The 57,671-nt window shown below is 42.2% G+C and carries 46 protein-coding genes and 1 pseudogene (2 of these 47 running past the window's edge); 26 read left to right on the forward strand and 21 right to left on the reverse strand.

Translation table 11 applies throughout. The features are described 5' to 3' along the window. Both ABIC84_RS13555 and ABIC84_RS13560 read left to right on the forward strand, forming a co-directional pair. Window positions 1-586 carry the 3' portion of a helix-turn-helix domain-containing protein gene (locus ABIC84_RS13555; RefSeq protein ID WP_429263871.1) on the forward strand. It extends 230 nt beyond the left edge of the window, so 586 of the gene's 816 nt are visible here — the last part of the coding sequence; the start codon falls outside the window, past its left edge; the stop codon is at window positions 584-586. A gap of 58 nt (window positions 587-644) precedes the next feature. Then, window positions 645-2,294, forward strand: a complete 1,650-nt coding sequence (locus ABIC84_RS13560; RefSeq protein WP_429263872.1) for a serine hydrolase domain-containing protein — start codon at window positions 645-647, stop codon at window positions 2,292-2,294. 135 nt (window positions 2,295-2,429) lie between these two features. Here the strand turns inward: ABIC84_RS13560 and ABIC84_RS13565 are convergent, their stop codons facing one another. Together ABIC84_RS13565 and ABIC84_RS13570 are read right to left on the reverse strand one after the other, a co-directional pair. After that, the gene (locus ABIC84_RS13565) at window positions 2,430-3,053 is read right to left on the reverse strand and encodes a hypothetical protein (protein WP_429263873.1); all 624 of its coding nucleotides are present in this window, start codon (window positions 3,051-3,053) and stop codon (window positions 2,430-2,432) included. A 73-nt stretch (window positions 3,054-3,126) separates the two neighbouring features. Beyond that, on the reverse strand, window positions 3,127-4,152 hold the full coding sequence (locus tag ABIC84_RS13570; protein ID WP_429263874.1) for a chitinase: 1,026 nt from the start codon (window positions 4,150-4,152) through the stop codon (window positions 3,127-3,129). Between the two features lie 239 nt (window positions 4,153-4,391). Between ABIC84_RS13570 and ABIC84_RS13575 the strand changes: the two genes are divergently transcribed. From ABIC84_RS13575 to ABIC84_RS13585, 3 genes are all read left to right on the forward strand, one after another. Continuing rightward, complete coding sequence (locus ABIC84_RS13575) at window positions 4,392-4,949, forward strand: cob(I)yrinic acid a,c-diamide adenosyltransferase (RefSeq protein WP_429263875.1); 558 nt, start codon at window positions 4,392-4,394, stop codon at window positions 4,947-4,949. A gap of 86 nt (window positions 4,950-5,035) precedes the next feature. Next, window positions 5,036-5,257 carry a DUF2795 domain-containing protein gene (locus ABIC84_RS13580; RefSeq protein ID WP_002996718.1) on the forward strand — a complete coding sequence of 74 codons (222 nt, stop codon included), beginning with the start codon at window positions 5,036-5,038 and terminating at the stop codon, window positions 5,255-5,257. A 107-nt stretch (window positions 5,258-5,364) separates the two neighbouring features. Further along, window positions 5,365-5,514: a lmo0937 family membrane protein gene (locus ABIC84_RS13585; protein ID WP_110585189.1), complete on the forward strand. Its 150-nt coding sequence runs from the start codon at window positions 5,365-5,367 to the stop codon at window positions 5,512-5,514. Window positions 5,515-5,555: 41 nt separating this feature from the next. Here the strand turns inward: ABIC84_RS13585 and ABIC84_RS13590 are convergent, their stop codons facing one another. Together ABIC84_RS13590 and queA are read right to left on the reverse strand one after the other, a co-directional pair. Continuing rightward, window positions 5,556-6,284, reverse strand: coding sequence for a 2-C-methyl-D-erythritol 4-phosphate cytidylyltransferase (locus ABIC84_RS13590; protein WP_429263876.1), 729 nt, complete (start codon window positions 6,282-6,284; stop codon window positions 5,556-5,558). 304 nt (window positions 6,285-6,588) lie between these two features. Continuing rightward, window positions 6,589-7,638: a tRNA preQ1(34) S-adenosylmethionine ribosyltransferase-isomerase QueA gene (queA, locus tag ABIC84_RS13595; RefSeq protein WP_426589274.1), complete on the reverse strand. Its 1,050-nt coding sequence runs from the start codon at window positions 7,636-7,638 to the stop codon at window positions 6,589-6,591. A 261-nt stretch (window positions 7,639-7,899) separates the two neighbouring features. Here queA and ABIC84_RS13600 point away from each other — a divergent pair, with 261 nt between their 5' ends. Together ABIC84_RS13600 and ABIC84_RS13605 are read left to right on the forward strand one after the other, a co-directional pair. Then, window positions 7,900-9,147 (forward strand): ABC transporter permease, encoded by a 1,248-nt coding sequence (locus tag ABIC84_RS13600; protein WP_426589272.1) that lies wholly within the window; start codon window positions 7,900-7,902, stop codon window positions 9,145-9,147. A 7-nt stretch (window positions 9,148-9,154) separates the two neighbouring features. Then, window positions 9,155-9,688 carry a DUF3347 domain-containing protein gene (locus ABIC84_RS13605; RefSeq protein WP_429263877.1) on the forward strand — a complete coding sequence of 178 codons (534 nt, stop codon included), beginning with the start codon at window positions 9,155-9,157 and terminating at the stop codon, window positions 9,686-9,688. A gap of 320 nt (window positions 9,689-10,008) precedes the next feature. Here ABIC84_RS13605 and ABIC84_RS13610 read toward each other — a convergent pair whose 3' ends face one another. Further along, window positions 10,009-13,290 (reverse strand): PAS domain S-box protein, encoded by a 3,282-nt coding sequence (locus tag ABIC84_RS13610; RefSeq protein ID WP_429263878.1) that lies wholly within the window; start codon window positions 13,288-13,290, stop codon window positions 10,009-10,011. A 132-nt stretch (window positions 13,291-13,422) separates the two neighbouring features. Here ABIC84_RS13610 and ABIC84_RS13615 point away from each other — a divergent pair, with 132 nt between their 5' ends. Beyond that, window positions 13,423-14,709: a citrate synthase gene (locus tag ABIC84_RS13615; protein WP_429263879.1), complete on the forward strand. Its 1,287-nt coding sequence runs from the start codon at window positions 13,423-13,425 to the stop codon at window positions 14,707-14,709. Between the two features lie 280 nt (window positions 14,710-14,989). Here the strand turns inward: ABIC84_RS13615 and ABIC84_RS13620 are convergent, their stop codons facing one another. The 3 genes from ABIC84_RS13620 to ABIC84_RS13630 form a co-directional block, all read right to left on the reverse strand. Continuing rightward, window positions 14,990-16,018, reverse strand: a complete 1,029-nt coding sequence (locus ABIC84_RS13620) for a SusE domain-containing protein (protein ID WP_426589264.1) — start codon at window positions 16,016-16,018, stop codon at window positions 14,990-14,992. 61 nt (window positions 16,019-16,079) lie between these two features. Beyond that, window positions 16,080-17,672 (reverse strand): RagB/SusD family nutrient uptake outer membrane protein, encoded by a 1,593-nt coding sequence (locus tag ABIC84_RS13625; protein WP_429263880.1) that lies wholly within the window; start codon window positions 17,670-17,672, stop codon window positions 16,080-16,082. Between the two features lie 31 nt (window positions 17,673-17,703). Further along, a complete protein-coding gene (locus tag ABIC84_RS13630) occupies window positions 17,704-20,718 on the reverse strand; it encodes a SusC/RagA family TonB-linked outer membrane protein (RefSeq protein WP_429263881.1) in 3,015 nt (1,004 codons plus the stop codon). 350 nt (window positions 20,719-21,068) lie between these two features. On the opposite strand from ABIC84_RS13630, the pseudogene ABIC84_RS13635 reads away from it, so the two are divergent. From ABIC84_RS13635 to ABIC84_RS13695, 13 genes and pseudogenes are all read left to right on the forward strand, one after another. Next, a pseudogene (locus ABIC84_RS13635) lies at window positions 21,069-22,067 on the forward strand (alpha/beta hydrolase). A 3-nt stretch (window positions 22,068-22,070) separates the two neighbouring features. Continuing rightward, window positions 22,071-22,205: a hypothetical protein gene (locus ABIC84_RS13640; RefSeq protein WP_429263882.1), complete on the forward strand. Its 135-nt coding sequence runs from the start codon at window positions 22,071-22,073 to the stop codon at window positions 22,203-22,205. Between the two features lie 253 nt (window positions 22,206-22,458). Continuing rightward, window positions 22,459-24,354: a RecQ family ATP-dependent DNA helicase gene (locus tag ABIC84_RS13645; protein WP_429263883.1), complete on the forward strand. Its 1,896-nt coding sequence runs from the start codon at window positions 22,459-22,461 to the stop codon at window positions 24,352-24,354. 368 nt (window positions 24,355-24,722) lie between these two features. Then, on the forward strand, window positions 24,723-25,322 hold the full coding sequence (locus ABIC84_RS13650; RefSeq protein ID WP_429263884.1) for a GIN domain-containing protein: 600 nt from the start codon (window positions 24,723-24,725) through the stop codon (window positions 25,320-25,322). Between the two features lie 427 nt (window positions 25,323-25,749). Further along, a complete protein-coding gene (locus tag ABIC84_RS13655) occupies window positions 25,750-26,091 on the forward strand; it encodes an ArsR/SmtB family transcription factor (protein ID WP_112652040.1) in 342 nt (113 codons plus the stop codon). Further along, window positions 26,072-26,536, forward strand: coding sequence for an SRPBCC family protein (locus ABIC84_RS13660; protein ID WP_426589247.1), 465 nt, complete (start codon window positions 26,072-26,074; stop codon window positions 26,534-26,536). The genes ABIC84_RS13655 and ABIC84_RS13660 overlap by 20 nt, the downstream gene beginning before the upstream one ends. Window positions 26,537-26,875: 339 nt before the next feature. Then, window positions 26,876-27,484: a GIN domain-containing protein gene (locus ABIC84_RS13665; RefSeq protein ID WP_429263885.1), complete on the forward strand. Its 609-nt coding sequence runs from the start codon at window positions 26,876-26,878 to the stop codon at window positions 27,482-27,484. A gap of 116 nt (window positions 27,485-27,600) precedes the next feature. Beyond that, window positions 27,601-28,323, forward strand: coding sequence for a head GIN domain-containing protein (locus ABIC84_RS13670; protein ID WP_429263886.1), 723 nt, complete (start codon window positions 27,601-27,603; stop codon window positions 28,321-28,323). A gap of 89 nt (window positions 28,324-28,412) precedes the next feature. Continuing rightward, on the forward strand, window positions 28,413-29,396 hold the full coding sequence (locus tag ABIC84_RS13675; protein ID WP_429263887.1) for a c-type cytochrome: 984 nt from the start codon (window positions 28,413-28,415) through the stop codon (window positions 29,394-29,396). 453 nt (window positions 29,397-29,849) lie between these two features. Then, window positions 29,850-31,208 carry a trigger factor gene (gene tig, locus ABIC84_RS13680; RefSeq protein WP_429263888.1) on the forward strand — a complete coding sequence of 453 codons (1,359 nt, stop codon included), beginning with the start codon at window positions 29,850-29,852 and terminating at the stop codon, window positions 31,206-31,208. Between the two features lie 403 nt (window positions 31,209-31,611). After that, window positions 31,612-32,340 (forward strand): ATP-dependent Clp protease proteolytic subunit, encoded by a 729-nt coding sequence (locus ABIC84_RS13685; RefSeq protein WP_112574025.1) that lies wholly within the window; start codon window positions 31,612-31,614, stop codon window positions 32,338-32,340. Between the two features lie 172 nt (window positions 32,341-32,512). After that, on the forward strand, window positions 32,513-33,751 hold the full coding sequence (gene clpX, locus ABIC84_RS13690) for an ATP-dependent Clp protease ATP-binding subunit ClpX (RefSeq protein WP_090524534.1): 1,239 nt from the start codon (window positions 32,513-32,515) through the stop codon (window positions 33,749-33,751). A gap of 91 nt (window positions 33,752-33,842) precedes the next feature. After that, window positions 33,843-34,700, forward strand: a complete 858-nt coding sequence (locus tag ABIC84_RS13695) for an AMP nucleosidase (RefSeq protein ID WP_426589235.1) — start codon at window positions 33,843-33,845, stop codon at window positions 34,698-34,700. A gap of 70 nt (window positions 34,701-34,770) precedes the next feature. Here ABIC84_RS13695 and ABIC84_RS13700 read toward each other — a convergent pair whose 3' ends face one another. After that, window positions 34,771-40,659, reverse strand: coding sequence for a carboxypeptidase-like regulatory domain-containing protein (locus tag ABIC84_RS13700; protein ID WP_429263889.1), 5,889 nt, complete (start codon window positions 40,657-40,659; stop codon window positions 34,771-34,773). Window positions 40,660-40,829: 170 nt separating this feature from the next. Between ABIC84_RS13700 and ABIC84_RS13705 the strand changes: the two genes are divergently transcribed. Then, entirely contained in the window at window positions 40,830-42,191 is a 1,362-nt protein-coding gene (locus ABIC84_RS13705) for a cystathionine beta-synthase (RefSeq protein WP_129567496.1), read from the forward strand. Between the two features lie 64 nt (window positions 42,192-42,255). Further along, window positions 42,256-42,627 (forward strand): NTF2 fold immunity protein, encoded by a 372-nt coding sequence (locus ABIC84_RS13710; RefSeq protein ID WP_090524542.1) that lies wholly within the window; start codon window positions 42,256-42,258, stop codon window positions 42,625-42,627. A gap of 37 nt (window positions 42,628-42,664) precedes the next feature. On the opposite strand, the gene ABIC84_RS13715 is transcribed toward ABIC84_RS13710, so the two are convergent. From ABIC84_RS13715 to ABIC84_RS13725, 3 genes are all read right to left on the reverse strand, one after another. Next, window positions 42,665-44,227, reverse strand: a complete 1,563-nt coding sequence (locus tag ABIC84_RS13715; RefSeq protein WP_429263890.1) for an ArnT family glycosyltransferase — start codon at window positions 44,225-44,227, stop codon at window positions 42,665-42,667. Window positions 44,228-44,398: 171 nt separating this feature from the next. Next, window positions 44,399-45,706, reverse strand: coding sequence for a UDP-N-acetylglucosamine 1-carboxyvinyltransferase (gene murA / locus ABIC84_RS13720; RefSeq protein WP_176623818.1), 1,308 nt, complete (start codon window positions 45,704-45,706; stop codon window positions 44,399-44,401). 266 nt (window positions 45,707-45,972) lie between these two features. Further along, the gene (locus tag ABIC84_RS13725) at window positions 45,973-46,713 is read right to left on the reverse strand and encodes a DUF4290 domain-containing protein (protein ID WP_112652024.1); all 741 of its coding nucleotides are present in this window, start codon (window positions 46,711-46,713) and stop codon (window positions 45,973-45,975) included. Between the two features lie 206 nt (window positions 46,714-46,919). On the opposite strand from ABIC84_RS13725, the gene ABIC84_RS13730 reads away from it, so the two are divergent. Together ABIC84_RS13730 and ABIC84_RS13735 are read left to right on the forward strand one after the other, a co-directional pair. Further along, window positions 46,920-48,017: a mandelate racemase/muconate lactonizing enzyme family protein gene (locus tag ABIC84_RS13730; RefSeq protein WP_429263898.1), complete on the forward strand. Its 1,098-nt coding sequence runs from the start codon at window positions 46,920-46,922 to the stop codon at window positions 48,015-48,017. 5 nt (window positions 48,018-48,022) lie between these two features. After that, a complete protein-coding gene (locus ABIC84_RS13735) occupies window positions 48,023-48,478 on the forward strand; it encodes an N-acetyltransferase family protein (protein WP_429263891.1) in 456 nt (151 codons plus the stop codon). 62 nt (window positions 48,479-48,540) lie between these two features. On the opposite strand, the gene ABIC84_RS13740 is transcribed toward ABIC84_RS13735, so the two are convergent. The 6 genes from ABIC84_RS13740 to ABIC84_RS13765 all read right to left on the reverse strand — a co-directional run bounded on the left by ABIC84_RS13740 (window position 48,541) and on the right by ABIC84_RS13765 (window position 52,337). After that, window positions 48,541-48,678: a hypothetical protein gene (locus ABIC84_RS13740; protein WP_167516179.1), complete on the reverse strand. Its 138-nt coding sequence runs from the start codon at window positions 48,676-48,678 to the stop codon at window positions 48,541-48,543. 103 nt (window positions 48,679-48,781) lie between these two features. Beyond that, window positions 48,782-50,152, reverse strand: a complete 1,371-nt coding sequence (locus ABIC84_RS13745) for a dipeptidase (protein WP_429263892.1) — start codon at window positions 50,150-50,152, stop codon at window positions 48,782-48,784. 159 nt (window positions 50,153-50,311) lie between these two features. Beyond that, window positions 50,312-50,479: a hypothetical protein gene (locus tag ABIC84_RS13750; protein WP_426589218.1), complete on the reverse strand. Its 168-nt coding sequence runs from the start codon at window positions 50,477-50,479 to the stop codon at window positions 50,312-50,314. Between the two features lie 60 nt (window positions 50,480-50,539). After that, on the reverse strand, window positions 50,540-51,721 hold the full coding sequence (locus ABIC84_RS13755; protein WP_429263893.1) for a hypothetical protein: 1,182 nt from the start codon (window positions 51,719-51,721) through the stop codon (window positions 50,540-50,542). 72 nt (window positions 51,722-51,793) lie between these two features. Continuing rightward, window positions 51,794-51,946 carry a hypothetical protein gene (locus ABIC84_RS13760; RefSeq protein ID WP_426589214.1) on the reverse strand — a complete coding sequence of 51 codons (153 nt, stop codon included), beginning with the start codon at window positions 51,944-51,946 and terminating at the stop codon, window positions 51,794-51,796. Between the two features lie 229 nt (window positions 51,947-52,175). Next, window positions 52,176-52,337: a hypothetical protein gene (locus ABIC84_RS13765; protein ID WP_175489905.1), complete on the reverse strand. Its 162-nt coding sequence runs from the start codon at window positions 52,335-52,337 to the stop codon at window positions 52,176-52,178. A 568-nt stretch (window positions 52,338-52,905) separates the two neighbouring features. Here ABIC84_RS13765 and ABIC84_RS13770 point away from each other — a divergent pair. Continuing rightward, window positions 52,906-54,336, forward strand: coding sequence for a tetratricopeptide repeat protein (locus ABIC84_RS13770; RefSeq protein WP_373614214.1), 1,431 nt, complete (start codon window positions 52,906-52,908; stop codon window positions 54,334-54,336). Window positions 54,337-54,363: 27 nt separating this feature from the next. On the opposite strand, the gene ABIC84_RS13775 is transcribed toward ABIC84_RS13770, so the two are convergent. From ABIC84_RS13775 to ABIC84_RS13785, 3 genes are all read right to left on the reverse strand, one after another. Beyond that, window positions 54,364-54,663: a hypothetical protein gene (locus ABIC84_RS13775; RefSeq protein WP_373614213.1), complete on the reverse strand. Its 300-nt coding sequence runs from the start codon at window positions 54,661-54,663 to the stop codon at window positions 54,364-54,366. 219 nt (window positions 54,664-54,882) lie between these two features. Then, window positions 54,883-55,251, reverse strand: a complete 369-nt coding sequence (locus ABIC84_RS13780) for a helix-turn-helix domain-containing protein (RefSeq protein ID WP_373614212.1) — start codon at window positions 55,249-55,251, stop codon at window positions 54,883-54,885. A 167-nt stretch (window positions 55,252-55,418) separates the two neighbouring features. Further along, window positions 55,419-57,671: the 3' portion of an ATP-dependent helicase gene (locus ABIC84_RS13785; protein ID WP_373614211.1), read on the reverse strand. 33 nt of this gene lie beyond the right edge of the window; the window shows 2,253 of its 2,286 coding nt (coding positions 34-2,286); its start codon lies beyond the right edge, outside the window; the stop codon is at window positions 55,419-55,421.

A 57,671-nucleotide genomic window follows, 5' to 3' on the forward strand; every position in this document is an offset into this window, starting at 1 on the left:
CTATAATATCAAGCCCAAAGGCTTTACCCGCGGCTTTCATATTGAATTGCAAAAGCGCTGGTTCGATAATTTGGACTTGAAACAGAATAAACTGGAAGGCAGCTTTGCCATTCAGGACCCGGATGTAAAATTTCTTTTATACCGAATCTTTAAAGAATCAAAGATTTGTGACGAGCAGACCGCAATGACTGTAGAAATATTATTACTGCAAACGCTTAATAAAATGCAGGTAAACAACGCCGGCATGGCACGACAAATTCCTGCATGGGTTGGCAAGCTGAAAATGTTGCTGGCCGATGATCCTGCACGGAAGCATACGCTTTCCGAACTTTCCGGGCTATTACAGCTCCACCCGGTTCATTTATCCCGTGATTTTTCCAGGTATTTCAATTGTACTATGGGCGAATATATCCGCAAGCTCAGGATTGAAAAATCGTTCGCTTTATTGGCAGATGGCGGGTTATCCTTAACAGATATCGCCTTTACCTGCGGATTTGCCGATCAAAGCCATTTTTTACGTTGCTTCAAACAGCTTGGCGGCAGTAACCCGTCGGCATATCGTAAGTTTTTATTAAGGCCATGTTAATTCTGTTCTATTTTAAAAGTGTTGATAGAAGCAGATTTGTAACATCTAAACAATTAAAATGAAACGTTATTTACTCATAATCTCCATTATACTTACTACCGCCTGTAAAACATTCGCGCAGGTGGGCAATATCATCGAACCTGAACCGATAACTTCCGCCCTTCAAAAAGGCAATATGGGTAAGGTTGTTTTTGGTGCGGATACTATCCCGCTTGAAAAACTGCAACAAACCGATTTGTTAACAAACTATGAGGCTAAACCTGCCAATAATTTGTACATGCGGCTTTTGCTGGCCAATTCATTAACCAATTACCAGCATAGCTTAGCGCCGTCGTTAAGTGTTGAGCAACTGAACCAGGGTAATTTTCAGTTTGTTTTTTATGTAGATGGCAGGCAGGTTTACCGGGAAAACCTGCATAAAGGAGCCAATTTGCCCATCGTAAAAAATACAAAGACCACCATTTTTGTTCCGTTCATCAGTAGCCGGGGAGAAGATTCATGGGGGCGTTTTTTATGGGGACGGTTTATGGCCCATGGCGGGGAAGATGCGCTTACAACAGGTACGCACAAGCTCAAAATTGAAGTAAGGCCCTATGTTGCTGTTCCTGATTTGAAAGTAGGCGAGCTGATAGCACAGGGTGAGATCAGGTTTACCGTACCGGAAATTGATCCAAAAGATGCCGAATTGCAGCCCATAAAGCCCGGCAGCGGCTGGCAGGTATCAAAAAATGATTTTGATAAAAGGAAGATCATGGAGATGAATGCCCTTATTGCCGGCAACAGGTTTAAACAGATCACCAGCGTGGTAGTGATCAGGAACGGCAAGTTGCTAATTGAGGAGTATTTTAACGGCAGCGCGCGCGATTCATTACACAATCCCCGTTCGGTTGGTAAAACATTTGCTTCGGCCGTGATGGGGATAGCAGTTCATGATGGCTATATCAAAAGCGTTGATCAAACCTTAAAGGAGTTTTATGACCTTAAAAAGTTCAGTAACTACTCGCCTCAAAAAGAAAATGTAACGCTAAAAAGCCTGCTTACCATGAGCTCCGTTTTTGATGCGGATGACAACCAAAGTGATTCGCCGGGGAACGAAGAAAATATGTACCCCACCGATGATTGGGTTAAATTTACCCTCAGCCTTAAAACAGACAGCAATAAAAGGGCAGGTAAACAATGGAATTATTTTACAGCCGGCGTGGTGGCATTGGGCGATATCCTGAATAAATCAGTGCCCGGCGGGCTTGATAAATATTCGGCCGAAAAGCTGTTCAAGCCATTGGGCATCAGTAATTATCGCTGGCAGTACACACCACAGAATGTACCCAATACCGCGGGCGGCCTGCAAATGCGCTCGCTTGATTATGCCAAATTCGGGCAATTGTATAAAAATGGCGGTGTATGGAATGGCAAACAGGTAATTTCGCAAAGCTGGGTTAAGGAATCATTTACCAAACAGCTTACGTTACCAAAAGAAGTTGTAGGTGAGGGCTTTTACGGTTACCTGTTCTGGAACAAAACCTATAAGGTAAACAACAAAGCTTACGAAACTTACTATTGTTCAGGTAATGGCGGCAACAAGATCTTTGTTTTTACCAATCAGCCGCTGGTGGTTATTATAACCGCCGAGGCTTACAACACGCCCTACGCGCATTCGCAGGTTGATAAAATGATGAAAGATTATATTTTACCGGCAGTGTTGAAATGATTTCTGTAGGGCGCATGATTTCGTCTCTGAATATATGGGTAGGATAGGTGACGGGAGACGCAATTATGCGTCTCTACAAACAACGGGAATTATTTATCTGCTGCTGTTATTACTATTCACATCTAAATTGTATGCTCAATCGCAGGTGGTACACAGCCTCGAAACAAACTCTGCCAGGTGCATAGCTTTTTCTGCAGATATGGCGTGGGTATTACCGATAATGAGGGTATGCTCAACAATCTCTATTACAAAATCATCCAGCCTGATATCCATTACCACATTGCGGAAATTACGGTCGGCACCTGTAATTGCTTTTTGGCGGTCGCTTACCAGCATATAAAAAGTATCACTAAAAGCCTTGTCTTCGGCAAAATCAAGCTCAACCGGGTGGATCAGTTCAATGATCTTGTCAACCAATGTTTCGCGCCTGATGAGTACCCGGCCAAAATCATGCTTTAAATAAGCCAGTGCCCAGGTTTGATATGGTGTGGAGGTTACAGCCTTACTGTGATGATGCCCGATATGTTTTGACTGGCATTCGGTGAACAGCATATAGCTGTCGTTATTTTTATTTTTTATAGCGTATGATTCCTTTACACTAATGTCGAGATAGTCTTTGAAAATGCTAAACTGCTCTAAATGAAAATCAATATGCCCGGTTTGTTCAATCCTGAATCTGTTTTTCAGGCTATCCAGGATATCACCGAACTGGTCGGTTGCCGGGGGATACAAACCGGCGTTTTCAATAGTGGATTCCAAATGTTAAAGTTTAGTGTTGTATAATGCTAATACAATAATAACTTTTTTGCTTTGAAATTCAAAAATACAGCCGTTAATAATGATAAGGCTTCATTTTACCGCATGAACAAGCGCAATTGGCATCAGTAATCCCTAATTTCTTCAGGAAAAACTGGTAAAAGCCAATCCTGTCGTTCATATTATACATGTTTTCGCCTTTATTGCATTCTACTTCGCCGTTCACAATATTAATGGTCATACCAAAACCAGGGGTGCGGCCTTCGGCTTTATCTTCTGCATTGGGTTGCCATTTGCCTGTCATTACAGCATGCGCCGATGGTTTGTGGGTTTGGGGTGTCATCCAGAAATAGATGGCGGTTTTAAAAGCCATTACCGGGTCGGTTTCTACCATCTCGGGATTTTGGAGTAATATTTTATCATCGCCTAAAATACAATCCGAGGCATAGCCATAATTGCCGTTATAGCTCAATTGCATTGGTCCGCGGCCATAGTATTTTTTACCGGCCACGGGAGGGTATTCGTCATTTTCGGCAATGTAAGGCAAGCTGGTATTACTTTCGTGGATCAGCATGAGCCCATCGGTATAAGAAGCATTCATGCCATGACGGGTTTCGTGGGCAATGTGCGCAAAAAAGGCAGCGAGTTCCTTTTTATTTACATCGGTACTGTATTCGGTGCAGAAATTGCCATAATCAATAGTGTAGGTGCTATCTGGTTTGGCTTTGGCCCATTCTTCGTTCCAATCAACATCCTGGCGTACAACGGCCTTTTTGCCTGTTTTTTTATCGGTACGTATCAACTGGTAAACGGATGTTGCCCGGCGGGTTACTTTTATGCTGATCATGCCAAGTTCATCGGCTGCTTTGATAAAGGCAGCATACGTATAAAATTTATCGCGTTGCGGAAAAAGATCATTAAATTGTTTTTCGGTTAATAAACTGGCCATGCTTACTTTAGGAGGGGCCGGTTTATCTGCCACGGCCTTGTTACTGTCGCTGCCACTGCTACTTTTACTGTTGCCGCCGCAGCTAAAGCCGGTTGAAAGCAGGATGATAAGCGATAAGGAGAGCAGTTTGGATGATAATATGATCGGTTTCATGAGTTTCACGCTAAGTATGTTTGATGATATCACAGATGCAAGTTTAAGTAACATTTTAAAAATTACACTTCATTGGCAAAAAATATGCTAAAGTGTTATGAAATTCAAAATTTAAGGTGATAGATTTGAAATAACACTAACCATGAAAAAAAGATTTATCGGGCTTGGTTTTAATTGCCTGATAATCAATGTTAACTTTTTTGCAGTCTGATTATTGGGGCTTATTTGTTAAATTAAGTATGAAAATATATACTAAAACGGGCGATACAGGGTTTACCTCATTAATTGGCGGTACGCGCGTGCCCAAACACCATATCCGTATTGAAAGCTATGGCACGGTTGATGAGCTTAACTCGTACATCGGGCTTATTGGTGATCAGGATATTGATGCACATGATAAGGAGGTATTGAAGCAGATACAGGACAGATTGTTTACCATCGGCTCTTCACTGGCAGCTGACCCTGAGCGGTCACGGATGATTATTCCGGACCTGCACATGAGTGATGTGGAAATGCTGGAAACAGAAATGGATACCATGAATGAAAGCCTGCCGGCGCTTAAACATTTTATTTTACCGGGTGGCAGTAATGTGATTTCATTTTGCCATATTGCAAGATGTGTTTGCCGCCGTGCCGAGAGGATAACCGTTCAGCTTGCCGAAGAAAGTACAGTTGATGAAAAAGTGAATATTTATCTGAACAGGTTGAGTGATTACCTGTTCACTTTGGCCCGCAAAATTGCTAATGCTAATAAAATAGCTGAAAATCAGTGGATACCACGGGTTCAAAAAAATTGAAAAAAAATATTGATATTCAATTTGAAAATGTTATACTTTTGCGAAAAAGTAAATTTTACTGATAATTATAAATATAAATAAAAACGATGTATTGGACACTTGAACTGGCATCGCACCTGGAAGATGCACCATGGCCCGCAACTAAAGATGAATTAATTGATTATGCTATCCGTTCAGGCGCTCCTGTTGAGGTTATCGAAAACCTTCAGGCACTTGAAGACGATGGCGAACCGTACGAAAACATAGAAGAGATCTGGCCGGATTATCCGACTAAAGACGACTTCTTCTTTAATGAAGACGAGTACTAAACACGATAGTGAAACCCTTAGCAATGAGGGTTTTTTTATTAACCGCTAATTTTGGAATGGTTTTGGTATAGGTAATTACACATTTACTTAACTAAAAACGTAACAAAATGAGAGGCTTATTGTACATTATCGCTGTTATCCTGGTTATAGGATGGCTGTTTGGAGCATTTATACACCCATTTGGGGGTGGTTTGATTCACATACTATTAGTAATAGCTATCATAGCTGTACTTTTAGGTGTAATCAGACGGGCATAACAAATTTAACCTTGTATTGCAAATCAAAAAAGCCGCAGACTTTATAGCTGTGGCTTTTTGCTTAAAAGCAGTTCGGCAATGGCGATATCTTCGGGGAAGGTGATCTTGATGTTGCTGTGATCACCGTCGGTAAGTTTTATTTCGGCGCCATATTGCTCAACAACGCTGGCATCATCTGTAAACCTGGTATCAAATGGTTGTTCATAAGCTTTTCGTAATAGCGAAGCCCTGAAGGTTTGCGGGGTTTGCACCAGGTAAATCTCATCTCTGACCAGGCTTACGGACCGGCCTTCTTTTACCTGGCGTATCGAATCGCGGCTTTTGACGGCCACTACGGCTGTACCGTGCTTAGCGGCGCATTGGTAAGCTTCATCAATAATATAAGATGAAGTAAGCGGCCGTACGGCATCCTGTATAGCAACCAGGGCTTCCTGATCGGTAATCAGGTCAAGCCCGTTCTTAACCGAATGAAAACGGGTTTCTCCGCCCGTAACCAACCGGTGAGGAATGGCAAACGAATATTCCTGAATCAATTGCTGCCAGTAAGCATGATAAGCTGCTGGTAAAACCAGTATAATGGCTGGTTTCGCCTCCGATTGCTCAAAAGCTTCAATGGTATGCATTAATACGGGTTTACCGTTAAGCAGTAAAAATTGTTTAGGTACCGCCGATCGCATCCGGCTGCCCGAACCTCCTGCTACTATGATAACGTAGTTTTTGTTTTGAGCTGTGAGATGTGAGATATGAGATGTGAGATTGGAGGCTGTCATGACTTTATTCGACTAATATCTAACAAAATTGCCTGCAAAAAAAATGAGATATTAGACTATTGTCTAATATCTCAAATCTCATATCCGCTATTCTAAATTTATCCTGTTAGACACTTAGAACGAGATGAACCTCAGTGTCCTCTGCGAGATCCCCTGAGGGGACATGAATATCTAATAAAATTGCCTGCAAAAAAAAATGGGATATGAAAACAAATAGAATGTCTCATATCTAATAAACTACAAAAAAAATGAGATATGAAACCGTGGTCTCATATCTCAAATCTTATATCTCACATCTAAAAAGTTAGATGATCAGCATCGCATCACCGTAGCTGTAAAAACGATACTTTTCTTTTACTGCAATTTCGTATGCATTCATTACGTGTTCGTAACCGCCAAATGCCGAAATCATCATCAACAGTGTTGACTCAGGGGTATGGAAGTTGGTGATCATTGAGTTGGCAATGCTGAAATCATACGGCGGGAAGATGAACTTGCTGGTCCAGTCGTTAGCAGCTTTCAGGGTTTTGTTTGCCGATACAGCCGATTCAATGGCACGCATTGAAGTTGTGCCAACTGCACAGATCCGTGCTTTGCGTTCAATACCGCGGTTTACAATATCAGCTTGTTTTTGCTCAATGATAAATTGCTCCGAATCCATTTTGTGTTTGGTTAAATCCTCAACCTCAACTGGGCGGAATGTGCCTAAACCAACGTGCAAAGTAACTTCAGCAAATTCAACACCTTTTAATTCAAGGCGTTTCATAAGCTCACGGCTGAAGTGTAAACCGGCAGTAGGAGCAGCAACGGCGCCTTCATGTTTAGCGAAAATGGTTTGGTAACGCTCTTTATCCTCGGCGGTAGCTTTTCGTTTAATGTATTTAGGCAGTGGTGTTTCGCCTAAAATTTCAACGTTACGACGGAATTCTTCGTCGGTACCGTCAAACAAAAAGCGGATGGTACGGCCGCGTGAAGTGGTGTTGTCAACAACTTCTGCAATCAGCAAATCGTCATCGCCAAAATATAATTTATTGCCTACGCGTATTTTACGGGCCGGGTCAACCAGTACATCCCATAAACGCAGTTCTTTATTCAATTCGCGCAGCAAAAATACTTCGATGGTAGCACCGGTTTTTTCTTTGTTGCCATATAAACGGGCAGGGAAAACTTTAGTATTATTAAGGATCATTACATCCTTATCATCAAAATAATCCAGCACGTCTTTAAATATTTTATGCTCAATTTTGCCCGAATCTTTGTGTAAAACCATTAAACGTGATTCATCGCGGGTGGCAGAGGGTGTATGGGCGATAAGGGATTCAGGTAAGTTGAATTTAAATTGAGATAATTTCATGCTTGTTTTTATGAATTTTCAAGGGCGCAAATGTACGAATTTTTTTGTTAATTTAACAGATTTTTTTAAGAAGCAGTTTAATTACACTACCGTTATATTAGTTGCAAAATACTGTAACTTAAATCATGTACTGTTGTCTAAAAAAATATGAGCAGGCGGCTTAACGTATCAGTAATAAAAAACGCCCGTTATATTACTATTACCTCCACGCTTTAACCGTGCAATTAAAATTGATTAACAAGTAAGATCAAAATAAGTTATATGCTTTTTTTAAAACTTTTAAGGGAAAGTTTTTTGTTTGCCGGCGATGCCCTGCGGCAGAACAAAACACGCACGTTGCTGTCATTGCTTGGGGTGACAATTGGTATATTTACTATCATAGCTGTACAATCGGCAGTTGATACCCTGCGTAATAACCTGCAAAACAGTGTTAATAAGCTGGGTAATAACAGTATATATGTGCAAAAGTGGCCCTGGGTAGGCGGGAGCGATTTCCCCTGGTGGAAATACCTGCAAAGGCCCGAATCTGACCTTCGCGATTTTAACGAGCTTTCGCGCCGTATCACAACAGCCGAGGCACTATCATACGAAATAAATATTGATAACCGTACTATAAAGTATAGAAGCAACACGGTTGAAGGCGCGCAGGTGGATGCTGCATCGCAGGATCATGACAAAACCTGGAATTTTGACCTCGAGAGCGGTCGTTACTTTACTGAAATGGAATCAAAAACCGGAGCGCCTATAACCGATATAGGTTATGATATAGCCCAGGCCCTTTTCCCCGATGGCGATGCAGTAGGCAAGCAGATCAAGGTGATGGGCCGGTATGTGACCATTGTAGGCGTGTTTTCAAAACAGGGGAAGGATATGCTTGGTATCTCTACAGATAAGGAGGTGCTGCTGCCCCTCAACTTTGCGCGCAACTTAATTGATATCCAAAGTTCAAAATACGGTCCGTCAATTATTGTCCGTGGTAAAAAAGGCATCCCTACCGATGATGTTGAAAGCGAGATCAAAGGGTTGATGCGTTCTATCAGGAGGCTGCGACCCGGAGCTGATGATAATTTTTCGTTAAACCGTACAACCATGATCACCCAGCAGCTCGACGATCTTTTTAAAGTGGTTAACATTGCCGGTGCTATCATTGGCGGGTTCTCGATTTTAGTTGGTGGTTTTGGTATAGCCAATATCATGTTCGTGTCGGTAAAGGAACGTACCAATATCATTGGGATACAAAAATCATTAGGGGCTAAAAACTATTTCATATTATTGCAGTTTTTAATTGAATCGGTGTTGCTTTGTTTTGTGGGCGGGATCATCGGGTTGTTTTTTGTATATCTGGCCACGTTTGCCGTAAAGGCCGCTTTAGATGTACAGGTAATACTTGATGCTGCTAACGTTACACGGGGCTTAAGCTATTCAATTATAATAGGGGTGATAGCTGGTATTATTCCCGCGTATTCAGCCTCGAGGCTGGACCCGGTAGAAGCTATCCGCACAAACTAATTGTAATATGAAAATAATTAAAGGATTTTGTTTTTTAGCGGCATTGGCTGTTGCCGCTGCATGTAATCAACCTGTCAAACAACAGGATACTGCTAAAGTGGATACGACTGCTGCTGCTAAGCCTGCAGCGGAAGCCCCGGTTGCGGATACAGGTAACACCAATGATGTTTTTAAGGCTTATATCGCTTTAAAAGATGAGTTCATCAAATCAGACCCCGCTGGCATAAAAACAGCCGCTACAGCTTTAGAAGGTAAGCTTTCGGGTATAAAAGGTTGCAGCGAAACGGCTACTGTGGCGCACCAGATAAGCAATGCAGCGGATATCAAAGCCCAGCGCGAGGCATTTTTGGTATTAAGTAAAGATGTTATCGCTTTGGTAAAAGGTGCGAAATTCAAGTCGGCGCCAATTTATGTTGACTTTTGCCCGATGGCCGATGGGGGGAAAGGGGGATACTGGCTTTCGTCAACAAAACCTATCGTAAACCCGTATTTTCCGGAACACATGAAAGAGTGCGGAACTGTGAAGGAACAGATCAACTAAGACCGTTGATCCTTCTTGATTACGCTGATTGCGTTAATCATATTTAAAGCGATAGGCGATCCCTGTCGCTTTTTTATTTTTAACCATGATTTTCATGATTGAAGGATTTTGTGATATTTTAAAGAGTATTTGCATACTGATCGCTTCGCTGCCCGTAGACTTCGTCTACGGACGATTTATGCATGTGACTCCAGGCATAGTTTATTCGAAGTCATAGGCTTCGAATAACGGGGACTTCGAATAGCGGAGGTTTTTAAACCTTCAGCCTTTAACCTTTTACCTTTCGCCTCGACCCGAAATCGAACATCCGAACTCAGAAATTACACTGATTGCCTGATATGTTTTGCCAATTTGCTGTAAAGTACTTCCGGGACAAAAGGTTTAGTCAGATAATCACACATACCTGCTTCGAGTGCTTGTTGATAGGTTTCGGGCATAGCGTCGGCCGTGAGGGCTATGATGGGCAAGTCGGGCTGAGTTTGTTTAATCACCGCCGTTGCTTCAAAGCCGTTCATAACCGGCATCTGCAGGTCCATAATAATAAGGTCATAAGAATTTTGGTTAACCAGGTCGACAGCTATTTGCCCATTTGATGCTTCCTGAACCTGGGCATTCCAGCGCCTCAAAAATTTGCCGGCTATCATCAGGTTCATTTTGTTGTCATCAACAACTAAAATATTCATGCCCTGTAAGTTGTTGTCTGGAACATTCGCCGTAACAGCAACCTGTTTCAGAGCAGCGGCCTCAGGAGCGAGGGTGAAGTTTATAGCAAAACTAAATGTAGTACCCTTACCCAGTTCGCTTGATACAGCAATTGTACCTTTATGCAGCTCAACCAGTCGTTTGGTAATAGCGAGGCCTAAGCCGGTACCTCCATAATCATTATCAATTACCTGTTGGTCCTGCATAAAAGGATCAAAAACAATGTTGAAGCTTTCGGGCGAAATACCTATACCTGTATCGGTAACCGCAAATTTAATATTAACGGTGTTTGGGGTTATCACATCCTTATCCAAACGGATAATAACCTTACCTGCATGTGTAAATTTAATGGCATTACTGATCAGGTTATTAAGTATCTGACTCAGCCGCATCGCATCTCCAATTAAATCTCCGGGAATGGTATCATCTGCTATCAATTCAAGTATTAGCTTTTTTTCGGCCGCCTTTGGCTCAAAAGATTGCTTTATTTTATGGATTAACTGGTGAATGTTGAACCTCGAGTTATTCAGTTCCAGCTTGCCGGCCTCAATCTTATTATAATCTAAAATGTCATTGATAATGGCCAGCAGGTTTTCGCCCGAAAACTTCAGCGTATTGAGGTATTCCATCTGTTCGGGCCTAGGGTTTTCGTCAAGCAGCAGGTTGGTTGTGCCAATAACCGCGTTCATCGGCGTACGGATCTCATGGCTCATGATGGATAAAAATTCCGACTTGAACTTAGACGACTTTTCGGCCATTTCCTTAGCCCAGATCAGGTCCTGCCGTGCTTTCTCCTGGTCTGTTATGTCTTCGCCAAGCGCTGTGGTCTCCTTAAAAATACCGTTATCATCATAAAATACCGTATTTTGCCAACTTATGATCCGTTGCTCGCCGTTACGGCAAATAATAGGATTAATATAATGCGGTAAAAAACTGTCATTTATAAACCAGCTCTTTAAAAAATCTTTCAGATCATCGGGGATAAAATTGTCCATCCAATTCATGCCAATGATTTCGGCTTGGGTATATCCTACCAGGTTTGCCAGGTATTTATTGCAAAAGGTAACAATACCGCTGCCATTAACCGTTATGGCTACCATATTAACGGTTTCTAATACCTGCCGGTACTTGCTTTCGACGTTTCTGAAATCAAGCTCGGCCTGTTTGCGATCCGTAATATCCTGCAGGGTGCCTATAATTTTACGCACACTGCCATCTTCATTATAAAGACGTTTGCCGGCTATAATGGCCAGGTGCTTAATATTGCCGCCAGAAGTTATGATGCGGTATTCATAGGATGAATCCATGTTGCTTAACTCGTTACGCAATAAGCTCCTGACAATAAACCTGTCTTTAGGATGTACATGCTTAAGCAGTAACTTTACAAAACAGCGCTGGCACGAAGATGTATTCTGGTCAAGCTCATAAATGCTGTTCAACTCTTCCGACCAGGACAGGCGATGCGATGCCACATCATATTTCCAGTTGCCTATTTTAGCAATGGCCTGGGCTTCCATCAATTCAAGCTGGCTTAGTTTAACTGCTTTATCGGCAAGGCGGGCCTCGGTAATATCCTGGATAATACCAAATGTGCGTGTAACTGTATCTGACAGTAATTTCTTTTCGCCTCGTTGGATCCTGATATATTTTAACTTGCCCGTAGGTGTGATAAATTTATGCTCAAGTTGGTTTTGTGTTGTTGTACGGATGGACGCAAGGTATTCAAAAACGTTCTCCCTGTCGTCAGGATGTACCAGGCTTATGTAATATTGAAAGTGGTTCATGCAGGCAGGAATATCTTCAATCCCGAGCAGATCATTAAGGTTGGCCGACCAAAACGTTTCCTTAGTCTCGTGGTCGTACCACCAGTTGCCTATTTTTGCAATGTTTTGAGCTTCAAGTAACAAGCCTTCGTTTTCCTTAAGGGCCCGTTCATATTTCTTTTGCTCGGTTATATCCACCACTGAAGCCGAGATTCGGCCGGTATAACCTGTTGTTTTATCAAAAACAGGAGTAAAGTTAGCTGTAAGGGAATGTCCGCTGTCGTAATCAGATAAAAACTCTATTGATATGGGTTTGCGGTTTTCTATTACGTAGTTTAAAGCGCTGTCATACTTTTCGGCTTTTTGCGGGCCCACTACCTTATCGAGTGTTTTGCCAATCGCTATCCGCGGATCAACTATGCGCTCGGTCATTTCATTAAACCAAACATTAATACAGGTTTTGCTTTCATCAAACTCAAAAATGATGTCGTTTAGCGAGTTAATGAGCGCGTTGAGATGATTACGACTTTCACGCAGCCTGGCATCATTAACCATATGGCTTTGATTAAGCTTCATCACGTTATTAACAGCATTTTTTAGCTGGTATTGATAAGCCATCACCACTAAAAATGAGACATAGGCTATTACAGTGAAAACCAAAATAAGTACTATCAGCACTGCGGGCGAAATGGCAAGCCTGGGCGCGGTAAAATAGGCGGTTATAATAGCTGCAAGGTTAGCTTCGCAGATAATTATGAATTCCCTGCTTTTTTTGCAAAAAAGGGTTAAGGCAATAAAAATGGTAATTGCGCTAAACAGGTACACATGTTCAAACCCGTTTTTGCCAAGTAAAATGCAGTTATTTATGACCAGGAAAGACAATACGGTAGCAAAGACCCCTGTTTTATAAAAAACCTTATTGTTAATGAAAGAAAAAAATAGTGTGATAGCACAAAAAAAACAGTTTATAGCCCTTAGCCAAAAAGGATCATAAGAATTGTTGAGGCAAAGATAATGTAACGAAGGACTTGCAATAAATAACCCTATGAGTAAAAGGCGGTAAACGGTAGCTTGGTTTTGGATCATTACCAATGAGTTACCTTTTAACGACATGTTTTGCAGTAATTTTTTAATCAATTATTAACGTCTATAAGCACAAATACAGGTTGTAAAATAATAAATTTGGCCGAAAATTTTTACAAACAGTAAATTATATTAGCGGTTATTAATACGCAGATTTATTTACATTTGTTGCAGATACAAATTTCTATGGCGGAAACAGCACAACTAAAAATTGGTGATAAAACATTTGAGCTCCCGGTAATTGAGGGCACTGAAGGTGAAAAGGCAATCGATATTTCTAAGCTTCGCGATCAAACCGGTTATGTAACACTTGATATCGGGTACAAAAATACAGGCGCTACCAAAAGCGCCATTACTTTTTTAGATGGCGAGCAGGGAATACTTAAATATCGTGGTTATCCAATTGAGCAATTAGCCGAAAAATCATCATTTATTGAAGTTGCTTATTTGCTGATCTATGGCGAGCTGCCATCTGCCGAAAAGCTAAAATTATTCCAGTACGAGCTAAGTCGCCATACTTTGGTGCATGAGGATATGAAAAAGTTTTTTGATGGCTTTCCATCAAAATCGCACCCGATGGGGCAGCTGTCGTCGTTGGTATCTGCATTATCGGCTTTTTATCCCGAATCATTAAAGCCATCCCAAACCACCGAAGAGCTTAACCAGAGCATTATTAAAATGCTTGCTAAAATGGCTACCGTGGTTTCATGGATCTATAAAAAATCATTAGGGCACCCGGTTATCTATCCTCAAAATAAATACGATTACGTTACCAACTTCCTGCACATGACCTTTGGTCAGCGTACAGAGGAGGTGGAGATTGATCCGGTGGTTATCGACGCTATGAACAAGTTGTTGATTTTACATGCCGATCATGAGCAAAACTGTTCTGCTTCTACCGTTCGCATCGTAGGTTCGTCCGATTCTAATATTTATGCTTCGGTATCTGCAGGTATCTCTGCGCTTTGGGGCCCGTTACATGGCGGCGCCAACCAGGCTGTAATTGAAATGCTGGAGAAGATCAAAGAAGATGGTGGCGATACTGATAAATGGATTGCCAAGGCTAAAGACAAAAACGATCCTTTCCGTTTAATGGGTTTTGGTCACCGCGTTTATAAAAACTTTGATCCGCGTGCAAAGATCATTAAAAAAGCCTGCGACGATATTTTAGAAAAGCTGGGAGTTAATGACGAGGTACTGGAAATAGCCAAAAAACTGGAAGAAGTTGCCCTGAAAGATCCATACTTTGTTGAGCGAAAACTTTATCCTAATGTTGATTTTTACTCGGGTATCATTTACCGCGCCTTAGGCTTCCCTACAGATATGTTTACTGTACTGTTCGCCCTTGGCCGTTTACCTGGATGGATTGCTCAATGGAAAGAAATGAAAGAAAACAAAGAACCTATCGGTCGTCCGCGCCAGATTTACGTTGGCGCCACCTCTAAAGAGTATGTGGAGATAGCAAAACGGTAATTTTTTTGGTTTATGGTTTATGGATCATAGTTCATAGAAGAAATTATATAAAAATAGAAAGCGATGGGGGATGACTTCATCGCTTTTTTTGACCGCTGATTTTTGATTTTGATTAATATGATTACGCTGATTTGCTAATCTTATTATTTGATAATACTAAACGAGGGAATCAACGAAATCAGCGTGATCATTCGTCAAAAATCAACGGTCAAAAAGAAACCCCGCAGGTTTTCACCATGCGGGGCCATATAAATAAATCAATCAACTACAATGTTTAAGCTTAAAGCTTAGTAATAGTAAAAGTGTTGGCGTTGGCATTTAATACAATTTTGTACGTGCCGCCGGTTGTAATGGTGTAATTAGCTCCGCCTGGAGTAAGTGCACCTGGCGTACCGCCTAAGTTTAAATCCCAGCTGTGATTAAACCTGAATTTTATATCCTTGCCCCCAATTAAAGCAGCGGTAACGCTCCAGGTTTTGGTGGTAGCGTCATAAAGCATATCGGTATCAGTGCCCCAGCCGCCCGGAGTAGCATCGCCAATAATGCTCCAAAATACAGGGGTAGCAGTAAATGTGCCTTTTGTTTTATCGTTTTGATCAATAACAGCATGCAATGCATAGTATCCTGCGGCAGGTACCGAAAGGTTACCGCCGGTAGTACTTATTTTTCCGCTGCCTGCATCACCGTATGCTACGTCCCAAACCTTTTTAGGAGTAAGTTTAAATTCAAGCTTACCAACAGGGAAACCGATATAGCCATCATACACACCATCATTATTTGGTGAAGTGAGGCTGTCGGCAGTTTTGGGGTCCCATCCCTGGTAAGCGCCGGGAACATAAATATAGCCTGTACCCTGGTACGGCAATACGGTTAACGTAATAACATTTGAGTAAGTGGCAGCCAGGTTTGGAGCAGCCGATGATTTGATGCGCACTTCAACCTGCGACGGGCTATCATAAGATAATTTCAGCGCGGTTAACATATCGTTAAGTGCACCTACCTTTAGTGTTTGGGTTAGTTTATCCGTGCTTACTTCCCTCGCGTTTTTGAAATTATTGCCTTTTACGTCTAACTGTATAGTGTAGGTAATAGGAGCATTGTAACCTGTTACCGGGGTTGCAGCCCAGCTAAAGGTAATAGCATCATTATTAGCATTGGGTTTAGATAGTGCGGGGGCGGTTGTTGTTGAAGTTAAAGCACCCACTTTGCCCACATTTGCTACAACCTTTACTTCGTCCTTTTTACATGACGCCAGCATCAGCAGTGCGATACCGCCAAATGCGAGGAGCGTGGTAAATATTTTTTTCATATCCTTTTTTAGGTTTTATGGTTTTGCGGGAGATGCTTTAAAGTTATCTCCCGGTATATTATTAATATCCTGTATTTTGTTTCAGATTAGGGTTGGCTGTAACATCTGCCGATGGTAACGGATATACCGTGCGGAAGCTTTCAACGCCTTTTCCATCTTTTGAACCGCCTTTAAACGGCCATAAATAGGTAGCTTCAACAAACTTTTTATAACGGATAAGGTCGGTACGGCGGAAACCTTCCCAGTACAGTTCACGTCCTCTTTCATCAAGCAACAGGTCGGTTGTTAAAGCGGTTAACTGGCCGGTGGTAGCACTTTGATAAGCGCGGGCCCTTAATTTGTTAATATAGCTTAAAGCAAGTGCGGCATCGCCGCCACCGCCGCGTGTAGTAGCTTCGGCATAAATCAAATATTGTTCAGCTAAACGGAAAATAGGAAGGTCCATATCTGCATAATCCAAACTTTGCGGGGCACCGCCATTTATCTTAACATCTTTGAATTTGCTGATAGCGTAGCCATCGGTAAAGGTGCTTATGGTGTTGATATCGATGTTTTGGCCATCGGTGTAAAACTGGGCACGTTTATCGGCACTCGAGGCGCCTCCCGGAAACAGGTTTACAAAAGCTTTGGTTGTACGTAAACCAGCCCATCCGCCTGCAATACCATAATCAGCGGCAGGCATTGAGCCACCAACGGGAGCATGGGTCATAAATGTGGCGCCACCATAGCTTTGTGTATGCAAACCATCATAGTTAATGGTTAAGATAAACTCATTTTTATTGAGGTTGTTATCGGCACGCATTAACTTGGTATAATCTGAAACCAGGGTATAACCGGCATCAATTACCTTTTTTGAATAGGTTACGGCTGCTGCATAATTAGCTGTACCGGTATAAACCTCAGCATTAAGATAGATCCTTGCTAACAAAGCCCAGGCAGCTGCTTTATCCGCGCGGCCATATTCGTTAGTGCGGGCATCAGCGAGTCCTCCATCAATTGCTTTAAGCTCGCCTTCAATATAGGTAAACAGATCTTTACGGCTTATCTGCTTTGGCAGCGGACCGCCCAGCGGATCGTTTTCTGTAACAAATGGAGGGGCAGCAAACAAGTCCATCAAAATTGAATACTGGTAAGCCCTTAAAAAGCGGACTTCCGCTACATACTGGTGAACTTTATCGGCATCAGCACCTTTAATACCCCTGCTGCTCAGGTTCGCATCAGACGATTGGCGAATAAAATCATTCGCCAGGGTAATCTGGTACATACACCTGTAATATAAGCCGGTTAAAAAAGTATTGCTTGATGACCAGGTCATGCTGTGAAAATCCGGCAAGCCAACATCGCCCCAGCCTACAACTGCCTCATCAGTGGGTAATTCTTCGGCGCACCAATACAGCCGGAAGAAATCAGAAGTACCTTCATCAATCCCCTGGATATCCTTGGTATTATCATCGCCGGCAGGGCCTTTGTTCCCGGTTAATGCATATGCACCATAAACTTTGGCAAATGCCTGTTTATAACCTTCGGGGGTGCTGTAAACTTGTGCTGAAGTAACATCATTGGTAGGCAGCAGATCGAGCTTTTTAGTACACGATGTAAGTCCGCCTGCAATCAGGGCCGCAATTGTTATATATTTTACTGAATGTCTTTTCATGTTAATTTTTCTTTATTGTTGATTAACGATGTTATAATGAAAGATTAAGACCTAACACATAAGTACGCGGGCGCGGATAAAAGTTGTTATCGATACCGTTGTTAACCTCAGGGTCAAGGCCTTTATATTTGGTAATCACAAATACGTTTTGCACGTTAGCGCTTAACCTAAGGTTACCTGTGTTGTGAAATACTTTACCAAAATTATAACCTACGTTAACGTTATCCATACGGATAAATGAAGCATTTTGTATGTAGTAGTCTGATAGCCTGCTTTTATCAAAAGAGCCGGTCATACCGGTTTCAAGCAGGTTGGTTGAGGCATTGTTTAAGATACCTATGCCATTGAATATGCTAAGCTGAGTTCCAGAACCCGCGAATACATTATTATAAACATAGTTGCCAACGCTTGCCCTTGCAACAAAACCGGCCGACCATTTTTTATAGTTAACATTTGAGCTTAAACCGAAATAGCCTTTAGGGTCGGAGCTTTTGTAACGGTATAGATCGTTTTCATTAACTATGCCATCTTTATTTCTGTCAACGTATACACCGTCTAAAGGTCGGCCGTCGCTGCCGTAAACCTGCTGATAAACGTAGAAGGAGTTACGCGGGTAACCAACAGAGTTGATCTGGATGGTGTTGCCTGTACCGCCTGATATAGCGCCGGTTGGTGCGCCGGGGTAGCTTGGGTCAGGGGCTAGTGTCAATTTGGTGATTTTGTTGGTATTGTAAGTAGCGTTAAGGTTAACATTCCAGGTAACATCTTTGGTTCTGATCACATCAGCGCTCAGGTTTAACTCTATACCATTGCTGGTTAAGTCGCCAATGTTGGCTACAATGTAGTTAGTAAAGTTGGTACCTGCCGGCTGAGGGATCTTGTTTAATAACTTTGATGTTTTACGGTGATAATAATCAATAGTACCTGTAATGCGATTATCTAAGAAACCAAAATCAATAGCTAAGTTAGTTGAAGCTGTTTGCTCCCAGGTACGGAGTGCATAGTAACCACCCGGACGATATAAATTATAAAAGGCATCGCCAAATTGGTACTGTGCTGTGTTGGTACTCAGGTTATAGAATGAGATGACATCATAGTTACCGATACCATCCTGCTGGCCCGTAACACCATAGCCTGCACGTATTTTCAGATCAGACAAAGCTGTTATGCCTTTAAACATCGATTCTTCTTTCAGTTTCCATGCAAATGCAACTGAAGGGAACGTACCAAACCTTTGGTTGGGGTTAAATTTTGATGAACCATCACGGCGTACAGTACCGGTTAAAATGTATTTATCTTCAAATACATAATTTAAACGACCGTAAACTGATATCAGCCTGTTTTCGGGTTTATCAAACGCATAGATGGGGTTAGTGCCCGGCTGCTCAGTACCATCATGGGCAAAATTGCCAAAGTTGTAGTTGGTGATCGAGAAATCCTGGTATGAGTAACCTGCTACCGCATCAATATGGCTCGCTATGCTTTTCAGATCTTTAGCGTAGCTTAAGTAGCCTTCAAATATGGTATTTTTTTGCGTTTGTTTGTATTGGTTATTTAAGCCACGGCGCGTAACACCTTTTGCATCAAGAAATCCCTTGTAGTTAGAAGCAGCACTATCCGGAATGATAACGTGCCCTGTGCCTTTTGAAACATCATAACCTAAGTTAACATTGGCATGTAACTCCGGCAAAAAGTGGAATTTATAATCTAATTGCAGGTTGCCGATGCTGCGGTAAACAGTACTTCGGTTGTCCTGCTGCTCCAATAAACCGAGCGGGTTTAAGGTAGCAAGGTCTTTTAAGCCGCCGCCTGGTTTTGTAGGGTCATTAAGCCATTCCCAATAACCGCCAAAACGGCCGTTGCCTGAATAGACCGGTTTGGTAGGGTCAAAGCTTACAGCCGAGCCTATAGCGCCTTCATTGGCAAACCTTTGTTTAACCTGCGCGCCTTTGGCGTTTAAATTAACTTTCAGGTGATCGGTAAAAAAGCTTGGGCTTAAATTGATAGCGCCTGTTATACGTTGCATTGAACTGGTTTTTAAAACACCGTCCTGGTCAAGATAACCTGCCGATACGCGGTAGGGCAGGTGTTTTGCCGCGCCTGATACGCTGATATTATTATCAGTAGTGATACCTGTTTGGTAGATCTGCTTTTGCCAGTCGGTGCTTGCAGTACCTAAAAGTGCTTTTTGAGCAGCCGTACCGTTAGTGTTAACATAGTCGCGTACCTGGTCGGCGGTCAGCACCGAGGCTTCTTTAGGGATTTTGCTTGCCGAAACCTGTGAACTGAAATCAATAACCGGTTTGCCGCTTTTGCCTTTTTTGGTTGTGATCAAAATAACACCGTTTGATGCCCTATTACCATAGATGGCCGATGCAGAAGCGTCTTTTAATACCGAAAACGATTCGATATCGTTAGGGTTGATGAGGCTTAGAGGGTTAGCTGCACCGGATATGCTGCTGTTGCTGATAGGCACACCATCAATAACAATAAGCGGATCGTTACTTGCGCTTAATGAAGCACCCCCACGGATACGAATCGTACTACCTGCACCAGGCGCGCCACTGTTTGATATTACGGATACACCTGCAACCTTACCGGCAATTAATTGCTCGGGGGTGGTAATAACGCCTTTTTGAAAATCTTTAGGGGTTACATTGGTGATAGAGCCTGAAAGATCTTTTTTACGCTGGGTACCGTAACCTATAACCACTACTTCGTTAAGGCTTTTGCTTTCGGGAGCGAGGCTGAAGTTTTCGACCGTAGCACCGTTAACGGTTACTGTTTTTCTGATAGTAATATAACCGATAAATTTTACGCTTAGGGTGTAAGTACCGGCTTTAACATTGTTAATGGCATAGTTACCATTAGGGTCGGTAGTTGAACCAATAGTGGTACCATCGACGGTAACCGTAGCACCGGGGAGGGGCTGGTTGGTTTCGTCAGATACCTTTCCTTTAATACTCCCGGTTTGTGAAAACGCCATGAATGACATCATCAGGAAAGCACAAAGAAGAACATACTTTTTTGAGTAATTTTTTCTCATTTACTTATTGATTTTTATGAATAAAAAAAGGCTTATTTTGCCGTCTATAATTGGTTTATTATTGTGGCCGAAACAGCATGCGACTAATTTACATTTACAAATATCAATTGCAAATTTTATATAAAAGATAATTTTAAAGCGTTTAATTAAGCCTTTTTTAACTTTAACGAAATATTGAAATTTATTAAAGTAGTGGGGAAAAATTATTGTTTTTATGCGAAATTTAGATTTAAACGCATATTTGTGAAATAAGTAAGTGTCAGGTGTACACAATAGGTGATTTTACTTTTATGCAACTCAATTCCGGGAACGTTCCCGGCAACGTTCCCGGTTTTTAGCTTTTTATGATGATGAAAAAAATAATTTTCTGCGCGTTTTTGCTTTTGGGCCAAAATTTTTTGCTTTTTAGCCATGTGAAAATCTCTTTTTTTACCGCCAAAATTGCAACCCTGAAAAGCCCGTCTGAACACCTGTTTCTGGCAGGTGATTTTAATGGCTGGAACCCTGCCGATAAGACCTGGGAACTTGTTAAAAATAACAAGGGAAGTTATACCTTAAACAAGGAATTACCTGCCGGCATTATCCATTTTAAAGTAACCCGCGGCAACTGGAATACAGTAAAATGTGACGCCACAGGCAAAGCCATCGAAAACAGAACTCTCAAGATACAAGGTGATACAACTGTTCGGCTTGATATAGCTGGCTGGCAGGATAATTTTGCACAGCCTGAAAAGAAGCACACAGCTACAGAGAGGGTGCATGTAATCAGCGAACAATTTGAGATGCCGCAATTAGGCAGACAGCGGAGGGTTTGGATCTATTTACCGGCAGGTTATGAGGCAGACAAAAAGAAATACCCGGTAATTTACATGCACGACGGTCAAAACCTTTTTGATGAATACACCTCAAGCTATGGCGAATGAGGGATTGATGAGCTCATGGATAGGATACCTGTTCAACAGGAAAGCATCATAGTGGGTATCGATCATGGTGGCGAGTACCGCATAACCGAGTATGACCCGTATAATTCAAAATATGGTGAAGGCAGGGGAGACGATTATGTTCAATTTTTGATTAAAGAGCTTAAGCCATATATTGATGGTCATTACCGTACCCAAACTGATGCCGCGCACACAACAATTGCGGGCAGCTCCATGGGGGGACTTATCTCGATGTATGCGGCACTTAAATATCCCGGGGTGTTTGGAAATGCAGGGGTATTTTCGCCCGCATTCTGGATAGCGCCGCAAATTTATGACCAGGCACAACAGTCTGTAGTAAATAAAAATAGCCGTTTTTATTTTGTTTGCGGCGATGCAGAAAGCGCCAGTATGGTAGTCGATATGTAAAAAATGGCCGATTTGATGAAATCAAAAGGGGTAAAACCCAAAAATGCGCCGGTCACGGTAATCAAAGGCGCAAGCCACAATGAAAAGCAATGGAACGGGGACTGGCCTGGGTTTTATAAATGGTTGATGGAGTTTTAATTAACTACCTGTTTTGCGTTAGCGATAGTAGCGGATACCGGCCAAGCGGCTAAGGCCTGCGCAGTATGAGTGGATAGCGCGGGCCGAAGGTGACGCCCACAATGTTAATTTGGGATTTCGGATGTTCGATTTCAAATTTTCTTTGCATCTGTAAATCCTTAATTCTATAAATTCTGATTCCGACCTTAACGTTCTATCCATAACCCGCCCAAATTTCCCTTAAATTTAATAGTTTTGAGGTCAGCGTTTACCCATGACCATCGAAGAAATATTAAAACAGTACTGGAACCATGATACTTTCAGGCCTATGCAGGCCGAGATCATCCAGTCTGTTTTATTAGGGAATGATACATTGGCGCTGTTGCCTACCGGCGGCGGTAAATCAGTTTGTTTCCAGGTACCGGCGTTGGCTAAAGAGGGGATCTGTATAGTGGTGTCGCCGCTTATTGCGCTCATGAAAGACCAGGTTGAAAACCTGCGGGCCAAAGGCATCAACGCGATATCGATAGTATCGGGCATGGGGCGCCGCGAAATTGACCTGGCGCTGGATAATTGCATTTATGGTTCGGTAAAGTTCCTATACCTGTCGCCCGAGCGCCTGCTGAGCGAATTGGTGCGCGAGCGGGTGAAGTACATGAAAGTAAACCTCTTCGCAGTGGACGAGGCGCATTGTATTTCGCAATGGGGTTATGATTTCAGGCCGCCGTATCTGCATATTGCCGATCTGCGGGAACTGCACCCCAACGTGCCCGTGCTTGCGCTTACAGCAACAGCTACCGCCGATGTTAAGGCCGATATTCAGGAAAAGCTGAAATTCAAAAATCCGGTAGTTTACCAGCAAAGTTTTGAACGACGCAATATCAGTTATGTGGTGCGCCATGAGGAAGATAAGTTCCGTAAAATGCTCAATATCGTACGCGGTGTTAAGGGAAGCGGCATTGTATATGTACGGAGCAGGAAGGAAACTTTTGAGATAGCGAAGTTCCTGATGGATAACGGTATAAGGGCCGATTATTACAACGCAGGCCTGACTGTTGACCAGCGCGCCGAAAAGCAGGAGGCCTGGAAAAATAACCGGGTACGGGTGATCGTAGCTACCAATGCTTTTGGTATGGGGATAGATAAACCGGATGTACGGTTTGTGATCCACAAGGATATTCCCGAAAGTTTAGAAGCCTATTATCAGGAGGCCGGCCGGGCCGGCCGCGATGGTAATAAAGCCTTTGGCGTGCTGCTATATAACCCTGCTGATAAGCTTAAACAGGAAAAGATGTATGAGCTTAATTTTCCATCGGTTGAGGAAATTAAGCAGGTATACCACAACCTGGCCAATTATTACCAGGTGGCTTATGAGGCCGGCGAGGGTTTAAGCTTTGATCTCGACCTTGGCGAATTTTGCAGCCGCTTTAAACTCGATGCTATTAAAACACTCAACGCCCTTAAGTTTTTAGAGCGTGATGAATACCTGGCTTTTAACGAAAGCGTATTTTTGCCCTCGCGTTTTCAATTTGAGGTAGTTAACGAACAACTATACAACTTCCAGATCCAGAACGCCGGCTGGGACCCTTTTATCAAAACCCTGCTGCGCTCATACGGTGGCGCGTTTGAAAATTATGTACGTATCAAGGAGTTTGATATCGCAAGGCGAACAGGTTTAAGCGTTCAGCAGGTTATTGAGGGGATGTTACAGTTGCAGCAATACGGCCTGATAAGCTATATGCAGCAAACAGATAAGCCCCAGGTTACCTATTTAAAACCACGGGTACAGGGAAGCCACCTCATTATCGACAGGAAATATATTGAGCAGCGCAAAGAAGTGTACCGTCAAAAAATGGAAGCTGTTTTTACCTACGCTATTCACAAACGCTGCCGGAGCCAGATGTTGCTGGCTTATTTTGATGAACCCAATGGCCGTAAATGCGGAATCTGTGATGTTTGCCTTGAGGAAAAACGCAGGGTAAATCAAGACGAAATTTTCGACAACATCACCACCGAAATAGTACAATTGCTCAGTATTAGCAACCCCGATATCGGCGGACTGATAACCGGGATCAACATCGGTACCGAAAAAGAAAAAATGGAGGCCGTACGCCTGCTGCTCGATGCAGGGAAGATTAAGACCGACGGTGAGGCTTATTATTTAAGTTGATAGGTTGTATAACAAGGGTTTTCACCCGTCCATCATGCCCAGAAACTCTAAAGGAGAAATGACAATATAAAAAGGGGGCCTGTCACCCTGAGCCTGTCGAAGGGTCGCGCGCTGAGGCCTGCCCACGATGCTTCGAGTGCCTCAGCATGACCCCATTTTTAATTGTGTCGTGCTTCGATCTAATTTATCTTTCTTTTCCTCAAATTTTCTCCCCCATTTCACCGGGAAAAATCACCCCTTTACCGACAAAAACCTGCCCTACAGCTAATTAGGCCAAACCTGCTGTAACGTTTTTTATTTGAGATCGTCATATGTATGTATTTAATGAAATAAAATAATAATCACTTGACAATCAAAATATTAATACCATGAAAACTACATTAACCGCCATCGCTACCGTATTGTTTATGGTACTTGGCTTCGCAAACATTGCATCTGCAAACACTGCTAAAAATGATGCCGGTGTCGTTTTAACCGATATCAGCAAAATCAACAAAATTGAAGTTTACGGCAACGTTGAGCTGTACATATCAAGCGGCCCGGCCGACCAGGTAAAAGTTTACAACCGCTACTATTCTGAAAACGCTCTGGTTCAGTCACAAAAAGGCGTATTGCGCATCTCATCATATAAGGCCGAAAAATTGGTAGTTTGGGTTACTGCAAACCAATTGAGCGCCATTAATGCTTATGATAATGCCGATATTAAATCATTCGGCAGTCTTTCAGGCATCGAGCTTGATGTTAAATTAAACAACAATGCATCTGCCAATCTTAACCTGGATACTTATAGCGCCAGCATCACCCTAAGCGGTAATGCCAAAGCCGAGCTTAAAGGTAATACCAATGAGTATAGTCTAACAAGAAATGCAACTTCAAACGTAAACAGCAACGGTTTAGCCTACACTCATGCTACAGAAACCCTGAATAAACAAACCAAACCAAGGGTTGATGAATTTGCAACTTTATAACAGCCATTTTTTTGAGTCAATTATATATAGTGTAGCCGCCCTGAAAGGGGCGGTTTTTTGCGTGCTTTTGCGTTGCAAACGGGCGCGTGTTAAAAAATGCTTTACTATTATTACCAATGAGATAACTAAAAAGTTATTGTTATGTAGAACTTGTTTCAATAATCGGCAGCGTTTATTTCAGGCGATATTCGCCATCTGCAACACCCTTATTGATGATCTCAACAAAGTCTTTCTGCTCTGTCTCGATCAGCTTTTGGCGAAGAACTTTCATGGTAAATTGAACTGACCTCAAATTGTTTTCTGGAGCGTCGTTACCTTTAATAGGGTGGCGACGTTTTTTGTTTTTTATTGAATAAAACTATTTTCAAAAAATACTTGCGCAAGCAAATGCTTGCATTTATATTTGCAAGTAATTACTTGCGCAATTATGAAAGCCAGACGAGATGTTTACCAGGCGATAGCCGACCCCACCCGAAGAGCGATTATCAATATGATTGCTGTACAGCCGCATAACGTGAATGCGATAGCTGCAAACTTTGATGTTACACGGCAGGCAATTTCACTGCATATCCAGATCCTGGCCGATTGCGGTTTGATCAACGTTAAACAGCAGGGCCGCGATAGGGTCTGCGAAGCCCGGCTTGATCAGCTTGGCGAAATATCAGTTTGGGTTGATCAATATCGCCAGCACTGGGAAAATAAATTGGATAATCTTGAGAAATATGTAGTAAACCTAAAAAATGAAAGAAATGGAAAACAATCAAAGTAGCACTGCAGATCGTGAACTGCGCTTAACCAGAACTTTAGATGCCCCGGTTGAGCTGGTATGGGAAGTTTGGACCCAACCCGAACATATTGCCCAGTGGTGGGGGCCCAACGGCTTCACTAATACCATTAGTAAAATGGAAATTAAACCAGGAGGAGAGTGGGATTTGGTGATGCATGGCCCCGACGGGACAGATTATAAAAATAAGAGTGTATTTAAAGAAGTTATTCCACTTAAAAAGATAGTATACGAGCATGTCAGCAGTCCAAAATTTGTTGCAACTATTGAGTTTGAAGAACGGGCAGAGCAAACTTTCCTGAGCTGGCACATGCTTTTTGAAACGCATGAGCAGTTTGTACAGGTAGTAAAAACATTTAAAGCTGATGAAGGCTTAAAGCAAAACATCGAAAAGCTGAACCTGTATTTAAAAGATGTGAGGAAGGGATAAACTCTATCGGAGGTGACATAGATATCTTCTTTTGTTAATGTATAAAGCGTTATTGAACAATAACGCTTTTTGCGTTTATAGCAGCCCCAATTAAAGAGGTTTCGAATGGCATTAATAACATTGCCGTCATCACTTTTCATCTGCACATCTGAAATCTGCACATTTATAATCAAAAATTCTTCCGCTGTTTACCGATATAAATCCCCCATTCGCCGACTAAAACCTGCTGTACATCTAATTTGCCCGAAACCGCTGTAACGTTTTAAAAATGGGGGCGTCTTATCTGTGTATTAAATGAAATAACAACACAAATAATTGACAATCAAAATATTAATCATCATGAAAACTACAATATTAACAATCGCAGCATCTTTAGTTTTAGCACTTGGAGTATCATCCGCAGCTAACGCAGCAACCAAAATAGACAACGGCGCAGCCGTAGTTTTAAATAACGTAAGCAAGATCAGCAAGATCGAAGTTCGCGGCAATGTTGAGGTATATGTATCAGCAGGGCAGAATGACAATGTTAAAGTTTATAACAAGTATTATTCAGAGAGCGCATTGGTACAAAACAACAACGGTACCCTACGTATCACCTCGTACAAAAACGAAAAACTCGTGGTTTGGGTAACTGCCAATGATTTGAAAGCTATCGACGCTTATGACAATGCCGAAGTTAAATCATTCGGGAAACTTGCTGCCCTTGATTTGAATGTTAACCTTTACAACAATGCATCTGCTAAATTAAATATTGATGCTTACGCTGCCACTGTAAACGTTAACGATAAAGCTAAAGCAGAGTTTACAGGTACTGCCGATGTTTACACCCTTAACCACACCCGCGAATCATTTGTAAACAACAATGCTTTCGCTGCGGTAAACTTTACGGATAAGGTAACCAACGCTCCTGCTAAATACACCGTTGAAAACGAATTTGCAGGTCTTTAATATCTTACTTTTACAAAAGTCCATCATATATTCAAAAGCTATCATCTAAAATGTGATAGCTTTTTTTAATTTTGATGTAACACTAAACTGCCATTCGGCGTCATAACAACCATACTATGAAAAAATACCTTTTTACCTTCACTATAGCAGGCGCATTAATAACTACAGCCATATTATCATCATGTAATTACAGATGCGTACACGGTTCGGGAAACCAGACTACAGAAAAACGCAAAGCCGAAGACTTTAAAAAAGTTGAGATCTCAGGCGCTTTTAAAGTCCACCTGAAACAGGATAGTTCGTTAACTATCGATATCAAAGCCGACGATAACCTGATCAAATATATTTCAACTTCGGTTGAAGGTGGTGTATTACACATTAAATCAAAAAAGAATTTCTGCGATCCCGGTGATATGGTGATCAACATCGGCGTGAAAAACCTTGAAGAAATTAAAGCTTCGGGCGCGGTTGAAGTTAATTCTGACGGCAAGCTCAACGCTAAAGATTTCAAGCTTGATCTTTCAGGTGCTACTAAAGTTACGCTTGACCTTAACGCCGCCAATGTATCAACCGAGGGTAGCGGCGCAACAGAAGTCCGCCTTACAGGTCAGGCTGCCGCTCACAAAATTGACCTGAGCGGCGCCGGTAAAATAGAAGCCTTTGATTTTGTTGTTGGTGACTATGATATCGAAACATCGGGCATTGGACATTGCAAGATCAATGTGCTTAAAACGCTGAACGTGCACACCAGTGGTGCGTCCGAAATTCAATATAAAGGTTCTCCGTCTACCGTGAATAACGATAAATCGGGTGCTTCATCTATCAAAAAAGTTGACTGATCGACCTTATAATAATTAACGAAAAGGCCGGGGATATAACTAATTCGCGGCTTTTTTTGATTTTACAACCTATCACTATTAAAAATTGAATGAAAAAGTTTTTAAAATGGACAGCCTATGCAATTATAGCGCTTGTTCTTGTCGCTGTTGCCGGCATCTCCTACATAACCCTGGCATTGCCCAATGTGGGCCAACCCGAAGCCATTAAAGTTGATGCCACGTCGCAACGTATTGCCCGCGGCAAGTATCTGGCCAATAATGTAACGGTTTGTCTGGATTGTCATTCTACCCGTAGCTGGGATAAATTTGCAGGCCCTTCAGATTCCGCAGTTTCCGGTGCCGGCGGTGAAAAATTTGATGCTTCAGCAGGTTTCCCCGGCACGGTTTATTCGCCTAATATTACTCCTTTAAACCTAAGTAACTGGACAGATGGCGAAATCTTCAGGGCAATGACCACTGGTGTTAAAAAAGATGGTTCGGCTATATTTCCGATAATGCCATGGCCTTATTATGCAAAAATGGATAGGGAAGACCTTTATTCCATTATAGCCTATATACGCACCTTAAAACCCAGCGGCAAAAACTACCCTGGCCATCAGCTCGATTTTCCGCTGAATGTTATTGTGCATACTATGCCGCAAAAAGCTGCGTTGGGTAATATCCCAAATCCGGCAGATACTGTTAAATATGGAGCTTATTTATTAAATGCAGCGGCCTGTAAAGAATGTCACACGCAATCGGATAAAGGTAAATTAAATGAGGCTATGGCTTTTGCCGGCGGACAAGGTTATATAATACCCGGTGGAAGCAAAGTGTTTTCGGCCAATATTACGCCCGATAAGGAAACAGGCATTGGTAGCTGGACAAAAGAGCAATTTGTAAGTCGCTTTACTCAATTTGCCAACGGTAAAATGCAGCCGACACCGGTAAAACCGGGCGAATTTCAAACCATTATGCCGTGGTGGAGATATGGCAGCATGAAAGTGTCCGATCTGGAAGCAATTTACGCTTATTTGAAAACAATAAAGCCCATCAGTAACCATGTTGTAAAATTTGAAAGGAATGGGAAATAGAGATTAGAGGTTAGTTGGGTTTAACGCCCGGTTTTATGGGTAGTGCGTTAGCCGCGTTAGGGATTGAAGCGTAAAGCCCGCAGCGAGTGTTGGATTGCGGGCAAGAAAGGCGAGGACTTGCAGCGTAAAGCCTGGGCCGCAGGCAACGCCCATATTATTGTCTGAACCCGAATTTATTGAATTAAAGAATGTACCAGAAATGATATGCAAGTCCACTTGTTTTCAATCAATTTTAAAAATTCGTTTAATTCGGGTTCAGGCAAATTTATACGCTGTTGTTGTGCGGGCCCTACCGGTCAATTCATTTAAAAGCAGTTTCATTTTCCTCGAAAACAATATAAAATCAAGCGCTAATTAAAAATAAATTCATACTTTTGCGCCTCGAATTTTGTATAGCACGGATTAGGTTTTAGGCTATATTTCAAAGGATTAAATTAAATACCCGGTAAAAAGATGAATATTACACAGGAAAAAATTAATGACCTGAACGCAGTTGTTAAAATTAACATCAACCCTGAAGATTACCAGCCACGTGTTGAAAAAGCTATAAAGGAAAACGCTAAAAAAGCAAAAATTCCTGGTTTTCGCCCGGGCATGGTGCCTGCATCGCACATCAAAAAAATGTACGGTAAAAGCATCCTTGTTGATGAGATCAACAACCTGTTACAAGATACTTTAAATAACTATATCGATGAGCAAAAACTGGCGGTATTGGGTCAGCCATTGCCTGCTGCAGATGATAACAAAGAATACAACTGGGATTTTGCCGATAACTTTGAGTTCAAATATGAATTAGGCCTGGCTCCTGAATTCAGCATCGACTTTTCATCAAAAGATAAATTAACCCAATACGTAATCAAAGTTGATGACGAAACGCTGGCTTCAAGGATCAAAAACATCCGCCGCAGCTATGGCAAAATGACAAATCCTGACGTATCGGCAGATGAGGACGTTCTTTACAGCGAATTGGTTCAACTTTCGGCTGATGGTAGTGTTTTTGAGGGTGGAATAACCAATACAGCGTCTGTACGTTTAGATCAGATCAAGGATGAAGCAATCAAAGCTTCACTGATCGGTTTGAAAAAAGGCGATGTGTTAACATTCGATATTCGTAAAGCTTTTGATAACGACGCAGCTAAAATTGCCGGTTTATTGAAAATTGAAGAAGACGATGCAGCTGATTTAAGAGGTGATTTCCAATTAACTGTTAAAAACGTTAACCGTTTAGAAGAAAGTGATCTTAACCAGGAGTTCTTTGACAAATTATTTGGTGAAGGTACTGTAACTACCGAAGAGGAGTTCACAGCTAAAATTATTGAAGAACTTGAAAGCATGATGGTTCAGGATGCGGACCGCAAATTGCAGGACGACATGTACAAACTGGCTATCGCTAAAGTTGATTTCGCCCTTCCTGATGAGTTCCTGAAACGTTGGTTAAAAGCAACCAACGAGAAATTAAGCGATGAGGAATTAGAAGGCGGTTACAACGATTTTGCTCAAAACCTGAAATGGACTTTGATCGAAAACAAGATCATTACTGATAACACAATCGAAATTAAATATGAAGATGTGTTTGAATTAGCTAAGATCCGTTTAGATCAGCAGTTTAGGATGTACAGCCCGACTGCTATCCCTGAGGATCAGTTAGGCCAGTACACTGTTCAGTACCTGCAAAACAAAGACAACGCTAACAAAATATTTGAAGAGGTAAAAGCATTAAAGGTATTTGATTATATCAAAAATGTGATCACTTTAGATAAGCAGGATATCCTTTACACTGATTTCAGTGCATTGGTTACCGCCGCACAGTAAGCAGTTTTTAATCGCCCTTACCGGGGCTGATTTATAATATATTCACCAAAAGCAACTCACAAGGTTGCTTTTGGTGTTTTATAACCTATAGTACGATATGTCATTGCGAGGAGGAACGACGAAGCAATCTCGTAGCTATACAGACCGGACATGCATTGGCTACGAGATTGCCACGCTACGCTCGCAATGATATAAGAGAGTATCTGCCTGATGTTGGTGTTGTCACCAACATCTTCCTGCCCACTCTACTGTTAGTTTTGACTAAAAAAATCAAGTTTCGTCACTGCGCCCTCATCAAAAAATTACGTAATAAAAACTATCTTGCAAAAAATCTATTGAACTAAAAACTATATTTATCGCGGGTAAGACGCCCGCATTTCCTAACGAACAACAAACAAAAACCATGAGCAGTAATATCGATAAAAACGAATTCAGAAAATATGCTGTTAAGCATCACCGTATTAACAGCCTTTATGTAGACAAATATATTGCAGGTGTTGAAAGAGGCAATATGCCAACAGGCGGTATCACAACCGTACCAACCGGCATGACACCATACATTCTTGAAGAGCGCCAGCTGAATGTACAGGCCATGGACGTGTTTTCACGTTTAATGATGGACCGTATCATTTTCCTTGGCGATGCTATTTATGATAATATTGCAAACATTATCCAGGCTCAGTTGCTTTTCTTACAGTCGGCTGATGCTAAACGCGATATCCAGATCTACATTAACTCACCAGGTGGTTCGGTTTATGCAGGTTTAGGTATCTATGATACTATGCAGTTTATATCAAATGATGTGGCTACCATCTGTACAGGTATGGCGGCGTCAATGGCTGCCGTATTGTTAGTAGCCGGTACTGAAGGTAAAAGGGCAGCACTTCCGCATGCAAGGGTGATGATCCACCAGCCATCAGGCGGTGCTCAGGGCCAGCAGTCGGATATAGAGATCACTTATCAGGAGATCACTAAATTGAAAAAAGAACTGTACCAGATCATTGCCGATCACAGCGGTGCACCTTACCAAAAAGTTTGGGATGCATCTGACCGTGACTACTGGATGATTGCAGAAGAAGCCAAAGAATTTGGTATGGTTGACGAGATTTTAAAAGGTAACAAAGGAAAATAATTCTCGAAAGTCCGGATTCCGATAAGTCGGAAAGTCCGGATGTTTGGAATGTTAAAAAGTTATTAAAGTCCGGAAGCAGCTCAGCTTCCGGACCTGCTCACTTTCCCGACTTACGGGCAGGATTTTTTTTTTTGCCACTAATTTTTTAACTTTGAGTAAGAAGACAAATCAGATGAATAAAAACAGCAAAGAGATCAGGTGTTCATTTTGCGGTGCCGGTAAACAGGATTCCCTGATGTTAATAGCAGGACTTGATGCACACATTTGTGACAAATGTGTGAACCAGGCCAATGAAATATTGGCTGAGGAGTTGAAGGTACGTAAAGTGAAGTCATCGCCTCTGGCGCCGGCCCTGCTTAAGCCATCAGAAATGAAGGCACATCTTGATCAGTATGTTATTGGACAGGATGATGCCAAAAAGATACTTTCGGTAGCTGTATATAATCATTATAAACGCTTAAATCAGCGTATTGATAAAGATGAGGTTGAGATTGAAAAATCAAACATCATCATGGTAGGTGAAACAGGTACGGGCAAAACCCTGCTTGCTAAAACACTCGCCAAAGTACTTAACGTTCCGTTTTGCATTTGCGACGCTACTGTGCTAACCGAGGCAGGCTATGTAGGGGAGGACGTTGAAAGCATCCTGACCCGCTTACTGCAATCGGCCGATTATGATGTAACCCTTGCCGAAAAAGGTATTGTTTACATTGATGAGGTTGATAAAATAGCCCGTAAAAGCGATAATGCTTCTATCACCCGCGACGTATCCGGAGAAGGTGTACAACAAGCGTTATTGAAGATATTAGAAGGTACCATGGTTAACGTACCACCACAAGGTGGCCGTAAACACCCGGATCAGAAAATGATCACGGTAAATACCAGTAACATCCTTTTCATTTGCGGAGGGGCCTTTGATGGTATTGAAAGGAAGATCGCCAATCGACTGCGTACCCAAACTGTTGGTTACAAGTTTAAGCACGATGAGGGCGATATCGATACTAAAAACTTCTATAAGTATATTACACCGCAGGATTTGAAATCATTTGGTTTAATCCCAGAGCTGATAGGCCGTTTGCCGGTGCTTACCTACCTCAACCCGCTTGATAGGGAAGCATTGCACAATATCCTTACCGAGCCTAAAAACTCGTTATTGAAACAGTACAAAAAACTGTTTGAATATGAAGGTGTAAAGCTTGATTTTGAAGACGAAGTACTGGAGTTTATTGTTGATAAAGCAATGGAATTTAAACTTGGCGCGAGGGGCTTACGCTCAATATGCGAAGCTATCATGATTGATGCTATGTTCGAGTTTCCGTCTAAAAAGGATGTGAAACGGTTGAACGTAACATTGGATTACGCACGCGAGAAGTTTGAAAAATCTGATCTGAAAAAGTTAAAAGTAGCTTAACGCACAGTATATAAGCAAACACTTATATTTATTAAAAAATAAAGCGCGCCCTGGTTATCATACCGGGGTTTGCTGTATAAAAAGAAATCATATGAACGAAGAATTAAACATTAAAAAGGACGGAGATGCCTTACCACCGCCGGTGAAAGAAGTGCAATCGCCCGTAAAATCAGGATTAAAAACAAAAGAAGCAATTGTTGCTAACTGGTTACCGCGTTATACCGGCAGACCTCTTGAAGCATTTGGTGAGTATATTATCCTTACCAATTTTTCAAAGTATATCCAGCTGTTTTCGCAATGGAATGATAACGCGCCTATTATGGGGCTTGAAAAACCAATGCAAAGCGTTACGGCAAACGGTATTACCATTATTAACTTTGGTATGGGAAGTTCGGTTGCGGCTACTGTTATGGACCTGCTCACAGCCATTCACCCCAAAGCGGTAATATTTTTAGGTAAATGCGGCGGCCTTAAGAAGAAAAACAACGTAGGCGACCTGATCCTGCCCATAGCCGCCATCCGTGGTGAAGGTACATCAAACGATTATTTGCCGCCCGAAGTACCTGCATTGCCATCATTCGCGCTGCAGAAAGCCATCTCAACTACCATCCGTGATTATTCACGCGATTACTGGACCGGTACCTGTTACACCACTAACCGACGCGTTTGGGAACATGATAAAGTATTTAAAAAATACCTTAAAGATCTGCGTGCCATGGCCGTTGATATGGAAACTGCAACCATTTTTACAACCGGCTTTGCCAACAAGATCCCCACGGGCGCGCTGCTGTTAGTATCAGATCAGCCGATGATCCCCGAAGGCGTTAAAACCGCCGAAAGTGATTCGTCAGTAACCGAGCAATTTGTTGAAACACACCTGCATATCGGCATCGAATCGTTAAAGCAGTTGATCAATAACGGGTTAACGGTTAAGCATCTTAAGTTTTAGTGGGTGGTTGATTGGGTTGATTAAGTGAACGGTTACTCAATGCTAACTTAACAACCACTCACCTAATCAACTACTCTCCAATCACTACTTTTTTCATCCCCTCTCTGCCGTAAAATACCGGAAAATACATCATTTCGGCTTTGGCCGGATTTAGGGTGTATTTGCCGTTGTAACGGGGGATGAGGTTTACCGTGAATGTATATTTGCCCTGTTTAAGACTGCGGCAAAATATGCTTACTTTCTCCTTAAAATATTCGCGGTGTACTTCATTGTTGTCCCATTGCTGCTCCTTACTCTCGTACGAGCATCCGGCAGGTATCGGGATCTCTAGCATTACAAAATCAGCATCGCCACGGGCTGTTACTTCTGCTTTTAATAATACAGGTTCACCGCCTTTCAGGGTGGTTATTGTTTTTTCCTTACGCTCAAACCAGGTATTTACTGTAAAATCTTTACTTACTTTTTCGGGTTTACTGTTCCAAAACTGTTGGTAGCCGGTGATGTACACAGGCAGGTTGCCTTGTTTGCTGATACTGATCGTTTTATCAGTTAGTGTTGCAGAATAGGGGAATTTGTCGATCGTTTTTGTATCTGTGCCTGTAAGCGTGATCTGCGATGGTTGAACCTGCTTGTTTTCTATCAGCAGATCGGGAAGGATAGTTTCCAGGATCAGCGCCGACTCATAGGTGTTGCGCCAGTCACCAAGCCGGCGTTGTTCAAGGAAGTAGCCGCGGATCTTGGTTAGTAGCTCGGCGTGCCTGCCTTCGTTTTTGATAATGCGGTAGGCTAATACACTCAACTGTACCGAATTGTCAAAAAAGCGATAACCGTCTTCGCCCCAATATAGGTTACCAAACATAGTATGTTTGCTTGTGTTAATTAAACTGTCCATTTTTATGGGTAGGGCAGATTCCTGCCGTAATAACATCATTCTTAATTTATCATAGCCTGATACCTTATAGTCGAAGGTTTTTTGATCCTTAGCCTGCTCTTTTTCAATGCCTGTTACATACTTCTGGTAATCAACTTTCGCTCCCAGTTTATGAAGTAACTCAAGGCAAAGTATTTTGTCCCTGCCTTTGTAACTTTCAAGCTGAAAGACGAGATAGTCGGTTAATTTTTGTTTATCCAGTTCAACAGCATAACCCTCTTTTTGTGCATCTATCAATGCTTCTACCACATGCAGGCTAATCCAGAGTTCTTCGTTACTATCCTTCCACCAGCCCCAGGTACCGTTACTTTTGCGGTTTTCCTGTAGTTTTTTAATCACCTCTTTTATATTTCTTTCGTACTTAAACTCTTCGCCCAAAAACTTTTTAATGTGTCGTTCCATGAGCAGGCCTTTCAATTTTGAAGCCAGCTGCTCATTGCATAAGTATTTATATTCTCTCAGCTTGCGGGTTTCTTCAGTCAACGCGGGCAATACAGAAGCCTCTGCCCGGAAAGTAACAGGGCCCAAAGCCGGATCAAATTTTATGTTCACTGTGGTGTCGCGGTCAAGTGCCTCAAAAAAACCTTTGGTTTCTTTAACACCCTGCGGCATTACCGGGATCCTGCGCTGCTCGCCGTCAAAATAGCCGTTATCCCGTTTAATGGTATATTCAAAAGTGAGGCTGTCGGCAGAATTGGTAGAAGCAGTAGCAGCGGCAGTAGTAGTAATAGTAAGAGTGTCAATTTTAGAGTTTTTAACTTCCAGCTCATCCTGCTTGAGTGTTTGTCCATTGTATTTAAAAATGCGGGTAAGCTTCGCGGTAGTATTGTTGTAGTTCATCACTTTACCTATCAGGTTCATTTCATCACCGGCTATGGCAAATTGCGGTGCGATAAAATTTGCGCTTAATGGTTTATATGATTTGATACTGCTTTCGGTAAAGCCGGTTTGCCTGTTGCCTGTTATGCCGATGATAAATGTTCGCCAGTTGGTGATATCATCGGGGTAAGTAACCATGAAACTTGCTTTGCCATGTTCGTCAGTAGTCAGTTTAGGTTGCCAGTAGGCATAATCAGAAAAGTTTTTACGCATGGTTTGAGCACTGCCGGTTTGTGTGCTGTCGGCCCTTTGGCTTCCGGCTAGGCCAGGCTTAGCTTTGGTCCGGATCACAATGACGCCATTTGCACCACGCGCACCATATATAGCGGTGGCGGCGGCGTCTTTCAATACACTCATTTCTGCAATGTCATCTTTATTTACGTCAGATAGCTTATCAACGATTTCTCCGTCTACCACAACAAGGGGCTGGGCCGAGGGTGATGAACCAACGCCCCTGATCATGATATTGGCCCCGGGACTACCATCGCCTATGCTCAAACCGAAAACCTTGCCCTCTAAGGAAGATACGGTACTGATCGATCCCGTCATGTCTGCTTTTCGTTGCACTCCATATCCTACTACCACAACCTCCTGCAAGGATTTAAAGCTCTCTTTTAAGGCTATTTTTACACTTGTGCCCGGATTGATATTTACTTCCTGAGTTTCAAAACCAATGAAGCCAATGAAAAGCTTGCCGCGTTTAGGTACCTTAATATTGAAATGACCGTGCATATCGGTTGTAGTGCCAATTGCTGACCCTTTTACCTTTACAGTTACCCCTGGTAGTGGTTGTTTATCACTATTGGCGATCACGATGCCGCTCATACCATCAATGAAATTATCTGTATTAAAGTATTTTTCATTAAAGGCCTCTTTTATTTTCAGAGCGTCGTTTTCTATTTCCCGGTCACCGTGATTATAGCTGCCCGTCCTGTTATTGATAATGTTGCTGATCCGGATACCTACCGAATCTTTACTATGTGTGGGCGATACCGTAAAGTTGTAAAAATTAGTGCCGCCTGTTTTTATGGTTACATTTTCTTTAATATCATAACTATCGCCCTTAAGCAAAAATAAAACCCTGTACTTGCCGGCGTTCAGGTTGTTAATGTAAGTAGTATTACCGGGATAGATCATTAAGAAGTCAGGATCATCATATTTATAAACGATCACGTCTTTGATCAGCAGTTTATTGTCTTTTGGCTGATCGATGTTCATGCTCAGTTTACCTGTTTCACCCGTGATAATGGGGTTTACAAACAGCTGCTGGGTGTTGCTGCGCAGGTCAAGATATTGCTGCCAGATACTTTCGGCCTCGGGCTTTGTGAGTACTTGTTGGGTATAATCATCGGCAGGGCCGTGATATGACGACAGAATGGGGTTGAAGGGATAAGCGGCAGGGATGCTTTTTTGTTTGATAAGGCCGGGCTCAAATTGAAATGAATAACCTGGTTCGGCAACAAAACGTCGTGATCCGCTGCCTTGTACATCTAACTTGGCAAAGTTTTCGGCCGAAGGACCTATGAGTACGCTGTTGTTCCGGTAACCATAGTTCGGGTCGGGATTGATCATGAATACCTTTTCGTTTTGGGTAAGGACGGCCATCTTCCAGCCAAAATTATTGATAACGGTAATCAGGTAACGGTTGATGAGATCGCATTCATAGGTACTCAAAGTATCCAAAACCTTTGTTGAGTGTGCATTATCGGCATTAATGCTGATGATCAGTTTTTTCGATTTTTGTACATCCACACTATCTACCCAAATGTTTTGATGGCTGGTCCTGAACCGGAACATGTGCCTGCCCGGCGATACCGCGAAACTGTAGCGTTTAAGCTGCTGTGTTTGGTCGAAGTACACCGGCCGGTCGTCAATATAGAGGATATGTACGGGCAGTACATCGCCGTTTTTAATCACAAAAGGCGCTACCTGGGTTAGCGAGTCTTTAGCATCTTCTTCAACCCTGTAAATTTTTTCGGGGTGAGTAAACTGGTAGTAGGCAATACTGTCAAGCCCCATCTCCTTACTCCAGCGCTTCCAGTTGAGCTGTAATGAACCATCACCATTTATATTGCCGGTATTAAAACCCATTTTTTGCTTGCGATAAGTAAAACCTTTGCCAAGGTATGGTACATACGGTGCCTTGTAGTCGGCAAACTTGCTCGTCATGGACCAGGCCGTTAAATCAGCGTTGGCTACAGGCTGACCTTTGGCATCGGTAACCACGATGTCGGTTTTAGCTTGCTGCCTGGGATAAACGGATATCGGCTGACGAACGTTGATGGTCAGCAGCTTATCGCGGTACATGATATCGGTGGCTTCGGTTTTGCTTTCACCAGCCCAGATATAGTGCACCTGAAAGTTTACAAGGTTTTGATCATTGTAAGCACGTACATAAAACAGGTTATTGGCCTGCCCCGCATCAATTAATTTGTTGCCGCCAAATACCGAATACCAAAAATGGAGGTGCCGCGGGTTTTCAACCTTTACAAATACAGAATCGGCGGTGCGGTAGCCTGATAGCGAGATGTCTGCGCTATTATCTTTCAGGGCAAGATCGGCATAGGCGCTGTCTGTTTCAATATTGTAACTATCGGCATAAGGATTGATTATGATTTTTGCCGGGAGCATTACCCTGACCCTGGTTATGGTATCATACTTTGCGTTAAGGGCGCTGATGGTAGCCATAGTTTGTATGGCCTTGCCATTGTCAAAGGCGTTACTGATTAGTGTATCACCGTTTAATTTGGCGGTAATACTAAACAGGCTGTACCGATAACTCATATCGTTATTAGCTGATTGCTGTTCGTTATTGCTGTTCAGAAATTCTGAATTAATGGTGTAAGTGACATCTGCCTTAGGAAAGATGGAATCGGGGATAATTAGCCTGGTTTCACCAACCGGGTCAAGCTGTAGCTGGTGTGTCCAAAGCTGATCTGGCACAAAAGTATAGTTTTGCCTGCGCGTACCGGTGCCACGGGTATTGAATGTAACAATAACCCGGCCATCCGTAACCGGCAGGTTATTTTCGTCAACTGCTTTTAAATATAATGTAGCCGGATTTCCGGGCCCGTGTTCTTCTTTATCAACCCTGGTGCTGAAGGTTATTGATTTAAGCTCGTATTCTTCGTATTTAAACTGGCCCGTCAGAAAAACCTTGCGTTTGGCTAAAAAGCCCTGGTCGTCATCGCCATCATAATCATCAAGTTTGTATTTTTCGCTTGATGGATCTTCGAGCGAGATGGTATAATCTTCGTCAAGTGAAAGGTCAAGACTATCTGTGAGGGCGAAACTATATTCATAAGCCCCATCGCGGTAACTGTTTACTTTGCCGATGATCTTACCGTCATCCTCATACCGCTCTTTGAGCCGTACCAAAAGCTGAGCTGCGGTTACAGGTTGTTTTGATTTTTTATTTAAGATGATCGCCTTGAATTTTACCGTATCATGTGGTTTATAAATGGCCTTGTTAAATACCATGAAGCCTTCGTAATTATCTGTGGGCTGGCGGCTGTAATATTTATCGTGCCCCTTAAACAGGCTTTTAAATCGTTTCCAGGTAGCTTTAAAAAAGCTCATATGGCGATACGGATTATAATGATAATAAGATGAGCGCTGCTGTTTTTTTATAGCGTAGTAATTGGTTACGCCCGCGTAATCAACTTTTAGTATGGTATCCCTTTTTGAAGGATTGGCCATATACAAGCCGGCTTTTGAATCATAAGTAACGGTATGATTGTTAAACTGCACTAAAGCGTTGTTAATAGCTTTGCCTGCCTGGTCAACCAAAATAAAGCGGAGGTCATAGTTATTAGCCAGCAGTTTTAAATTGGCCGAGCGGTTTTCGATAAGCGAATAGCTTAGCAAATTCTTTTTGGCAACTACTTTCAAATAGTTGCCGGGAGGGAGGGTATTGTTCCATTTATCGTTTGTTTTAAACGAGTCAATTGGGTTGTGTAATATTTGCTCGTCAGGTTTTTTACGTGGGTAGCGGTAAAATTTAAGCACATCACCGGCCGTTATTTTATATATATAAGTATAATAGCTGCTTTGCCGGCTTGGGGTAAGCGGCTTTTGCCCAAATGCAGCAGTTATACAAAAACTTAAGAAACTGAAAAACAATAACGAATTTTTTATTGGTGCTTGCATGTTTAGGTATATTTTGTGGTAATTGTCACCGGTTTAAATTTATTACATTTATGCTTGTCTGTTTATAGGATGCAGATCTATTTACTTTTCCATAAAAGAAATATCATTTAAGAAACTTATTTTTGAGGCGTAACCCTGCTTTATATACCGGGTTAGTAGAGATTTAAATTATGTGGTACAACAACATACTCGATACCATTGGCAATACGCCGCTGGTAAAACTGAATAAAGTAGCAAAAGACATCCCTGCTACCGTTTTAGCCAAGATAGAGACAACCAATCCCGGCAACTCCATTAAAGACCGCATGGCCCTTAAAATGATTGAGGATGCCGAAAAAAGCGGTAAACTAAAACCCGGCGGAACCATTATTGAAGGCACATCGGGCAATACCGGCATGGGTTTGGCCATTGCGGCTGTTATAAAAGGATATAAGTGTATTTTTACCAGTACCGATAAGCAATCAAAAGAAAAGTTTGATGCTTTGCGTGCCTTTGGGGCCGAAGTAATTGTTTGCCCTACTAACGTGGAACCTGAAGACCCACGATCATATTATTCAGTATCGTCACGCCTGGAGCGGGAAGTTCCTAACTCGTGGAAGCCAAACCAGTATGATAACTTAAGCAACTCGCAGGCGCATTATGAAAGCACCGGTCCCGAAATTTGGGAGCAGACCGAAGGCAAGATCACCCACCTTATTGCAGGTGTAGGTACCGGTGGTACTATATCAGGTATTGCCCGTTATCTGAAAGAGAAGAACCCTGCCATACAGATTTTAGGTATTGATACTTACGGTTCGGTATTTAAAAAATACAAGGAAACAGGTGTTTTTGATAAAAACGAGATCTATCCATACATCACTGAAGGTATTGGCGAAGATTTCTTACCGCAAAACGTTGATTTTAGCCTGATAGATCATTTTGAAAAGGTAACCGATAAGGATGCCGCCCTCATGACCCGCGAAATTGCCCGTAAGGAAGGGATCTTCTCCGGTAACTCAACAGGCTCAGCCGTGGCTGGTTTGCTGCAGATGAAGGATAAGTTTAAAGAGGGCGATGTGGTGGTGATCATCTTCCCAGACCATGGCACCCGCTACCTTGGTAAAATGTACAACGACGACTGGCTGCGCGACCGCGGTTTCCTGAAAGACGAAAAATTGACCGCCCGCGATATCATCAGCAAAAAAGATGTGCAGGAAATTATTACCATTGATTGTGAAAAGAGCGTGCTGGAGGCTATCAATACCATCAAATCGCTCAATATCTCTCAGATCCCGGTTACGCAAAAAGGTATGGTAATTGGGAAGATCACCGAGAGTGATATCCTTGATTCGCTGATCGAGAACCCTTCGATCAAATCGCAGCCGATCAAAAACATTACCACAGCTCCGTTCCCCTTTGTTGATCTGAATACTTCGATAGACAGGATCTCGGCGATGATCAATAAAGACAACATTGCTGTGTTGGTTGAAGACGGGCAGGGTAAAATTGAGATCATTACCCAGTATGATATTATAAACGCGATATCAGCTTAGTTTTTGAGGTAAAAGGTTAAAGGTGTTATGTGATAAGCATAGCGCCTTTTTTTATATTTAGAGCATGAAACATTTTTTCGTTTTTACATCCATATTTCTGTTGCCGTTTATTAGTCATTCTCAAAAACACACTATACTCGGTGCCGAGGTGGCAAAGGAAGAACTAAAAAAAGCATTGACGGAGAAAAGGGAACGACAGGTAATTGTTGATAAGGTTATTACAGATAAACAAACTGCTATAGCTGTTGCCGAAGCGATTCTATTTAAAATATATGGAAGAGCGCAAATAGTTAATGAAAGACCTTATGAGACTTATTTTATAAATGGCTATTGGGTATTAAATGGTACGTTGCCCGAAAAAATGTTGGGGGGCGGATTTTTAATTGTGCTCAATGCTAAAGACGGTCGAGTTGTTCGACTAACGCATTATAAATGATCAAAAAACTTTCGCCTTTAACCTTTTACCTCAAAAACTACTCCAATCGCTTCTTAGCCAATTCGGGGCTATACCTTTGATTTAACCGGTAATTTGGTGTAATGATAAACACAGCCGTACCTTTTTCGCGCGCAAGCGGATTGGTTACTTCGCCTACTTTCGTAAAACTGCCTATCATATTTCCGGCCACAAATTCTTTAATATTTTTTCCGCCGTTTTCATCTACATAAATCAGGTATTTGCATTTGAGGCTATCGGGAGCCCAAAGGGTAAAGCTGCTGTTCAGTGATATTACATCGGGATAACCGTATTGCTTACGATAATGGTGGATTGCACCGGCTTCACCGTAGTTATCGGCATAGACCATAGTTTGTTTCTGATCATCAGGGTTAAGGCTTTTGTAGGCTTTATCAACCAGTGCGGCCATATCATCCCAGCCCAGCATGTCGGCATAATCCTGGGTGGTAGCGTGCTTTTTCCCATCCTCCCAGGTCATCGAAAAACGAGCAGGTGGGAGATGTTTATCGGCAAATCGAAAAAATGCCAGGGTTTGGTCCATTGGTAAAATGGGCAATAAAATGGGCAGTAACAAAGCATTGGGCAACGTAAACAATATTACCAGGGCAGTACGCAAAACATAGCCGGTGGTTTTTAATAAACGCTCAAAACCAAAGGCCCCTGCAGCAAACAGCATAGGGTAAGCACCAAAAATGTAATAGCTTTTGCCATCCATCATCAGTAAAAAAAAGAAGATGAGCGCATAAGCCAATGCCAAAAACTGGAAGTTACGCAGCCTGAACGAAAATATCAGGAACGCCAGTCCGTTAAGCCATACAAATAACGCTACACCGTTAACCAGTAATTGCTGTTTAATAAAGTCAGTCGGGGTTATGTAGTCAAGCTGTTGTTCACGCAGTGCCTTCATGTGCGTAAATACCGGCATGTGATGTGTTAGCTGCCATATCAGGTTAGGCAGTACGATAACTATTGTTAGCAAGGCAGCACCAAGGATATGCTTATTGAACAGTAATTTACGCTGCTTACTAATAAGGATACCAATAACCAGCGAAGCCGCGAAAAATAGCATGGTGTACTTGGTAAGTACGCCAAAGCCAACGGCTGCCCCCAGCCAGTACAGGTACCTTACATCGGTAGTGTTGAGGTATTTTACGAGCAGCCAAACGGTTAATACCCACCAAAACTGATCGAATACTACAGGCTGAAAAAGATAGTCACTTGCTGCGAAGGCAGGCGCAAAAATGAGCGATAAACACGCAAGGGTTATGGCAAACTTCTTTCCGCCAAATTCTATTACTATAAGTCCGGTGAGCAGCACAATAAGCCCTCCAAACAGGGTAGGGAACAATCGCGCAGCAAAAACCGAGTTGCCAAAACAAGTTATAGAAATTTTTGCCAGGATGGCTATAAATGGCGGTACTTCCTTGTATCCCCAATCCAGATGATCGGCCAGTACAAGGTGCAAAAACTCATCCCTGTGGAAACCAAAATGCGATATGGCGAAAAGATTAAGAACAACTTTAATAAATACAAATATCAGTACAAAATAAACGTAGGTAGATTTCCGGTTTTTGTAAGGCATTGTTTATATAATGGGTTTTGAGCTAAAGGCCGAAGGCTGAAAGCATAAAGCTATAAAAATATATTTATAAAGCAGAAAGCCTCATAAAGCAAAAAGCTCAAAGCATAAGGCTTAAAGCTTTTGCTTGTCCTTATGTTTTGAGCTTTAAGCCTTCGGCCTTAAGCTTTCTGCTTATATTCTCGTTATATCAGCGCCCAAAGCTTTAAGCCTGGTATCGATATGCTGATAGCCGCGTTCAATTTGTTCAATATTGTAAATGGTTGACTGGCCTTGTGCCGAAAGTGCGGCGATCAATAAAGAAACCCCGGCGCGGATATCTGGCGAGGTCATGGAGATACCGCGCAGTTTAACCTGGTTATCCAGGCCGATAACGGTTGCGCGGTGCGGATCGCAAAGAATGATTTGCGCGCCCATATCCAGCAGCTTATCCACGAAGAATAAGCGGCTCTCAAACATTTTTTGATGGATCAGTACCGAACCTTTGGCCTGGATAGCAACAACCAGCACGATACTTAATAAATCGGGGGTAAAGCCAGGCCATGGTGCATCGGCAATGGTCATGATACTGCCGTCAATGAAAGTCTCTATTTCGTAATGTTCCTGGGCCGGGATAAAAATATCATCACCTCTAAGCTCCAGTTTAATACCTAAACGGCGGAACACGTCGGGGATCATACCCAGTTCTTTGTATTGAACATCTTTAATGGTGATCTCGGATCCTGTCATAGCTGCAAGACCAATAAATGAACCAATCTCAATCATATCGGGCAATAAGCGGTGCTCTGTGCCGCCCAGTTTTTCAACACCTTCAATGGTTAACAGGTTTGAGCCAATACCGCTGATCTTAGCACCCATACGGCTCAGCATTTTACAAAGCTGTTGCAGGTAAGGCTCGCAGGCTGCGTTGTAAATAGTAGTAGTGCCTTTGGCTAATACCGCGGCCATTACCACGTTGGCCGTTCCTGTTACAGAAGCTTCGTCCAGCAGGATATAAGTACCCTGCAGGTTAGAGGCATCTACATTAAAGAAACCGTTTTGGGGATTGTAATTGAATTGTGCACCCAGTTTTTCAAAACCCAAAAAGTGGGTATCCAACCTGCGGCGACCGATTTTATCGCCACCTGGTTTAGGGATAGATGCTTTACCAAAACGGGCCAGCAAGGGGCCAACTATCATGATGGAACCACGTAAGCCGCCGCCCTTTGATTTAAAAGCTTCAGACAGGAAAAAATCCTGGTTGATGTCTTTGGCTTCGAATGTGTAAGTATGCTCGTTGATACGTTCAACAATAACGCCCATATCGCCAAGCAGTTCTATCAGTTTGTTTACATCCTTAATATCGGGGATGTTGCTGATGGTTACTTTTTCTTCAGTAAGCAATACGGCAGATATAACCTGTAGAGCTTCGTTTTTTGCACCCTGCGGGGTTATTTCACCTTTTAGCGGTTTGCCGCCGTTTATTACAAATGCGTTAGTCATGCGGAGTTTCGGATAATTGATATAATCACCAATGATAAACTGTAAAAGCTATGATCGGTTTTGCCAAATAATTTATATGGGGCAAAGATTAGAAAATTAATGCAGATAAAATAAAAGCCAGGAGGGATTTATCATTAATGATATTAATACAAAAACGTCATTGCGAGGTACGAAGCAATCTCAAACTATACAGGACGGACCTGCTAATCGGGGATTGCTTCGTACCTCGCAATGACGCTCTTTTTGCCCTTCGGAAGTACCCGGGGTTAATATTTTTTTGCGCCGCCGTTGTTACGGTTGCGGTTTTGGTTGTTGTTACGGTTTTGGTTATTATTTTGCCTGCCGCCACTACCGCCGCCACGGTTTTGATTGTTTTGGTTATTGTTGCGGCCGCGGTTGTTATTATTGGTGTTGTTTTGCTGAAAGTTATTAGGGCGGAAATCAACACGGTTAAGGTTAATGTTCTCTTCCAGTTTCAATGTACCGCCCGATAAAGCATATAAATCTGACAGGATGCTTTCGTCGCTTACCGAATCTTTGTTCCATTGCACGTAGGCCATTTTCATGAAATTGGCTATAGCCTGGATCATGTGGCGCTTACGTTCAGGTTCCTCAATGGCTTTAGCTTTTTCAATCATCAGCTCAATGGTTTTGCCATAGTGCTTGTATTTGATACGCTGATGAGGATAGTTTAACGGTGCTGGTTTAATATGCACAGCATCCGGCGATGGCTTGGGGTACGGTGAATCCACATCAATCTGGTAATCAGAAATGATGTGCAGGTGGTCCCACAGTTTATGTTTAAAATCGGCCACATCGCGCAGGTGGGGGTTTAAAAAGCCCATCAGGTCAATAACTACCTGTGCGTAGCGGTTGCGTTCTTCTTTGGTTGGCAGCGCTACAATATATTTAACCATATTTTGTACGTTACGGCCATATTCAGACAGGATCAGTTTATTCCTGGTTGAGTTATAATCAAAATTTGCAGGCGTGTTTTCTTTAGCCATGGTAATAATTTTTTAAGAAAGTTGAAAGTTAGCCAGGCAAATTTCCCTGATTGGAAGGGCAAAAGAGGCTAAAATTGAATTGTTACTTGTATTGAAGTAGTGCAAATATAAACTAATACTTATAATACGCAAATTACGTTGGTTAATTGTTGCAAATATTTGTTTTATTTTAGCTTTTAAACATCTACAATTTGGAAAATCAGCAAATTACCATCACGCATACAGAGATCTACCGCTTCAGCATCCCGATGGAGCCGTTTACCATTGCCACCGGAACATTATCTCACGCCCAAAATGTTTTTATCCGTATGCATACCGATGCCGGTTTTTACGGTGTAGGGGAATGCTCGGCTTTCCCGATGATTGTTGGCGAAACACAGGATACCTGCCTGATTATGGCGCGTGAGTTTGCCCGCTTATGGAAAGGCAAGGATGCGCTTGATATCGAAGCCCGGCTTGGCGAACTTCACAGTTTTACTGCCGGTAATACCACTATAAAAAGCGCCTTTGATAATGCACTGTTTGATATAGCTGCAAAAAATGCAGGCCTGCCATTATACCAGTTTTTGGGTGGCGAAAAACGTGTTGTTGAATCGGATATTACGATAGGCATAGCCGGGCATCATACCATGGCTTTAAAAGCGCTTGATTTTAAAGCTTCCGGTGCTAATATATTAAAGGTGAAGCTAGGCAAAAATGCTGTGGAAGATGTAGAGCGCATTCAACAAATTCGCGAAGCTGTTGGACCGGGTATGCAGATCCGTATTGATGCCAACCAGGGCTGGACTTTTAACGAAGCGGTTTTTGCCTTGCAGTCAATTGCGCAATATGATATTGAATTTTGCGAACAGCCTATACGTACCTGGTATGACGACCGGTTACCTGAATTGATGCAGTTGTCGCCGGTTAAGATCATGGCCGATGAAAGTGTATACAACCACCATGATGCCCGCAAACAAATCAACGCCGGGGCGTGCCATTATATCAATATTAAAATGGCCAAGTCGGGCGGTATTTATGAGGCTAAAAGGATCCATGACGTTGCTGCTTCATACGGGATACCCTGTATGATGGGAGGGATGCTGGAAAGCCGGATAGCATTAAGCGCCAAATTACACTTTGTATATGCCAGTCCAAATATCCGGTTTTATGACATGGATACCTGTAAACTGGGGCATTTGGTTGACCCTTGCGTTGGCGGGGCCATATATGATGGATATCATTTAACCATCGACGACGCGCCAGGCATAGGCGCCGATGCCGATGAAGTATTTTTGGCCGATTGCGAACGATTTACTATTTAACAAATATGCTGATCAGAAAAGCTACCATTGAAGACCTGCCCGTATTGCTTCAATTTGAGCAGGGTATAATTACTGCCGAACGCCCTTTTGATAGCACGCTTAAACCCGATCCTATCAGTTATTATGATTTGAAGGCGTTCATAACCTCAACAGATGTACAGGTTTTGGTAGCCGAAATTGACGGAGAGATAGCGGGCAGCGGATATGCCCGTATTAAAAAGAACCCGGATGCGTACTATGACTTTGAAAAATATGCCTATCTGGGTTTTATGTATGTTTTACCGGCCTATCGGGGAATGGGCGTAAACCAGGCAATTATTGAGGGATTAAAAAAATGGGTGGCAGATCAGGGGCTTGCCGAAATCAGGCTTGAAGTATATAACGATAATATTGGAGCCATTAAAGCCTATGAAAAGGCTGGATTTAAAAAACGTATGATCGAAATGCGGATAAGGCTGTAATTGAATTATATAAAAAGAGCCGGTAAGTTTCCCTTGCCGGCTCGTGGGGTGTTATAAATATCTTATAGCAGAGGCTTTCGCTTCATTTTATTTTCGCTTAAAGCCTTAGCTGTTTTTGTTTTGTCCTGTTTTGATGATTTTAGATCGCGCAACTGCTTAGATGCATCGGTCTTTTCTTTGTCCAATTCTTTAGTTGCCATGGTTTTGATTTTTGTATAGTTAGATAATATCATAAATATATTATTTGTTTTACCTAAATCAAAAAATAACTGCCCTTATCGCGCAAATTAATGCTTCATGACATTAGTTTGATAACTCCGCAAAGTATTTGTGAAACAACGGAATGGTTTCTATGCCTTTATAATAATTGTAAATATCATATTTCTCATTAGGCGAGTGCAGGGCATCGCTATCAAGCCCGAAACCCATCAATACAGTTTTTAAACCAAGCTCAGCTTCAAACAAAGCAACAATAGGGATACTGCCGCCGCCACGGGTAGGGATGGGCTCTTTACCAAATGATTCGGCAATGGCTTTTTGAGCGGCACGATAAGCCACGCTATCAGTTGGGGTTACAGCCGGTTCGCCGCCGTGATGTGGAGTTACCTTAACCTTAACATAGGGAGGTGCAATACTTAAAAAATGGTCGGTAAACAGTTTGGTTATAGCATCAGACGTTTGGTTGGGCACTAAACGCATAGAGATTTTGGCATTGGCTTTTGAAGGTAACACCGTTTTTGCGCCTTCGCCGATATAGCCACCCCAAATGCCGTTTAGCTCAAGAGTAGGGCGAGTGCCTGTACGCTCAAAAGTGCTGTAACCCTTTTCGCCCCATAGCTCGGCCACGTCAAGGTCCTTTTTATATTCAGCTTCGTTATAAGGTGCACTGTTCAGTGCATTGCGTTCTGCTTCGCTAAGCGGTACCACATTATTATAAAAGCCGGGAATAGTAATATGATTGTTTTCGTCGTGAAGTGTGGCAATCATTTGTGCCAAAATGGTGATGGGATTAGCCACCGCACCGCCGTAAACGCCCGAATGCAGGTCGCGGTTTGGGCCGGTTACCTCAACTTCGAGGTAAGAGAGGCCACGTAAGCCCGTTTCAAGCGAAGGGTGCTCCATGCTGATCATCGAGGTATCGGAGATCAACACAACATCGGCTTTCAGCTTTTCTTTATTGGCTTTCACAAAGATGCTCAGGTTCGATGAACCTACTTCTTCTTCCCCTTCAATCATAAACTTAATATTGCATGGAAGGGTACCGGTTTGCATCATCAGCTCAAAGGCTTTTACATGCATGTAAAACTGTCCTTTATCATCGCAGGCACCGCGGGCGTATATTTTTCCATCCCGAACAGTTGGTTCAAAAGGAGGTGTTTTCCACAGTTCCAACGGATCTGGGGGTTGTACGTCGTAATGCCCATAAACCAATACGGTAGGTTTGGAAGCATCTATGATCTTTTCGCCGTATACTATAGGGTAGCCGGCGGTTTGGCATATTTCAACATTATCGGCTCCGGCATCGCGGAGCTTTGCTGCCACATAATCGGCAGTTTTTAATACTTCAGGTTTGTATTTTGGATCGGCACTAACCGATGCTAAACGTAACAGGTCAAATAACTCATCAAGTAAACGCTGTTTGTTTTGCTCAACATATTGCTTTATGTGCTGCATAATATTATTGTTTGCAGCAAATATAGCTAATTAGGTCATTGCAGTCATTAGGTCATTGAGTCATTCAGCATGTACAATATAATACATGAAGGGCTCCTCAGCTAACCAGATTTATAATTAATGCAATTCAACGAAATTAATGCCGGTTTTAGTTTTTAATTAGTCTGCAGACCCGAGGTCGTGTTTTGGCGAATTAGGGACCTGATTTGAAAACTCAGCTCTCTCAACCTTTACTTTAACTTCAGTTTTTGCTCCTTTATGAGTTAATGATACAGCGGTAAGACCTGTAGCTATTAAAACCGCTGCTGCAATGATGAATTTTTTCATGTTGTTAACTATTCAAATTTTAGTTTATAACATATGATTTTATAATGGAAGAGTTGTTGATTATGCGGTAAAATCAGCAGAACCTAAATCTCTTTTTGGACCAGGACCAGACATAGCGAAGTCTGCAGAGCCTAAATCTCTTTTTGGACCAGGACCAGACATAGCGAAGTCTGCAGAACCTAAATCTCTTTTTGGACCGGGACCAGACATAGCAAAGGCAGCAGAACCTAAATCTCTTTTTGGACCAGGACCAGACATAGCGAAGTCAGCAGAGCCTAAATCTCTTTTAGGGCCAGGACCAGATACTGCGAAATCGGCAGAGCCTAAATCTCTTTTTGGACCAGGACCAGACATAGCGAAATCAGCAGAACCTAAATCGCGTTTTGGGCCAGGACCAGATACTGCGAAATCGGCAGAGCCTAAATCTCTTTTTGGACCAGGACCAGACATAGCGAAATCAGCAGAGCCTAAATCACGTTTTGGCTGAGGACCGAAAGCGAAATCAGCAGAACCTAAGTCGCGTTTTGGTTGAGGACCGAAGGCGAAGTCAGCAGAACCAAGATCACGTTTTGGTTGAGGACCGAAAGCGAAATCAGCAGAACCTAAGTCACGTTTTGGTTGAGGGCCGAAAGCGAAATCAGCAGAACCTAAGTCACGTTTTGGTTGAGGGCCGAAGGCGAAGTCAGCAGAACCAAGATCACGTTTTGGCTGAGGGCCGAAAGCAAAATCAGCAGAACCGAGATCGCGTTTTGGTTGAGGGCCACGGGCAAAATCAGCAGAACCTAAGTCGCGTTTTGGCTGAGGGCCGAAAGCAAAATCAGCAGAACCGAGATCACGTTTTGGTTGAGGGCCACGGGCAAAATCAGCAGAACCTAAGTCGCGTTTTGGTTGAGGACCGCGGGCAAAGTCAGCAGAACCTAAATCGCGTTTTGGCTGAGGGCCGCGGGCAAAATCAGCAGAACCTAAGTCGCGTTTTGGCTGAGGACCGAAAGCGAAATCAGCAGAACCAAGATCACGTTTTGGCTGAGGGCCGAGAGCAAAATCAGCAGAACCGAGATCACGTTTTGGTTGAGGGCCACGGGCAAAATCAGCAGAACCTAAGTCGCGTTTTGGTTGAGGGCCACGAGCATCAGCAGAACCTAAATCACGTTTTGGTTGAGGGCCGTTAGCGGCATTTGCTAATGTGGCGGTCGATAATATAGTGCTTAATGCTAAAGTTGCTACCAGTGTTAAATTTTTCATGATGTTTTTTTAATGTGGGGGTACGTAAATATTTTTTGTTTATTAAATCTTTTGTTTGTTATTGTCTGTTTTTTAGTCGGCGCTGCCTAAGTCTCTTTTAAAACCGGTTGTCAGCGAGTTCACTGGTGTAATCACCATTTTCGTTTTGTTTTCATTTTTGTTTGTAGCTGATGATAATGCTCCTGCACTAAGCACTACTGTTGTTATGAGGATGAATTTTTTCATGTTGTTTTATGTGTTATTGATCTTGAATAGTTAAATCAGTCAGCACTTCCCAGGTCTCTTTTGTAACCGGTTGCGAATAAGTGAAGGTTAGCAAACTCAACTTTTGGACTTTCCTTTTTACAGGACGAAATGGCCCCAGTGAACAGAACTGCTAAAGCGATGGTGATTATTTTTTTCATGACCGTGTTATATTATCGATGTTGAACTTTCTGTATGATTTAATTGGATTTCAATCGGCGCTTCCCAGGTCGCGTTTAAAACCTGCCGGCGTTTTGTTGAAATTGACAGCTGTTGGCTGTACATCTTTTTTTGCCGATGATGACAAAACTGATGACGATGAGAGCACCCCGGCGCCTATGGTAAGGAGTACAAAAAACACTGCTTTTTTCATATTGATTAATTATTGTATTTAATATTATATTTTTTAAATTAATACGATATCTGATATTTAATAAAATCCGTCAAGCTTATTTAAAGCTTATCACAAATATTTTAAAAAGTTGATTTTACTCTCTGTTTTTTAAAAACCCTGTTTTTCTAAAATTTTAAAAAAGATTCTCTGTTTCGTATTTTTACACTATTAATTATGGCGTTAAATTACTAATTTTAAATGTAATATCATCCAGATTACTTACCGGTATGGTATACAATTTATTGCACGATTTTTACATTATTTCATTTATTTGATGTACAAACTATAATTATATTGTAAATCTCAGGATATATATTGCAATATTATTGTAATTGGCTGCAATATATTGGGAGCGATATTGTATAGGATGTTCTTTGTATTTAATATATTGTATTTCAGATATTTAACAATGCAAATATAGATATGTTTTTAATAGGGATAAAAAACATATGAAAATAATTTTCCACAGTGTTTTTTATTCTTAACATTAAATATAATTCAGCATTATTTTATAACTTTCACCCCAACAGAACGTAAAAGTGTTTTAATGAAAAAAATCGGCACATTTATATTATTCTTTTTATTATCGCTGTCGGTATACGCGAATGATATAATTGATGTTGCTGCAAAAGATACTAATGAGGTAATAAGCCTGAATACCAGCGCTTATACAAACAGGCTCACAAACCCCGAACAAACGGTGGAAGACGCTACCAAAGCGCTTAAGCTATCCACCAAACTCAATTATATTAATGGTATTGCAGAAGCTTATCGGGTTATCGGTATTGGTAAATACTACCTTGATCAGCCTGAAAAGGCTATTGAAAACTACCTGAACTCCCTTTCATATTTTACCCGCAACAATAACCTGAGGGGCGAAGCCAAGGTTTATAATAATATCGGGATCTTGTTCCGTGACCATGACTACGAACGCTCCCTTACCTATCTTAACCGATCGCTGGAAATAGCACAAAAAATAAATGATACTAAATTGGTAGGCTCATTGTATTTAAATATCGGTAACGTTTACACGCGTAAAAATAACCTGTATATGGCGCTTAAGTTTTATGATAAAAGTTTTCCCATATTTCAGAAACTGAGCGACTCGGTAAACCTGATCCAATGTTTGCAAAACCGTGGCGTTATTTATTTTAAACTTAAGGATTACGATAAGGCCCTGGGTTTACTGCTGGAGGCTAATGCCGGTGCAAAAGCGCGCGACCTGAACGAGTCAGTAGCCAGTGTTGACCTTACGCTGGCAGCGCTTTACATGACAAAAGGCGATTTTAAAAATGCGGAAAAGATGGTGCAGGAGGGGACTGCTTATACACAGTTAGTAAAAGACCCTAAGCTTGACTACGATTATAAATACACTACATACGAACTGGAATATAACAAAAAGAATTTTGCCCGTGCGGTAAATTTACTAAGGGAAATATATACCCAGGATAGTGTTACCTATAAAACCAACGTATCGGCGCAAATGAACCTGGTTGAGGCCAAACGCCGGCAGGAAGAGCAACTGAAAGAAAACGAAAGAATTGCAGAGCGCCAGGCTTACGACCGGTCGAAGTTTTGGGCGGTGACCGTGGTTGCGGGTTTGATGCTTGTAGTAATTGGTTTGCTGATCAGCAATGTAAAACGTAAAGCCAAAACCAATGCACAGCTTACATTGCTAAACGGTGAGGTATCCCGGCAAAAAGATAATCTTGATAGGATAAATCATCATCTTGAAGAGATCATTGACGAGCGTACCAAAGATCTGCAGTTAAAAAATAAAAAGCTTTCTGAGCATTCGTCATACCTGTCGCATCAAATCAGGGGGCCTATAGCTACGTTACGCGGCTTGATCAACCTCGAAAAAGAAGGCCTGGTTGACCAGGCCGAATGTTTGGATATGATGGATAAATGCGTATCCGAAATTGATGAAAAGATCATCGAGATGAGCGACATGCTGCATAACCCGCCGAGAGTTTAACTTTCGTCCGATCCTCCCTCTCCAGGTTTAACTAAAGTGTACAGGCAGGCTGGAGTGGATCTGCGCTTCCATAAGCCCAAGGTAAATACAATACCACGATATCATTTGTAAAACCAGCAGCTGTCTGTGTTTATTATAGCCCTGTGTTTCAAAAGCCAGTGTTGTTTCATCGCCGGCAGTTACAAAAAACCTTACTTCGCCTTTGCTCGGTTTAAAACGTGCGCGCAGCAAATCAAACGCTTTAACTTTTAGCTTACTTTTAGGATCATGGATGATACCGTCGCTCGAGGTTTCGTTTTTTGATATGGAAATAAGATAATTTGACATACAATTTGCTTTAGTAAACTGCGTGCCACAATTATTACTCCAAAATGGCTATAAAACGCTCATTATGGATAAATTAGCCCATACAATGGGGGGCTTTTTTTTCAAATTTCCTTTTGTTAAATATTGTTAACTACTATTTAATGTAACGTATGAAACAGGACACTGATGCGAAGCAAACAATGTACACTATCGGTAAATTGTAATGTTTACTGCACACCTTTAGATGGCTACACTGGCCTTATTGCGCAGCTCTTCATAAAGTAATATGACCTTACGTTGTAAACTGGCGATTTCTGATTCGCGATCTATCAGTTTTCTCTGTGCAAGGCTTAAACTCGACGGCTTCATATCAGTTTCGTCAGTATCGAGGGCCAGTATGTTCACCACGTTTACATCGAAAATATTGGCAATTTGTTCAAGACGCGAGAGGTTGATATCGGTTACTCCTGTTTCAATTTTTGAAAACGCAGGAATAGAGATGCCCAAACGGTTAGCCACATCTTCCTGGCTCCATCCATGCTGATGGCGTAATGCCCGGATGTTTTTACCAACGGATTTGTTTGTTTGCTTTTTAATAGTATCGCTCATATCAATTAAATATTAATTAAGGAAAGGGGATACTTATGCAATCCAAATGGTATGCCATCATTAAATTACCTTTAAATTAGTGTTATTAAGGCGATTTAATGATGGACCGTGGCGGGGGCTTGGGGAATCAATTCCTCAAAGTAGGGATTTTAACTCTTGGTTTATGTTTACTGAACTATGTAAAGTTTCGCAAATTTTAATAACAACTGCTTTTGACCAATCTCCTTAAAGAAGATTGTGGCTTTTATATCGGGCTTATTACCCTCAAGAGCGAGTACTTTGCCAAAGCCGAAACGTTCGTGTTCAACCTCCATACCCACTTGCAAACCGGATGTATCAGAAGGTTTGAAATTAGCTGAAGGTACGTGCGCTTTGGCCAGTATCGAAGTGGTTTTTACCGGTGCTGCAGCTGCCGGTTTTGGCCGCGAAAATGTGTCGGGCTGTTTATCCCTGCTCCATGCTTTACGCTCATCATCAAAAAATGGATTATTGCCAGAAGCGGGTTTGGCGGTATAGTCTAGTTCAAGATATTTCGCGTCAATTTCATCCAAAAAGCGGCTTGGCTCGCAATTAATCAAGGTTCCAAACTTAAAACGCGAGGTGGCGTAACTAATATGGAGCTTGCTTTCGGCACGCGTAACGGCTACATAAAACAGGCGTCGCTCTTCTTCAAGATCGCTGCGTGAGTTAAGCGACATTTGCGACGGGAAAAGGTTTTCTTCCAGTCCTACAACATAAACCTGCGGAAACTCAAGCCCTTTTGATGAGTGGATGGTCATAAGCGATACCGTATCGGCATCTTTGTTTTTATCATTATCATCGTTAGTTAAGAGGGCCACATCCTGCATGAAAACATCAAGGCCTTTTTCTTCAATATCCTCCCGCTCTGAAAACTCCTTGATCCCGTTTAAAAGCTCCTGGATATTTTCGTAACGGTTAAGCCCCTCTACCGATTTATCTTCATAAAGGTCCTTCAATAAGCCCGAATGCTGCGCGATATATAAAGCCGACTCATAGGCAGACTTGGTTTTGGTCAGCACCTGGAAGCTTTGGATCATGGTAGCAAAAGTGGATACGGCCCCCGATATTTTACCCTCGAGGTATTTGCCCGGTTCAACAATAACTTCCCAGGGCGTTATACCATGCTGATCGGCAGCTACAATGATCTTATCAACCGAGGTATCGCCAATGCCACGTTTAGGGTAATTGATAACGCGCTTTAAAGCTTCTTCATCATTAGGGTTAAAGGTGAGCCTGAAATAAGCTATCAGGTCCTTAATTTCCTTACGCTGATAAAACGAAAGCCCACCATATATTTTATATGGGATGCCCAGCTTGCGCAAAGCCTCCTCCATAGACCGCGACTGCGCATTGGTGCGGTAAAGGATAGCAAATGCCGACCATTTAAGCCCGTTTGAGCTGCGGTCTTGCATAATAGCTTCGGCTACTATTTTGCCTTCCTCATTATCGCTGAAGGCCCGCATAACTTTGATCTTATCGCCCGATTCTTTTTCGGAGAATACGTTCTTCTTAAGCTGGTCTTTATTATTGCGGATGATGCTGTTGGCTACATTCACAATGTTTTGAGTTGAGCGATAATTTTGCTCCAGCTTAAACACTTTCAGATCGGGGTAATCCTTCTCAAAGTTTAAGATATTCTGAATGTTGGCACCACGGAAGGCATAGATACTTTGGGCGTCATCACCTACTACGCACAGGTTTTCGTTAACAGCGGCAAGCTTTTTAACAATAAGGTACTGCGAAAAGTTGGTATCCTGATACTCATCAACCATGAGGTATTTAAACTTGTGCTGGTATTTATTGAGTACGTCGGGGTGGAGTTTCAGCAGCTCGTTGGTTTTGTACAGCAAATCGTCAAAATCCATTGCTCCAGCACGGTAGCAGCGGGTGGCATACATCTCGTAGATCTTGCCCATTTGCCCGCGGCCGCTCGAAAAGTCGTCGGCCTGGATCTGCTCGTTCTTGTTATATTCCTGCCAGGAGATCAGGTTATTTTTTGATGCCGAAATGCGGTTGAGTACAAAGTTTACATTATAAAGCTTATCATCAAGGTTCATTTCTTTTAAAATGGCCCTTAAAACGCTCTTGCTGTCGTCGGTATCGTAAATGGTAAAGTTGCTTGGATAACCGATTTTTTCGGCCTCAACCCGTAATATTTTCGCAAACACCGAGTGGAACGTACCCATCCATATGTTTTTAGCTTCCGCGCCAACTACATGGGTAATACGCTCGCGCATTTCGCGGGCGGCCTTGTTGGTAAATGTAAGTACCAGTATGTTAAATGAATCAACACCCTTGCGTATCAAATGCGCCACGCGATAGGTAATAACCCGTGTTTTGCCCGATCCGGCACCGGCAATGATCATCACCGGCCCCTCGGTTTGTTCAACCGCTGCCCT

Origin of the sequence: Mucilaginibacter sp. 3215 (assembly GCF_050433785.1) — a bacterium.
In the GTDB taxonomy this organism is placed as follows: Bacteria; Bacteroidota; Bacteroidia; order Sphingobacteriales; family Sphingobacteriaceae; genus Mucilaginibacter.

What these genes read in the sequence shown, in the direction of transcription:
- ABIC84_RS13560 (WP_429263872.1), top strand. Translation starts at nt 645, where the DNA reads ATGAAACGTTATTTACTCATAATCTCCATTATACTTACTACCGCCTGT.
- ABIC84_RS13570 (WP_429263874.1), bottom strand. Translation starts at nt 4,152, where the DNA reads ATGAAACCGATCATATTATCATCCAAACTGCTCTCCTTATCGCTTATC.
- ABIC84_RS13575 (WP_429263875.1), top strand. Translation starts at nt 4,392, where the DNA reads ATGAAAATATATACTAAAACGGGCGATACAGGGTTTACCTCATTAATT.
- ABIC84_RS13580 (WP_002996718.1), top strand. Translation starts at nt 5,036, where the DNA reads ATGTATTGGACACTTGAACTGGCATCGCACCTGGAAGATGCACCATGG.
- ABIC84_RS13585 (WP_110585189.1), top strand. Translation starts at nt 5,365, where the DNA reads ATGAGAGGCTTATTGTACATTATCGCTGTTATCCTGGTTATAGGATGG.
- ABIC84_RS13590 (WP_429263876.1), bottom strand. Translation starts at nt 6,284, where the DNA reads ATGACAGCCTCCAATCTCACATCTCATATCTCACATCTCACAGCTCAA.
- queA (WP_426589274.1), bottom strand. Translation starts at nt 7,638, where the DNA reads ATGAAATTATCTCAATTTAAATTCAACTTACCTGAATCCCTTATCGCC.
- ABIC84_RS13600 (WP_426589272.1), top strand. Translation starts at nt 7,900, where the DNA reads ATGCTTTTTTTAAAACTTTTAAGGGAAAGTTTTTTGTTTGCCGGCGAT.
- ABIC84_RS13605 (WP_429263877.1), top strand. Translation starts at nt 9,155, where the DNA reads ATGAAAATAATTAAAGGATTTTGTTTTTTAGCGGCATTGGCTGTTGCC.
- ABIC84_RS13615 (WP_429263879.1), top strand. Translation starts at nt 13,423, where the DNA reads ATGGCGGAAACAGCACAACTAAAAATTGGTGATAAAACATTTGAGCTC.
- ABIC84_RS13620 (WP_426589264.1), bottom strand. Translation starts at nt 16,018, where the DNA reads ATGAAAAAAATATTTACCACGCTCCTCGCATTTGGCGGTATCGCACTG.
- ABIC84_RS13625 (WP_429263880.1), bottom strand. Translation starts at nt 17,672, where the DNA reads ATGAAAAGACATTCAGTAAAATATATAACAATTGCGGCCCTGATTGCA.
- ABIC84_RS13630 (WP_429263881.1), bottom strand. Translation starts at nt 20,718, where the DNA reads ATGAGAAAAAATTACTCAAAAAAGTATGTTCTTCTTTGTGCTTTCCTG.
- ABIC84_RS13640 (WP_429263882.1), top strand. Translation starts at nt 22,071, where the DNA reads ATGGCCGATTTGATGAAATCAAAAGGGGTAAAACCCAAAAATGCGCCG.
- ABIC84_RS13645 (WP_429263883.1), top strand. Translation starts at nt 22,459, where the DNA reads ATGACCATCGAAGAAATATTAAAACAGTACTGGAACCATGATACTTTC.
- ABIC84_RS13650 (WP_429263884.1), top strand. Translation starts at nt 24,723, where the DNA reads ATGAAAACTACATTAACCGCCATCGCTACCGTATTGTTTATGGTACTT.
- ABIC84_RS13655 (WP_112652040.1), top strand. Translation starts at nt 25,750, where the DNA reads ATGAAAGCCAGACGAGATGTTTACCAGGCGATAGCCGACCCCACCCGA.
- ABIC84_RS13660 (WP_426589247.1), top strand. Translation starts at nt 26,072, where the DNA reads ATGGAAAACAATCAAAGTAGCACTGCAGATCGTGAACTGCGCTTAACC.
- ABIC84_RS13665 (WP_429263885.1), top strand. Translation starts at nt 26,876, where the DNA reads ATGAAAACTACAATATTAACAATCGCAGCATCTTTAGTTTTAGCACTT.
- ABIC84_RS13670 (WP_429263886.1), top strand. Translation starts at nt 27,601, where the DNA reads ATGAAAAAATACCTTTTTACCTTCACTATAGCAGGCGCATTAATAACT.
- ABIC84_RS13675 (WP_429263887.1), top strand. Translation starts at nt 28,413, where the DNA reads ATGAAAAAGTTTTTAAAATGGACAGCCTATGCAATTATAGCGCTTGTT.
- tig (WP_429263888.1), top strand. Translation starts at nt 29,850, where the DNA reads ATGAATATTACACAGGAAAAAATTAATGACCTGAACGCAGTTGTTAAA.
- ABIC84_RS13685 (WP_112574025.1), top strand. Translation starts at nt 31,612, where the DNA reads ATGAGCAGTAATATCGATAAAAACGAATTCAGAAAATATGCTGTTAAG.
- clpX (WP_090524534.1), top strand. Translation starts at nt 32,513, where the DNA reads ATGAATAAAAACAGCAAAGAGATCAGGTGTTCATTTTGCGGTGCCGGT.
- ABIC84_RS13695 (WP_426589235.1), top strand. Translation starts at nt 33,843, where the DNA reads ATGAACGAAGAATTAAACATTAAAAAGGACGGAGATGCCTTACCACCG.
- ABIC84_RS13700 (WP_429263889.1), bottom strand. Translation starts at nt 40,659, where the DNA reads ATGCAAGCACCAATAAAAAATTCGTTATTGTTTTTCAGTTTCTTAAGT.
- ABIC84_RS13705 (WP_129567496.1), top strand. Translation starts at nt 40,830, where the DNA reads ATGTGGTACAACAACATACTCGATACCATTGGCAATACGCCGCTGGTA.
- ABIC84_RS13710 (WP_090524542.1), top strand. Translation starts at nt 42,256, where the DNA reads ATGAAACATTTTTTCGTTTTTACATCCATATTTCTGTTGCCGTTTATT.
- ABIC84_RS13715 (WP_429263890.1), bottom strand. Translation starts at nt 44,227, where the DNA reads ATGCCTTACAAAAACCGGAAATCTACCTACGTTTATTTTGTACTGATA.
- murA (WP_176623818.1), bottom strand. Translation starts at nt 45,706, where the DNA reads ATGACTAACGCATTTGTAATAAACGGCGGCAAACCGCTAAAAGGTGAA.
- ABIC84_RS13725 (WP_112652024.1), bottom strand. Translation starts at nt 46,713, where the DNA reads ATGGCTAAAGAAAACACGCCTGCAAATTTTGATTATAACTCAACCAGG.
- ABIC84_RS13735 (WP_429263891.1), top strand. Translation starts at nt 48,023, where the DNA reads ATGCTGATCAGAAAAGCTACCATTGAAGACCTGCCCGTATTGCTTCAA.
- ABIC84_RS13740 (WP_167516179.1), bottom strand. Translation starts at nt 48,678, where the DNA reads ATGGCAACTAAAGAATTGGACAAAGAAAAGACCGATGCATCTAAGCAG.
- ABIC84_RS13745 (WP_429263892.1), bottom strand. Translation starts at nt 50,152, where the DNA reads ATGCAGCACATAAAGCAATATGTTGAGCAAAACAAACAGCGTTTACTT.
- ABIC84_RS13750 (WP_426589218.1), bottom strand. Translation starts at nt 50,479, where the DNA reads ATGAAAAAATTCATCATTGCAGCAGCGGTTTTAATAGCTACAGGTCTT.
- ABIC84_RS13755 (WP_429263893.1), bottom strand. Translation starts at nt 51,721, where the DNA reads ATGAAAAATTTAACACTGGTAGCAACTTTAGCATTAAGCACTATATTA.
- ABIC84_RS13760 (WP_426589214.1), bottom strand. Translation starts at nt 51,946, where the DNA reads ATGAAAAAATTCATCCTCATAACAACAGTAGTGCTTAGTGCAGGAGCA.
- ABIC84_RS13765 (WP_175489905.1), bottom strand. Translation starts at nt 52,337, where the DNA reads ATGAAAAAAGCAGTGTTTTTTGTACTCCTTACCATAGGCGCCGGGGTG.
- ABIC84_RS13770 (WP_373614214.1), top strand. Translation starts at nt 52,906, where the DNA reads ATGAAAAAAATCGGCACATTTATATTATTCTTTTTATTATCGCTGTCG.
- ABIC84_RS13775 (WP_373614213.1), bottom strand. Translation starts at nt 54,663, where the DNA reads ATGTCAAATTATCTTATTTCCATATCAAAAAACGAAACCTCGAGCGAC.
- ABIC84_RS13780 (WP_373614212.1), bottom strand. Translation starts at nt 55,251, where the DNA reads ATGAGCGATACTATTAAAAAGCAAACAAACAAATCCGTTGGTAAAAAC.